General features: G+C 63.7%; 51 protein-coding genes, 3 tRNA genes and 1 pseudogene (1 of these 55 only partly in view). 19 read left to right on the forward strand and 36 right to left on the reverse strand.

From position 1 onward, the window contains the following. The 15 genes and pseudogenes from rplU to AB0I57_RS17810 all read right to left on the reverse strand — a co-directional run. Window positions 1–116, reverse strand: partial view of a 50S ribosomal protein L21 gene (gene rplU, locus AB0I57_RS17740; RefSeq protein WP_358338023.1) — the 5' end (the start) only. The gene continues 196 nt to the left of window position 1, outside the view; the window shows 116 of its 312 coding nt (coding positions 1–116); it begins with the start codon at window positions 114–116; its stop codon lies off the left edge, out of view. A gap of 206 nt (window positions 117–322) precedes the next feature. Continuing rightward, on the reverse strand, window positions 323–3,703 hold the full coding sequence (locus AB0I57_RS17745; RefSeq protein WP_358338026.1) for a translation initiation factor IF-2 N-terminal domain-containing protein: 3,381 nt from the start codon (window positions 3,701–3,703) through the stop codon (window positions 323–325). Window positions 3,704–3,750: 47 nt separating this feature from the next. Continuing rightward, complete coding sequence (locus AB0I57_RS17750) at window positions 3,751–3,969, reverse strand: hypothetical protein (protein ID WP_358338029.1); 219 nt, start codon at window positions 3,967–3,969, stop codon at window positions 3,751–3,753. 148 nt (window positions 3,970–4,117) lie between these two features. Further along, complete coding sequence (ndk, locus tag AB0I57_RS17755) at window positions 4,118–4,537, reverse strand: nucleoside-diphosphate kinase (protein ID WP_358338031.1); 420 nt, start codon at window positions 4,535–4,537, stop codon at window positions 4,118–4,120. A gap of 18 nt (window positions 4,538–4,555) precedes the next feature. Continuing rightward, window positions 4,556–4,966 (reverse strand): DUF4233 domain-containing protein, encoded by a 411-nt coding sequence (locus AB0I57_RS17760; RefSeq protein ID WP_358338034.1) that lies wholly within the window; start codon window positions 4,964–4,966, stop codon window positions 4,556–4,558. Then, window positions 4,963–6,390 carry a folylpolyglutamate synthase/dihydrofolate synthase family protein gene (locus AB0I57_RS17765; RefSeq protein ID WP_358338037.1) on the reverse strand — a complete coding sequence of 476 codons (1,428 nt, stop codon included), beginning with the start codon at window positions 6,388–6,390 and terminating at the stop codon, window positions 4,963–4,965. The genes AB0I57_RS17760 and AB0I57_RS17765 overlap by 4 nt, the downstream gene beginning before the upstream one ends. Beyond that, window positions 6,387–9,095 carry a valine--tRNA ligase gene (locus tag AB0I57_RS17770; RefSeq protein ID WP_358338039.1) on the reverse strand — a complete coding sequence of 903 codons (2,709 nt, stop codon included), beginning with the start codon at window positions 9,093–9,095 and terminating at the stop codon, window positions 6,387–6,389. Before AB0I57_RS17770 ends, AB0I57_RS17765 begins: the two co-directional genes overlap by 4 nt. A gap of 639 nt (window positions 9,096–9,734) precedes the next feature. Continuing rightward, window positions 9,735–10,046: an integration host factor, actinobacterial type gene (gene mihF, locus AB0I57_RS17775; RefSeq protein WP_358338041.1), complete on the reverse strand. Its 312-nt coding sequence runs from the start codon at window positions 10,044–10,046 to the stop codon at window positions 9,735–9,737. Between the two features lie 208 nt (window positions 10,047–10,254). Continuing rightward, the gene (locus AB0I57_RS17780; RefSeq protein ID WP_358338044.1) at window positions 10,255–12,300 is read right to left on the reverse strand and encodes an alpha/beta fold hydrolase; all 2,046 of its coding nucleotides are present in this window, start codon (window positions 12,298–12,300) and stop codon (window positions 10,255–10,257) included. A gap of 39 nt (window positions 12,301–12,339) precedes the next feature. Continuing rightward, window positions 12,340–12,948, reverse strand: coding sequence for a GNAT family N-acetyltransferase (locus tag AB0I57_RS17785; protein WP_358338047.1), 609 nt, complete (start codon window positions 12,946–12,948; stop codon window positions 12,340–12,342). Window positions 12,949–12,989: 41 nt separating this feature from the next. Then, a pseudogene (locus tag AB0I57_RS17790) lies at window positions 12,990–13,238 on the reverse strand (iron-siderophore ABC transporter substrate-binding protein); the annotation flags it as partial. A 57-nt stretch (window positions 13,239–13,295) separates the two neighbouring features. After that, a complete protein-coding gene (locus AB0I57_RS17795) occupies window positions 13,296–13,904 on the reverse strand; it encodes a GNAT family N-acetyltransferase (RefSeq protein WP_358338049.1) in 609 nt (202 codons plus the stop codon). 99 nt (window positions 13,905–14,003) lie between these two features. Further along, window positions 14,004–15,008: an iron-siderophore ABC transporter substrate-binding protein gene (locus AB0I57_RS17800; RefSeq protein WP_358338052.1), complete on the reverse strand. Its 1,005-nt coding sequence runs from the start codon at window positions 15,006–15,008 to the stop codon at window positions 14,004–14,006. Between the two features lie 59 nt (window positions 15,009–15,067). Then, window positions 15,068–15,736 (reverse strand): 3-oxoacid CoA-transferase subunit B, encoded by a 669-nt coding sequence (locus AB0I57_RS17805; protein WP_358338055.1) that lies wholly within the window; start codon window positions 15,734–15,736, stop codon window positions 15,068–15,070. Next, window positions 15,733–16,482, reverse strand: coding sequence for a CoA transferase subunit A (locus tag AB0I57_RS17810; RefSeq protein WP_358338058.1), 750 nt, complete (start codon window positions 16,480–16,482; stop codon window positions 15,733–15,735). Before AB0I57_RS17810 ends, AB0I57_RS17805 begins: the two co-directional genes overlap by 4 nt. 152 nt (window positions 16,483–16,634) lie before the next feature. Here AB0I57_RS17810 and pcaH point away from each other — a divergent pair, with 152 nt between their 5' ends. The 6 genes from pcaH to AB0I57_RS17840 are packed head-to-tail and all read left to right on the forward strand — an operon-like array spanning window position 16,635 to window position 22,651. Beyond that, complete coding sequence (gene pcaH, locus AB0I57_RS17815) at window positions 16,635–17,351, forward strand: protocatechuate 3,4-dioxygenase subunit beta (protein ID WP_358338061.1); 717 nt, start codon at window positions 16,635–16,637, stop codon at window positions 17,349–17,351. Beyond that, a complete protein-coding gene (gene pcaG / locus AB0I57_RS17820) occupies window positions 17,348–17,989 on the forward strand; it encodes a protocatechuate 3,4-dioxygenase subunit alpha (protein ID WP_358338063.1) in 642 nt (213 codons plus the stop codon). Before pcaH ends, pcaG begins: the two co-directional genes overlap by 4 nt. A 50-nt stretch (window positions 17,990–18,039) precedes the next feature. Continuing rightward, window positions 18,040–19,392, forward strand: coding sequence for a 3-carboxy-cis,cis-muconate cycloisomerase (gene pcaB / locus AB0I57_RS17825; protein WP_358338066.1), 1,353 nt, complete (start codon window positions 18,040–18,042; stop codon window positions 19,390–19,392). Next, window positions 19,389–20,609 carry a 3-oxoadipate enol-lactonase gene (gene pcaD, locus AB0I57_RS17830; protein WP_358338069.1) on the forward strand — a complete coding sequence of 407 codons (1,221 nt, stop codon included), beginning with the start codon at window positions 19,389–19,391 and terminating at the stop codon, window positions 20,607–20,609. Before pcaB ends, pcaD begins: the two co-directional genes overlap by 4 nt. Next, on the forward strand, window positions 20,606–21,403 hold the full coding sequence (locus AB0I57_RS17835) for an IclR family transcriptional regulator (RefSeq protein WP_358338072.1): 798 nt from the start codon (window positions 20,606–20,608) through the stop codon (window positions 21,401–21,403). The genes pcaD and AB0I57_RS17835 overlap by 4 nt, the downstream gene beginning before the upstream one ends. Window positions 21,404–21,439: 36 nt before the next feature. Next, a complete protein-coding gene (locus AB0I57_RS17840; RefSeq protein ID WP_358338075.1) occupies window positions 21,440–22,651 on the forward strand; it encodes an acetyl-CoA C-acetyltransferase in 1,212 nt (403 codons plus the stop codon). Between the two features lie 56 nt (window positions 22,652–22,707). Here AB0I57_RS17840 and aroQ read toward each other — a convergent pair whose 3' ends face one another. The 6 genes from aroQ to AB0I57_RS17870 form a co-directional block, all read right to left on the reverse strand. Beyond that, on the reverse strand, window positions 22,708–23,148 hold the full coding sequence (aroQ, locus tag AB0I57_RS17845; RefSeq protein WP_358338077.1) for a type II 3-dehydroquinate dehydratase: 441 nt from the start codon (window positions 23,146–23,148) through the stop codon (window positions 22,708–22,710). Between the two features lie 68 nt (window positions 23,149–23,216). Further along, on the reverse strand, window positions 23,217–24,497 hold the full coding sequence (gene clpX / locus AB0I57_RS17850) for an ATP-dependent Clp protease ATP-binding subunit ClpX (protein ID WP_358338080.1): 1,281 nt from the start codon (window positions 24,495–24,497) through the stop codon (window positions 23,217–23,219). 238 nt (window positions 24,498–24,735) lie between these two features. After that, the gene (locus tag AB0I57_RS17855; RefSeq protein WP_358338083.1) at window positions 24,736–25,398 is read right to left on the reverse strand and encodes an ATP-dependent Clp protease proteolytic subunit; all 663 of its coding nucleotides are present in this window, start codon (window positions 25,396–25,398) and stop codon (window positions 24,736–24,738) included. Between the two features lie 43 nt (window positions 25,399–25,441). Next, the gene (locus AB0I57_RS17860) at window positions 25,442–26,029 is read right to left on the reverse strand and encodes an ATP-dependent Clp protease proteolytic subunit (RefSeq protein ID WP_358338086.1); all 588 of its coding nucleotides are present in this window, start codon (window positions 26,027–26,029) and stop codon (window positions 25,442–25,444) included. A gap of 185 nt (window positions 26,030–26,214) precedes the next feature. Beyond that, window positions 26,215–27,582 (reverse strand): trigger factor, encoded by a 1,368-nt coding sequence (gene tig, locus AB0I57_RS17865; protein ID WP_358338089.1) that lies wholly within the window; start codon window positions 27,580–27,582, stop codon window positions 26,215–26,217. 60 nt (window positions 27,583–27,642) lie between these two features. Then, window positions 27,643–27,719, reverse strand: a tRNA-Pro gene (locus AB0I57_RS17870). A gap of 137 nt (window positions 27,720–27,856) precedes the next feature. Between AB0I57_RS17870 and AB0I57_RS17875 the strand changes: the two genes are divergently transcribed. Further along, window positions 27,857–27,927: transfer RNA gene (locus AB0I57_RS17875), tRNA-Gly, on the forward strand. Between the two features lie 227 nt (window positions 27,928–28,154). Next, window positions 28,155–28,931, forward strand: a complete 777-nt coding sequence (locus AB0I57_RS17880) for a DUF1542 domain-containing protein (RefSeq protein ID WP_358338092.1) — start codon at window positions 28,155–28,157, stop codon at window positions 28,929–28,931. Window positions 28,932–28,945: 14 nt separating this feature from the next. Here the strand turns inward: AB0I57_RS17880 and AB0I57_RS17885 are convergent, their stop codons facing one another. From AB0I57_RS17885 to AB0I57_RS17895, 3 genes are all read right to left on the reverse strand, one after another. Next, window positions 28,946–29,743 carry a DNA-formamidopyrimidine glycosylase family protein gene (locus AB0I57_RS17885; RefSeq protein ID WP_358338095.1) on the reverse strand — a complete coding sequence of 266 codons (798 nt, stop codon included), beginning with the start codon at window positions 29,741–29,743 and terminating at the stop codon, window positions 28,946–28,948. A gap of 6 nt (window positions 29,744–29,749) precedes the next feature. Continuing rightward, on the reverse strand, window positions 29,750–30,223 hold the full coding sequence (locus AB0I57_RS17890) for a ribose-5-phosphate isomerase (protein ID WP_358338098.1): 474 nt from the start codon (window positions 30,221–30,223) through the stop codon (window positions 29,750–29,752). Window positions 30,224–30,339: 116 nt separating this feature from the next. Continuing rightward, the gene (locus AB0I57_RS17895) at window positions 30,340–30,969 is read right to left on the reverse strand and encodes a disulfide bond formation protein DsbA (protein ID WP_358338101.1); all 630 of its coding nucleotides are present in this window, start codon (window positions 30,967–30,969) and stop codon (window positions 30,340–30,342) included. 123 nt (window positions 30,970–31,092) lie between these two features. Here AB0I57_RS17895 and AB0I57_RS17900 point away from each other — a divergent pair, with 123 nt between their 5' ends. Continuing rightward, the gene (locus AB0I57_RS17900; protein ID WP_358338104.1) at window positions 31,093–31,338 is read left to right on the forward strand and encodes a hypothetical protein; all 246 of its coding nucleotides are present in this window, start codon (window positions 31,093–31,095) and stop codon (window positions 31,336–31,338) included. Here AB0I57_RS17900 and AB0I57_RS17905 read toward each other — a convergent pair. Next, window positions 31,326–31,955, reverse strand: a complete 630-nt coding sequence (locus AB0I57_RS17905) for a DsbA family protein (protein WP_358338107.1) — start codon at window positions 31,953–31,955, stop codon at window positions 31,326–31,328. The two genes, AB0I57_RS17900 and AB0I57_RS17905, sit on opposite strands and share 13 nt — an antisense overlap. A gap of 131 nt (window positions 31,956–32,086) precedes the next feature. Here AB0I57_RS17905 and AB0I57_RS17910 point away from each other — a divergent pair, with 131 nt between their 5' ends. Continuing rightward, complete coding sequence (locus AB0I57_RS17910; protein ID WP_358338110.1) at window positions 32,087–33,322, forward strand: FAD-dependent oxidoreductase; 1,236 nt, start codon at window positions 32,087–32,089, stop codon at window positions 33,320–33,322. Between the two features lie 94 nt (window positions 33,323–33,416). Then, the gene (gene pepN, locus AB0I57_RS17915; protein ID WP_358338111.1) at window positions 33,417–35,996 is read left to right on the forward strand and encodes an aminopeptidase N; all 2,580 of its coding nucleotides are present in this window, start codon (window positions 33,417–33,419) and stop codon (window positions 35,994–35,996) included. 93 nt (window positions 35,997–36,089) lie between these two features. Here the strand turns inward: pepN and AB0I57_RS17920 are convergent, their stop codons facing one another. The 3 genes from AB0I57_RS17920 to AB0I57_RS17930 all read right to left on the reverse strand — a co-directional run bounded on the left by AB0I57_RS17920 (window position 36,090) and on the right by AB0I57_RS17930 (window position 37,563). Next, on the reverse strand, window positions 36,090–36,569 hold the full coding sequence (locus tag AB0I57_RS17920) for a DUF5130 domain-containing protein (protein WP_358338114.1): 480 nt from the start codon (window positions 36,567–36,569) through the stop codon (window positions 36,090–36,092). After that, window positions 36,556–36,816: a hypothetical protein gene (locus AB0I57_RS17925; RefSeq protein ID WP_358338117.1), complete on the reverse strand. Its 261-nt coding sequence runs from the start codon at window positions 36,814–36,816 to the stop codon at window positions 36,556–36,558. The genes AB0I57_RS17920 and AB0I57_RS17925 overlap by 14 nt, the downstream gene beginning before the upstream one ends. A 75-nt stretch (window positions 36,817–36,891) precedes the next feature. Next, the gene (locus tag AB0I57_RS17930; protein WP_358338120.1) at window positions 36,892–37,563 is read right to left on the reverse strand and encodes an HNH endonuclease; all 672 of its coding nucleotides are present in this window, start codon (window positions 37,561–37,563) and stop codon (window positions 36,892–36,894) included. Between the two features lie 140 nt (window positions 37,564–37,703). Between AB0I57_RS17930 and AB0I57_RS17935 the strand changes: the two genes are divergently transcribed. Next, window positions 37,704–38,099, forward strand: coding sequence for a globin (locus tag AB0I57_RS17935; protein WP_358338123.1), 396 nt, complete (start codon window positions 37,704–37,706; stop codon window positions 38,097–38,099). Window positions 38,100–38,167: 68 nt separating this feature from the next. Next, window positions 38,168–39,766: a glycoside hydrolase family 13 protein gene (locus AB0I57_RS17940; RefSeq protein ID WP_358338125.1), complete on the forward strand. Its 1,599-nt coding sequence runs from the start codon at window positions 38,168–38,170 to the stop codon at window positions 39,764–39,766. 19 nt (window positions 39,767–39,785) lie between these two features. On the opposite strand, the gene AB0I57_RS17945 is transcribed toward AB0I57_RS17940, so the two are convergent. From AB0I57_RS17945 to AB0I57_RS17975, 7 genes are all read right to left on the reverse strand, one after another. Continuing rightward, window positions 39,786–40,469, reverse strand: coding sequence for a hypothetical protein (locus tag AB0I57_RS17945; protein ID WP_358338127.1), 684 nt, complete (start codon window positions 40,467–40,469; stop codon window positions 39,786–39,788). Further along, a complete protein-coding gene (locus AB0I57_RS17950; protein WP_358338130.1) occupies window positions 40,462–40,881 on the reverse strand; it encodes a thioesterase family protein in 420 nt (139 codons plus the stop codon). Before AB0I57_RS17950 ends, AB0I57_RS17945 begins: the two co-directional genes overlap by 8 nt. A gap of 1 nt (window position 40,882) precedes the next feature. After that, window positions 40,883–45,781 carry an NAD-glutamate dehydrogenase gene (locus AB0I57_RS17955; RefSeq protein WP_358338133.1) on the reverse strand — a complete coding sequence of 1,633 codons (4,899 nt, stop codon included), beginning with the start codon at window positions 45,779–45,781 and terminating at the stop codon, window positions 40,883–40,885. Between the two features lie 105 nt (window positions 45,782–45,886). Further along, on the reverse strand, window positions 45,887–46,309 hold the full coding sequence (locus AB0I57_RS17960; RefSeq protein WP_358338324.1) for a thioesterase family protein: 423 nt from the start codon (window positions 46,307–46,309) through the stop codon (window positions 45,887–45,889). 17 nt (window positions 46,310–46,326) lie between these two features. Continuing rightward, window positions 46,327–48,006 carry an energy-dependent translational throttle protein EttA gene (ettA, locus tag AB0I57_RS17965; protein WP_358338136.1) on the reverse strand — a complete coding sequence of 560 codons (1,680 nt, stop codon included), beginning with the start codon at window positions 48,004–48,006 and terminating at the stop codon, window positions 46,327–46,329. Window positions 48,007–48,128: 122 nt separating this feature from the next. After that, a complete protein-coding gene (locus AB0I57_RS17970) occupies window positions 48,129–48,692 on the reverse strand; it encodes a single-stranded DNA-binding protein (protein ID WP_358338139.1) in 564 nt (187 codons plus the stop codon). 95 nt (window positions 48,693–48,787) lie between these two features. Then, the gene (locus AB0I57_RS17975; protein ID WP_358338142.1) at window positions 48,788–50,818 is read right to left on the reverse strand and encodes a cytochrome c oxidase assembly protein; all 2,031 of its coding nucleotides are present in this window, start codon (window positions 50,816–50,818) and stop codon (window positions 48,788–48,790) included. A 170-nt stretch (window positions 50,819–50,988) separates the two neighbouring features. On the opposite strand from AB0I57_RS17975, the gene AB0I57_RS17980 reads away from it, so the two are divergent. From AB0I57_RS17980 to AB0I57_RS18005, 6 genes are all read left to right on the forward strand, one after another. Beyond that, a tRNA-Arg gene (locus tag AB0I57_RS17980) sits at window positions 50,989–51,064 on the forward strand. Between the two features lie 972 nt (window positions 51,065–52,036). Next, complete coding sequence (locus AB0I57_RS17985) at window positions 52,037–52,393, forward strand: hypothetical protein (RefSeq protein ID WP_358338144.1); 357 nt, start codon at window positions 52,037–52,039, stop codon at window positions 52,391–52,393. Window positions 52,394–52,964: 571 nt separating this feature from the next. Further along, window positions 52,965–54,062: a catalase family peroxidase gene (locus tag AB0I57_RS17990; RefSeq protein ID WP_358338147.1), complete on the forward strand. Its 1,098-nt coding sequence runs from the start codon at window positions 52,965–52,967 to the stop codon at window positions 54,060–54,062. Then, the gene (locus tag AB0I57_RS17995; RefSeq protein WP_358338150.1) at window positions 54,052–54,654 is read left to right on the forward strand and encodes a cytochrome b/b6 domain-containing protein; all 603 of its coding nucleotides are present in this window, start codon (window positions 54,052–54,054) and stop codon (window positions 54,652–54,654) included. Before AB0I57_RS17990 ends, AB0I57_RS17995 begins: the two co-directional genes overlap by 11 nt. A 61-nt stretch (window positions 54,655–54,715) precedes the next feature. Continuing rightward, window positions 54,716–55,567 carry an alpha/beta hydrolase gene (locus tag AB0I57_RS18000; RefSeq protein WP_358338153.1) on the forward strand — a complete coding sequence of 284 codons (852 nt, stop codon included), beginning with the start codon at window positions 54,716–54,718 and terminating at the stop codon, window positions 55,565–55,567. A gap of 104 nt (window positions 55,568–55,671) precedes the next feature. Next, window positions 55,672–56,250 carry a DUF4203 domain-containing protein gene (locus tag AB0I57_RS18005; RefSeq protein ID WP_358338156.1) on the forward strand — a complete coding sequence of 193 codons (579 nt, stop codon included), beginning with the start codon at window positions 55,672–55,674 and terminating at the stop codon, window positions 56,248–56,250. Here the strand turns inward: AB0I57_RS18005 and AB0I57_RS18010 are convergent. Then, entirely contained in the window at window positions 56,247–57,572 is a 1,326-nt protein-coding gene (locus tag AB0I57_RS18010) for an MFS transporter (RefSeq protein WP_358338159.1), read from the reverse strand. The two genes, AB0I57_RS18005 and AB0I57_RS18010, sit on opposite strands and share 4 nt — an antisense overlap. Window positions 57,573–57,671: the final 99 nt, after the last annotated feature.

Genomic DNA, 57,671 nt, shown 5'->3' on the forward strand with positions numbered 1-57,671 from the left:
GGAGCAAGCGAGACAGCAGTGCCGGGCTCACCCTCGATCTTCTCGACCTTGACGAGGTCCCCGACAGAGACCTTGTACTGCTTTCCGCCGGTCTTGACGATCGCGTACGTTGCCATCGGAGGGCTACCCCTTGCTTCTTCGAACTTGCTCGCGCCACGGAGTGCACGACTGGTCTGGTATGACGGCTAGCTCGGTCGAGATCGCGCAGCCCCGAATGTCAAGGCACAGCAGACCGCTATCGCCGAGTAGCGACTGGTCAAGGTTACAGGAAGGCAACCGCTACGAACAAACCGGCAGCGGTCGCCTTCCCAAGCATCCTTCGTCAGTGATCGGCTTCCACGGGCGGCCCGGCCGGACGGGCCGCCGCACGGCGGCGCGTCCTTCTCGGTATGGGCCGCGCTTCCGCGCCATCGTGCGCGTACGAGGGCGGTTCACCCACGGTGGTTGCCGAAATCGCCGATTCCGTTCCCGGAGTGCCGCCAACCTCGGTCTCCGGCTTGGGAATCACGAACACCGTTCCAGCACTCGCCGTTTCGATCTTCGGTGCAGCCGCCGCCCGGGACACCCTGCGGCTGCGCCTGCGTGACGGGACCGCTGGTTTCGGCTCGGACTCGATTACCGGTTCCGACTCGGACTCGATTACCGGTTCCGGCTCGGGCTCGGCCAACGGTTCCGGTGTCTCCACCGCAGGCTCTTCGGACTCGGCCTGGTCGGATGCGAGCGGAGCCTCAGCCGATTGCACCAGCTCCTGAGAATCCTCAGGCCGCTCGAGGGTCTCCGGAGCGGGGACATCGCCCGTCCGAGGCGACTCGTCGAGCTTCGCATCGGCGACCGCGGTCGCCTCCTCCTGATGGTGGTGCGCCATCGCGAGGGCAACTGGATGCGCCCGCTTTGCGGTCGCATCCACCGCCTGGGCGTCCTCGGTCACGGAAGGAGGTGAGGATTCACCGTCGGATGACTTTCCGCGTCCGCGCTTTCTACGGGACCCACCGGAGTCACCCCGCGAAGGCCCGCGCGAGCCATCGTCTACAGAAGACTTCACCTCGATCGGGTCAGCATGCAGGATGATGCCCCGGCCGTGGCAGTGCTCGCAGTTGGACGAGAACGCCTCGACAAGGCCGGTGCCCAACTTCTTGCGCGTCATCTGGACAAGGCCGAGCGACGTGACCTCTGAGACCTGATGGCGGGTGCGATCGCGACCGAGCGCCTCGGTCAGGCGTCGTAGTACCAGGTCGCGGTTCGACTCGAGAACCATGTCGATGAAGTCGACGACGATCATGCCCCCGATGTCGCGCAGACGCATCTGCCGCACGATCTCCTCTGCGGCCTCGAGGTTGTTGCGTGTGACGGTCTCCTCGAGGTTTCCGCCCGCACCGGTGAACTTGCCCGTGTTCACGTCGACCACTGTCATTGCTTCGGTGCGGTCGATGACGAGTGTGCCCCCGGACGGCAACCACACCTTGCGGTCGAGCGCTTTGGCCAGCTGTTCGTCGATGCGGTGCGCTTCGAAGACGTCGATTCCGCCGTTGGTCGCGCTGTGCTGCTCGAGCCGTGGCAGCAGGTCCGGGGCAACGGACGCGATGTACGACTCGACCGTCGTCCAGGCCTTTTCGCCCTCGATGACCAACTTGGAGAAATCCTCGTTGAACAGATCGCGAATGACCTTAACGAGGAGGTCAGGTTCCTCGTACAGGGCCTGCGGGTTTCCGGACTTACCGGCCTTTGCCTTCTCGGCCTGTTCCTCGATTCGAGCCCACTGTTCCTGCAAACGCGTGATGTCGCGAGCAAGCTCCTGCTCGCTCACACCCTCTGATGCCGTCCGGATAATGACCCCGGCGTCCGGAGGGACGATCTCGCGCAGGACGTCCTTGAGTCGTTTACGTTCGGTGTCGGGCAACTTGCGGCTGATGCCCGTGGACGTGCCACCCGGTACGAAGACCAGGAATCGCCCGGCGAGGCTGATCTGCGTGGTCAGCCGGGCTCCTTTGTGCCCGATAGGATCCTTGCTGACCTGGACCAATACCTGATCGCCCGGCTTGAGTGCCTGCTCGATCTTGCGGGAGTTACCCCCGAGCCCGGCGGCATCCCAGTTGACCTCACCGGCGTAGAGGACGCCATTTCGCCCGCGCCCGATGTCGATGAATGCCGCTTCCATGCTCGGCAGGACGTTCTGGACACGTCCGAGGTAGACATTTCCGACCATGGACGCCGACGTCGACGTGGTCACGAAGTGTTCAACGAGGACGCCATCCTCCAGTACCGCAACCTGGGTGGTCGCGCCCGGCCGACCTGCTGCGATTCGGTCGCGAACGATCATCACCCGATCGACGGCCTCGCGGCGGGCGAGAAACTCCGACTCGGACAGAATCGGCGGACGACGACGTCCGGCGTCACGCCCGTCGCGGCGGCGCTGCCGCTTTGCCTCCAGCCGTGTCGAACCGGTGATGCCCTGAACCTCGTCCTTGGTGCGGCTCTTGTTGCGGGGCTCACGTTCGTGAATCACCGTATTCGGCGGATCGTCCTCGGAGATCGTCTCGCCGGCGGTCTCACCAGATGACCTGCGGCGGCGGCGACGGCGACGACGACGGCTCGAACCCTCGGTCTCCGAGTCGCCCGACTCCTCGCCTCCGGTCTGACCGGATTCCGACTGATCGATACCCGTGGACTTCTCCTCGGAGGACGCCGACTCGGACTCCACGCCTAGATTTTCGTCGGACTCGCGGCCCGATTCCTGCGTGTCCTCTTTGCCCGGCGCGGACTCTCCTCTTTCGTCTCGAGCAGAATCCTGCGCCACGGCACCGTCGGACTCCCCCGTAGCCCTAGGCTCGGCACCTTGCTCAATGTGCTGCTCGCCTCGTCCCCGTCCGCGCCCGCGTCGCCCACGACGGCGACGGCGTGGCTGATCGCCTTCGACCTCGGACTCTTCCGACTCGGTGTCCGCCGATCGCGTGTCCCTGGGTTCGGTGACCCTGGAGTCGGTGACACTGGAGTCGGTGACACTGGAGTCCGGGGCTGCGCGCCTCTCCTCGACGGCTGGTTGTTCAGCGGCTGAGTCCGACGTCCCGACATCTCGCGACCCGCGCCTGCGACGCGGCTGGCTCTCGACCACCGAGGGGTCGGGTTGCAGGAACAAAGGGACCTGAGAGATGGCCGGCGCAGCCGTCGGCACCTGCTCGACAGCAGGAACCCCAGATTCGTCGGCACCGGTTCGAAACAGGGCGGTACCGACATCCGGCTCAGCAGATGCTGGCTGCTCTGAAACCGGCTCCCAAGCAACCTCGACGACTGGCTCCCCAGTCGGCTCAGCCTCCGGCTCCACAGTCGGCTCAGCCGCGGCCTCCACAGTCGGCTCAGCCTCCGGCTCCACAGTCGGCTCAGCCGCGGCCTCCACAGTCGGCTCAGCCGCGGCCTCCACAGTCGGCTCAGCCGCGGCCTCCACAGTCGGCTCAGCCTCCGTGGGAGCAGGCTCACCAGGCGTGAAAGCGGCGTGAACTTGCAAGGCGATGTCGCGTTGCAGGCTTGACTGCGCGCTGCGTAATTCGATTCCGAGGGCTGCAGCCTCGGCAAGTACCTGTTTGCTCGTGACGCCCAGCATCTTCGCCAAGGCGTGGACGCGGATCTTCTCGGGAAGGTCGGGAACCGCACTTTGCGCAGTAGCCATGTCGTTCGGCTCTGAATTTGTGGGCGGCGCTTGATCGGCCACGTAATCTCCTCAGCCCCCGGGCGCGTCCATTCCCATGCCAGGGAATATCACGCGGCCACTCGGGGACGCAGTGTGTGTACTCGCACCCCGATCTGAGCGCGAGATTGTCTGGTCTCGCCCCACACATCGCATGCAGTGCCGTTTTCACTGCGTACACCTGTGCGGCGCCTTCGGATGGCGATCATCCGCAGCGCAAGCGCCTGATCATCCAGCATGCCGAAACGTCCAGGTGTCTCCTGTTGACGCAGGGCAGCGATGAAGGGCATCGAGCCGTGGTGTCATCCGGTCGAAGCCGCATGTAGCACTGTTGCGGTCCGACCCTCTCAGTATCCCATACGTCCGCAACAGAACGTGCCAGCGGCGCACCTCGACGTCGAAGATGCGCCGGTCCCGGGTCAGCGATTCCCGGCCGAATCAGTTCCCGGCGAGGTGGGGGAACCAGATCGCAATCTCACGGTCGGCCGACTCGACGGAGTCCGACCCGTGGACCAGGTTGTTCTGGGTTTCGAGCGCGAAGTCACCGCGGATCGTCCCCGGAAGTGCCTTCTCCACTGGGTCGGTGCCTCCGGCGAGTTGCCGGAATGCGGCAATCGCACGTGGTCCTTCGACGACAGCAGCCACGAGAGGGCCGCTGGTGATGAATTCGAGCAGGCTCGGGTAGAACGCTCGGCCTTCGTGCTCGGCGTAGTGTGTGGCCGCGATGTCGTCGGGTGCGGTGCGCATCTCGAGCGCGGAGATGGTCAGCCCCTTCCGCTCGATACGGGAGAGAATCTCTCCTACATATCCGCGGGCAACGGCATCGGGCTTGATCAGTACAAGGGTGCGCTCAGTCACGGCCGACAGCCTAGATGGTCACTCGCGCTGACCCGGAAGCAGGCCCTGCTCCATTCTCTGACGGACCTTTTTCCGAAAGTAGAGAATGTAACCCCACAAGATCGCGAAGACGAGCCCGACAATGCCGATCGACTCGTGCACGAAGAACCCGAGGATCAACGCCACCTGCAATAACAGGTTGTATGTCATCGCCCATGGACGGCCCTGCAGTCCCGCCCCGAGGATCATCAGTATCGACAACCCCACAAGGTAGGTTCCGGACAGCCAGGTGAGTCCGCCCCCGACGGTCGCGACCACCGGAAGGGCGAGAAGCACCACGATCGCTTCCAGGATCAGCGATCCGGCAACCACCCCCCGGAATCCTTTCCACGGGTCGCTGGTCGGCGGAGCGAACTCCGGTTCCGAAGCACTGGAGTTCGACTCGCTCACGCTGGATCCTTTCCGAAGAGGGTGCGGGCGGCTCCGGCGGTCACAACCGATCCGGTGACCACGACGCCTGCCCCTGATACTGCCTCACCGGGTTCGGCGACTTCTTCCGCCAGTCCGATAGCGGTTTCCAGGGCGTCTGCTAGCGTGTGCGCGACGACGACGCGTTCGTCACCGAAGATCGCCACCGCGACATTCGCGAGGCTCTCGACGTCCAGTGCCCGGGGAGACCCGTTGTGCGTCACTACGATCTCGTCGAACACAGGCTCGAGGGCCGCCAGGATTCCGTCCGCGTCCTTGTCTCCCATCACGCTGACGACGCCGACGAGTTTGCGGAAGTCGAACTCCGCGGTCAGGGCGGTTGCCAACGCCTTCGCGCCGTGCGGGTTGTGGGCTGCGTCGATGAACACCGTGGGCGCGCTACGCACCCGCTCCAGGCGGCCAGGGGTGACGATCGATGCGAACGCTTCCCGAACAGCGTCCTGGTCGAGTTGCTTCTGCGCGCCCGCCCCGAAGAATGCCTCTACCGCAGCCAGCGCCAACGACGCGTTGTGTGCCTGATGTTCACCGTGCAGGGGCAGGAAGATGTCTGTGTACACGCCGCCGAGTCCCTGCAACTCCAACTGCTGGCCACCGACGGCGATCTGTCGCGAGAGGACGGCGAACTCGGACCCTTCACGGGCGACAGCCGCGTCGACTTCGACGGCCCTGCGCAGCAGGACATCCATGACCTCGGGCTCCTGCTGGGCCAGGACGGCGACGTTGTCGCGGGGTTCGAGCGCGTCCTCGCGGCCCTTCTTGATGATGCCTGCCTTCTCGGCGGCGATCCCCGCAAGATCGTCGCCGAGGTAGTCCTTGTGATCGATACCGATCGGGGTGATCACGGCGACTTCGCCGTCTATGACATTGGTTGCGTCCCAACGGCCACCGAGACCCACCTCGACCACGGCGACATCGACGGGGGCTTCCGCGAACGCTGCATAGGCCATTGCGGTGAGCACCTCGAACTTGCTCATCGCAGGGCCGCCGGCCTCGATCGACTGCTGGTCGATCATCTGGACGTACGGCTCGATTTCTCGATACGTGTCGATGTACCGGCGCGGGGACACCGGTTGCCCGTCGATGCTGATCCGCTCAGTGGCGATCTGCAGGTGAGGGCTGGTGAGCCGACCGGTCCGGCGGTGCAGCGCGGTGAGCAGGGCGTCGATCATCCGAGTCACCGACGTCTTGCCGTTGGTGCCGGTGATGTGGATCGCCGGATACCCGTGCTGCGGCGAACCCAGGATGTCCATCAGCGCGGAGATCCGCGCAAGTGACGGTTCGATCTTCGTCTCGGGCCACCGCTTGTCCAGCTCCGCCTCGACCAACGTCAGTTCGGCTAGATCGACAGGGCCGACTTCCTTCGGTGTGAAATCGGGCGAGGTCACGCGCCCTCCAGCTCCTCGAGCCGCTTGCTGATGCGCTCGATTTCTTCCGTCGCTATCTGCTGGCGGGTACGAATCTTCTCCTTGACGGTGTCGGGAGCCTTGGCCAGAAACGCCTCATTGGACAGCTTGGCACTCGTACTGGCAAGTTCTTTCCGGGCAGCGTTGAGGGCCTTGTCCAGCCGTGCCCTTTCGGCACCGAGATCAACATTCCCGGAAGTGTCGAGGTCCACAGTGACGGTCGCCTTGCTCAGGCGCACTTCCACCGACGCCGACACCGTGAAGTCCTCCCCCGGGTCCGTCAGACGCGCCAGGGATCGGATCGCACCGAGTTGGGCATCCAGATCTGCTGCGGATATGCCGCTGATCCGCGCCGGCACGCGCTGCGAGGGCTTGAGCCCCTGGTCACTGCGGAAGCGACGCACCTCGGTCACCAAACGCTGCATGTCCTCGACACGCTGGGCTGCAACGGAATCCTCCGCAACGTCGCTCGCTTGCGGCCACTGTGCCACGACAACGGATTCACCGCCGGTCAGCGCCTTCCACAGAGTTTCCGTGACGAACGGGATCACCGGGTGAAGCAGGCGTAGCAGAGAGTCGAGAACGTTGCCGAGCACAGCCCTCGTGTTCGCCGCGACTGTGCCGTCCTCGGCAAACTGCACCTTCGCCAACTCGAGGTACCAGTCACACACCTCGTCCCACGCAAAGTGGAATAGCGCCTCACAGGCCTTGCTGAACTCGTAGCGATCGAACGCTGCGTCGACGTCACCGCGTACCTGCTCGAGACGGTCGAGAATCCACCGATCCGCGTCGGTGAGGGCCCCACGTTCTGGCAGTGGAGTCGGCGCTGCGCCGTTCATCAGCGCGAACTTGGTGGCGTTGAACAGCTTGGTGGCGAAGTTCCGCGACGACTGCGCGTGGTCCTCGCCGACCGACAAGTCGCTACCGGGATTGGCACCACGAGCCAGTGTGAAGCGTAAGGCGTCGGCGCCGAAACGGTCGACCCAGTCGAGCGGGTCGATACCGTTGCCACGCGACTTGGACATCTTCTTACCGAACTGGTCGCGGACGAGTCCGTGCAGGCAGACATTCTCGAACGGAACCTGTAGGCCGGGCTTGCCCTCGCTCGATACCCCGTCGCTTCGCCGGCCTCTCCCCGTGATCGCGTCATCCGCCGCCACATAGGTACCGAACATCATCATCCGCGCTACCCAGAAGAAGAGGATGTCGTATCCGGTTACGAGAACACTTGTGGGATAGAACTTCTCGAGCTCGGGAGTCCTGTCGGGCCAACCCATCGTGGAGAACGGCCACAGCCCCGAGGAGAACCAGGTATCGAGGACATCGGGATCTTGCACCCAACCCTCAGGCGCCGTCTCGTCCGGCCCGAAGCAGGCCACCTCCCCGTCCGGGCCGTACCAGACAGGGATTCGGTGGCCCCACCACAACTGACGGGAGATGCACCAATCGTGCATGTCGTCGACCCAGGCGAACCAGTTCGGTTCCTGACTCGCTGGGTGAATCACCGTGTCGCCGTTACGCACTGCGTCACCAGCAGCCTTCGCAAGTGATTCGACCCTCACCCACCACTGCAAAGACAGCCGAGGCTCGATGGATTCGCCGCTTCGCTCCGAATGCCCGACGCTGTGCAGGTATGGGCGCTTCTCTGCAACGACGCGCCCCTGTGCTGCAAGCTCTTCCCGCACCTTGACACGCGCTTCGAAACGGTCGAGCCCGTCGAATTGCGTTCCGGTGTCCGCGATCTTGCCCGTCTCATCCATGATGGTCGGCATGGGCAGGTCGTGCCGCAGCCCCATCTCGAAGTCGTTGGGGTCGTGCGCAGGGGTGATCTTGAGGGCGCCGCTACCGAACTCCGGGTCGACGTACTCATCCGCGATGATCGGAATTTTCCGTCCAGTGATCGGATGTTCGAGGGTCGTCCCGACCAGGTGCTTGTACCGCTCGTCGTCGGGGTGCACAGCGACGGCGGTGTCGCCGAGCATCGTCTCGACGCGAGTAGTGGCGACTACAACGTGCGGCTCGTCGTCGTTGAGGGATCCATACCGCAGCGAGACCAGTTCGCCCTCGACATCCTCGAACTTCACCTCGATGTCCGAGATTGCGGTCTGCAACACCGGGGACCAGTTGACGAGGCGCTCCGCACGGTAGATCAGCCCATCGTCATACATCCGCTTGAAGACGGTGTGCACGGCACGGGAGAGGCCCTCGTCCATGGTGAAGCGGTCCCTGCTCCAGTCGACGCCGTCACCGAGCCGACGCATCTGCCCACCGATCATGCCGCCCGACTGCTGTTTCCAGTCCCACACCTTCTCGACGAAGAGGTCACGACCAAGCTCCTCTTTGGTCTTACCCTCGGCGGCGAGTTGCTTCTCCACCACCGATTGCGTCGCGATACCTGCATGATCCATTCCGGGCAGCCACAGCACTTCGTAACCCTGCATCCGCTTGCGACGGCTCAGAACATCCATCAGTGTGTGTTCGAATGCGTGACCCATGTGCATGCTGCCCGTCACATTGGGGGGAGGCAGGACAATGGAGTATCCAGGTTTGCTGCTGTGGGGATCCGCACGGAAATAGCCGGCATCTACCCAGCCCTGATACAGATCGGCCTCGACGGAACTGGGATCCCAGCTCTTCGGGAGGGCCTCAGCGGGGTTCTGGGGATTTTCGGGCGCTGCACTGGTCACCCGACGAGTCTAATGAACGCGCAGGAGTCCGACGACGCCGCTACCGCGCCTAGGCCACCCTTGGGAAGTCGCCACACCACATACCCGCAACGAAGTGGCCAAACGGTTCGGTGCGGGAAGGTTAGTGATCGCTGAACAATGATCTGTGCCACTCGACAGCAGTGCGGCATTCGAGGTCTCGGGGACCTCGCGACTCGGCTTCGCCTTCCCCGCCCGCCGAGGATCCTGCAGCGGTACGCAAGTCGGAGAAGAGCTGCGGGCCGTGCTCGTTCAAGGGTTCCTCCGGTTCTTGTGCCTCATCCGTAGTTGGCAAACACTCGAGAAAGTGGGGTGTGCGCAGAACTTGCTGCCGCTTCGACACGCATCCCCAGCGGGCCGACAGCATCAGTCCTGTATCTGACCAGCAGTATCGTGCGTATGGTTCCGCGAATCGGGCTGCTCTGAAGGGCTATCTCGGGGATCGAAAAGGCCGAGAGCCTCATGCAGCTGATTTGGAACCAAAATTGGTGCGGCAAGTAAACCTTCACCCAGTGATGAAATCGCTCTGGATTTGCCAGGGCCGCCCGAGTGCATCAGCGCGCCGCGTTCCGGGTGCCCACACACTGGGTCGGCGTGTGCGGGCACCCGGTCACGAGCGGGTCAGCTGAAGTGCGCCAGAAGAGCGTCGCGCTGACGATCGCCCAGACCACGGAGTCTGCGGGTAGGGGCGATCTCGAGGTTCGCCATGATCTCCTGCGCCTTCACCTTGCCGATCTTCGGCAGGGACTCGAGAATGGCGCTGACCTTGGTCTTTCCGATGATGTCGTCGACATCCGCCTTGGAAAGAACCTGCTTGAGGGTGATGTCGCCGGACTTGAGCTTGTCCTTGAGTTCTGCGCGTGCGCGCCGAGCGGCTGCGGCCTTCTCGAGAGCAGCGGCCCGCTGTTCGTCAGTGAGCTGAGGAAGTGCCACGATTTCTCCTTCATTCGGGGTACGTATCGAACACCGTAGCGAGAGAACCGCAACTTCACCGCATCCTTCGAGCGTGTCGCGCATTTCGTTCGATTCAGGAACACTCCCCCCGCAGTCCAGGAAGACCGCGCGACCGAGCGATCGTGAGCCCCGCGCAGACCCGGGCACACGGTTTCCTGCAGACCCTCCCGTCGACCACACCAGTCTGCTACCCCAGGATTTCGGGCAGCGCCGCTTCCTCCTCGAGCACGTGCTCCGACAGGAACGCAAGTACGACTTGATACCAGACTTTCACGTTCTGCGGGCTGAGTATCCAGTGGTTCTCGTCCGGGAAGTAGAGGAAACGATGGTCGGTGTGACCGTCGTCGTCAGCAGGCAACCCTGACTCGGACAGAAGCTCGAACCAAAGCCGTAGTCCGTCACCGATCGGTACACGAAAGTCCTTGTCGCCGTGGATGACCAACATCGGGGTGACGATATCCGCGACATACAGGTGTGGTGAATTCTCCACCGCCATTTCGGGTGTCATCTCCCGCTGCCAGTACCACGCGGTATCGGTGGTCGGCGCGAATTGGTCCAGCGCCCACAGACTCGCATGTGTCACGATCGCCTTGAATCGATTGGTGTGCCCTGCGATCCAGTTGGCCATGTACCCACCGAACGAGCCGCCCATCGCCGCGGTGCGCTTGTCGTCGATCTCCGGGAGCGCTACCGCGGCATCGGTGATAGCCATGAGATCCGTGAACGGCGCTTTCCCCCATTTGCCCCAGCCCCGCTCGACGAACTCCTGCCCGTAACCGGTGGACAGAGCTGGATCGGGCAGTAGGACCGCGTATCCGCGCGCGACCAGCAACCACGGGTTCCACCGCCACGCCCATGTGTTCCACGACCCGAGTGGTCCACCATGCACCCACAACACCAAGGGAACCGGTGCATGCGCCGAGGCCCCGTTCGGCATCGCCAGCCATGCCCGTACCGTGGCACCGTCGGCAACCACGGTCTCGACCTCGGTCAACTCGCCTGGCAGTTCCGGAAGTTCCGTCGGAGCTTCGAGCAACGACACTGTGCCCGTGCGGATGTCGATACGAACCGGGTGCGGTGGCGCCGAGTACGACGCCCGGAGCGCGAACACAGTGGAGCCGTCGGGTGCCACCTGAAGGTCCGTGTAGCTGAAATCGTCGGTCGTCACGCGGGTGGGGTCCGAACCCTCGGAGATCACGAAGATCGGACCGCGGCCGTGGTCGTCAGCCGTCACTACCAGTCCTGACCCGTCTGGCAGCCAAGCCACCGAGGTGGCCCACCGATCCCACCCGGGTGCGACATCGGCGACCGATCCAGTGTCGAAGCTGTACCGGTGCAGGGTGAACCGGGGCGCAGACTCCGCCGTCGCATGCGATTCCCTCGTGAACACGACGTGCCGTCCGTCGGGCGAGATCACCGGATCCGACAGCTCTGCTGCGTCGTCATCGGCAATCGTGGTGCGTGCACCCGTCTCGGTATCGATGCGTACCAAGGTGTTTCGAATCGACGCTGCCGGGCCGGGAACCGCCCATGAAGTCACGACGAAGGAGCCGTCATCACTCAGTGCGTAGTTCGCCTCTCGCAGGGCGGAGTTCGGCATCGGGGTCAGGTCGCTCAATTCGGGCTCGTCCGCAGCCTCACCCAACTTGTCCAGCGAGCCGGACAGCAGATGAGGCACGTCAGGGCCGAGATCATGATCCCAGTGGCGGATCGGAAATCCCGAGTGCAGGATGGCCGATACCTTCTTGTCCTTGCGTTCGGCACGCACACGTTCGTCGTCGGCAACCTCGCCGGATCGGCCGAGCACGCCGGTGGTGACGATGAACCGAGGGGCACGGCGCGCGGCACGAACCCCGGTTATACCTCCGCCGCGGCGAGCAACGATCGTCGCCTCACCCCCGTCGGCAGGAAGTCGCCACAGAGCGTCGGGCGGGTCGTCTTCGCCCTGCGCCGGACGCGAAGCGGTGAAGAGAAGATCGCCATCGCTGGTGAATGTCGGGGTGGACTCGCCAGCGCGGCCGCGTGTCAAACGCCGTGCCGGGACCTGCCCACGAGGGTCGATCTCCCAAAGGGCGGTGATGTACTTGGTCGATTCTTCGGCGAGCGTCGACTGCTCGACGACGAGTCGTCGCCCGTCCGGAGACAATGCCAAGCCGCTGACTCGGCCGAGCGCAAGATAGTCGTCGAGGTCGTCGAATGGTGTTCCGGCATGAAGTTCAGGAATCGCAGTCACGAGTCGTTCGTATCACGATCCAGCGCGCTGTGCCGAAGATCATTGCGGGTCGCGCCACATCGGATACACGGTGGGACCACCGCCAGGAACAACGACGTCACCGGTCACCTCGAAGCCGAACCGCTCGTAGTAGGTGATGTTGGTCGCCTTGCTGGACTCGAGATAGGCCGGAGCGTGTTCGCGATCGCAACGTTCGAGCCGCGAGGCCATCAGCGCCTGCCCGTATCCTTGCCCACGGACCTTGGGCCCCGTCCCAATCGTACCCAGATACCAATGAGGTTCGGCCGGATGAACCGCGTGGAGTGCGGCGTAGAGCTCTTCGCTCGCTTGCCGGCGATCGCGGAGAGCGCGGCTCATCGCGGGCGTCATCCTCCAGGTCGACAGCCGCGAGTGCTTCCACCTACCGGGCGGATCCCACAGGCTCGCGCCGCCGACGTCGCCATGGTTACCCTCCGCTACCTCGACACCGCCACCGGCAAGGTGGTGATATCGAATCAACGCGGCAAAAAACTGCGGCATGCCGACCCGGCGTTGCACATCGTTCGGAAACATCCAGGTAAGCACCGGGTCGTCGTCGAAGGCCTCGCTCAGTACGACCGACAAAGTCTCAATGTCGGATCTGCGTCCCGCTCGTACGGAAATAACCATGACCCGAGGCTACGACTGCGAGATCGATGCCGCGAGATTCATGCCATCGCCTCGGCCGCACCGACTTCGAGGACGATGGTGAGCCCGTCGTCGGTCACGTCCAATTCCTGACAAATCGGCATCTTGTCCAATTCCGCTCGGAGTCTGTCACGGAATCCGCCGCCTGCAGACCACACGAGGAGATCGACATCCGCCGGCGACAGCTGCTCGGTGCTGATCTCAGCACACTTCCCGGTGATCTGTTCCGTCACAGGAGGATCGAAGAACCCGAGTATAGTGACGAAACGGATAGCCCGAGTACGCCTGTGGTGACGATGACCGCAGGGCACCGCACGCGGCGGCGGAGGTCATTGAGGGTCGCGCCACATCGCGTACAGGGTCGGACCACCTCCACGGACAACAATCTCACCGGTGACCTCGAAGCCGAACCGCTCGTAATAGGGGATGTTGGTCACGTTGCTGGATTCGAGATAGGCCGGAGCGTGTTCGCGATCGCAACGTTCGAGCCGCGAGGCCAGCAGCGCCTGCCCGTATCCACGTCCGCGGAACGCGGCTCCTGTGCCGATTGTCGCCAGATACCAATGAGGTTCGGCCGGATGAGCCGCGTGGAGTGCGGCGTCGATGTCGGAGCCGGATTGCCAGCGCGCGGGCATAGCGCGCATCATCGCGGGCGCCATCCTCAGCGTCGACAGCCGCGACTGCTTCCACCGACCTGGCGGATCCCACAGGCTCGCCCCGCCGATATCGCCACGGTCGTCCTCCGCCACCTCGACACCGCCACCCGCGAGGTGGTGATGTCGGGTCAGCGCGGCGAAGAATCGTGGGAGACGGACCCGGCGCTTCTCGTCATCCGGATACAGCCAGGTAACCACCGGGTCGTCATCGAAAGCCTCGCTCAGCACGGCTGACAACGCCTGGATGTCGGATGTGTTTCCTGGCCGCACGGCAATTTTCATGAGCAGAGGCTACGATACCGGGATCGATGCCGCGACCGTTTCCACGACTTGCGGGAACACCGGCCCAAGCGGAACACCGGCCCAAGCGAAGCAGCGGCCTCAGGCGAGCAGTGGCGCCACGCGCTGCGGGATCGCGTTCAACGCGTAGGGCAGGCTCAGCACCGTGCTCCATGCCATCGCCTCGGCGGCGTCGTCTTCGAGGACGATGGTGCGCCCGTCCTTGACCACGTCCAGTTCCTGATAGATCGGCGTCTTGTCCAATTCCGCTCGGAGTCTGTCACCGAATCCGCCGCCTGCGTACCACACGAGGAGATCGACATCCGCCAGCGAGAGCTGCTCGGTGCTGATCTCCGCAAAGTTGCCGGTGATCTGTTCCGTCACAGGAGGATTGACGAACCCGAGTTCGGTGAAGAAGCGGACCTTCGGATCCATGGAACCGTACACGCCGAACTGGCCCGGACCCTTGAGAGCTCCGACGAGGACGGTCTTGCCTGCGAACGCAGGATTGGCGGCACCGACGTCCGCGAACTGCTTCTCGACGTCAGACACCAACTCGGCGGCCCTGTCCTGCTTGCCGAGCGTCTCACCGAGAATCGTCGTCTGATCCTGCCAAGGGACGCCATAGTCAGTGAAGCCCCTGGGCTGCGCCACCGTCGGTGCGATTGCGGTCAACGTGTCGTATTGCGCCTGTGTGAGGCCAGAATAGGTGCCGACCACCAAATCGGGGTTGACCGTTGCGACCTTCTCGAAGTTGATGCCGGTGGACGCCGCACCCACGATCTCCGGTTGCGAGTCACCCAGAAGATCCTGAGCCCACGGCCAAACGCCGTAGGGGTAGTCGCCGTACCAGTCGAACGTACCGACCAGGGTGCCGCCGAGAGCGAGGATCGTGTCCTGGTCGTTGTATCCGACGCTGACGATTCTCTGCGGATCGCTCGGCACTCGGGTCTCGCCGTACTTGTGTGCGATGACAGGCCCGGTGGAGGCGGCTGACTCGCCGACGTCCGAGCTACTGCAGGCCGCGGCGAACGCCAGGACCGCGCCCCCGGCGCCGACGAGAAACCCGCGTCGACTCAGCCCGTTCGTCTGCCCACCTACGTTCATTTGTCAACCTCTCGTCCTCCGGTAGCCGATTCCCTTCGGGGAAGCTTGGCAAGCCTATCCTAAGGGCTCCGGTGAACGAGCTCCGGGCGGGCGGCGACATCGACCAGCAACTTCGTGCCAGTCGCCGCCTGGACCTCCGAGGGGCTGTGCCCCGGGGCGGTCTCGACGAGCTGTAAGCCGTCGGGGGTGACTTCGATGACGGCAAGGTCTGTGACGATCGTCTGGACGCATCGCCTGCCTGTATAGGGCAACGTGCATTCCTCGAGAATCTTGTGCTCACCTGTCTTCGTGAGGTGATTCATCATCACGATGACCTTGCCGACGCCATGGACGAGATCCATCGCACCGCCCATTCCTTTGACCAGGCCCCCCGGGACCATCCAGTTGGACAGGTCCCCATGACGACTGACTTGCATGGCACCGAGCACCGCGACGTCGACACTGCCGTTCCGGATCATTCCGAACGAATCGGAGGACGAGAAGAAGGCGCCGCCCGGAACCATGGTGATGGTCTCTTTTCCAGCGTTGATCAGTTCGGGATCAACCTCGTCGTCCAAAGGGTACGGCCCCACGCCGAGGATGCCGTTCTCCGAATGCAGGATGACGTCTTTGTCATCCGGAACGTGAGCCGGGATCAGGGTCGGCATCCCGATGCCGAGGTTCACGTACTGACCGTCTTCGAATTCTGCGGCGACGCGAGCCGCCATCTCGTCACGCGTCCAACTCATGCCCGTACTGTCCTTTTCTCGATGCCTGTTTCCTGCTTGCCGATCTCGACCACCCGCTGAACGTAGATGCCGGGGGTGTGCACCTCCGCCGGGTCGATCTCGCCGGGTTCCACGAGATGCTCGACCTGGGCGATGGTGACGCGGCCTGCGCCCGCGGCGTCCGGGTTGAAGTTGCGGGCCGCTCCCCGGTAGACAAGGTTGCCGAATTGGTCGCCCTTCCACGCATGCACAAGGGCGTAGTCGGTGCGGACGGCACGCTCGAGAACGTAGACCTTGCCATCGAACTCGCGGGTCTCCTTGGGACTGCTGACGAGGGCGACTCCGCCGCGTCCGTCGTAGCGGATCGGCAGGCCCCCGTCGGCCACCTCCGTTCCGACGCCTGCTGGGGTGTAGAAGGCTGGCACTCCAGCGGCGCCCGCACGCATGCGCTCGGCAAGGGTTCCCTGCGGAGTGAGCTCGACCTCCAGTTCGCCGGCAAGGTACTGGCGCCCAAACTCCCGGTTGCTGCCGAGGTACGAGCTGACTGTGCGCCGAATCCGACGCTGCTCGAGTAGCAGGCCCAATCCGAACCCATCGGTACCGCAGTTGTTGCTGACCGTCTCGAGGTCGGTAGCACCCTGCTCGACGAGGGCGCCGATGAGGGCCGAAGGGATACCTACGAGGCCGAAACCGCCCACGGCGAGGGAGGCCCCATCCGGGATGTCGGCAACAGCCTCGGCGGCCGACGCGAAGACTTTGTTGATCATGTGTGCCAGACTACCCCCGAAATGTTCGATGAGCGAACATTGATCCGCTATGCGAACATTTGAGCCCTGTTTGTTGGCTCGATCACAGAACCAGAGCTAGCATGTGCGAATAGCGGCCGACTGTTCACATCAAGAACCTGAGGATCTGTGTCATGCTTCAACTGCCAGCCCAGTACTTAGCCGGGCACGAAGCCAATGCTCCGCTGCTCTTCCCCGAGTACAAGACGACTCGCCTGCGCAGCCCCAAAAACGAGCTGATCATGATCCCCCAACGTCTCGGCGAAATCACCGGTCCGGTCTTCGGCGAAGCCGATGTCACCGAGGGCGAAAACGACATGACCCAAGCCAACGGAGGCGAGGCACAGGGCCAGCGCATCATCGTTCACGGCCGCGTCCTCGACAGTTCCGGGACGCCCGTTCCAGACACCCTCATCGAGGTCTGGCAGGCCAACGCCGCCGGCCGATACCGCCACAAGAACGACTCCTGGCCCGCGCCACTGGACCCGCACTTCAACGGAGTCGCGCGCTGCATGACGGACCGGCAGGGACACTACAAGTTCACAACCGTCAAGCCTGGCGCGTACCCGTGGGGAAACCACCACAACGCGTGGCGTCCCGCCCACATCCACTTCTCCCTGTTCGGCCAGGCATTCACACAACGCCTGGTCACGCAGATGTACTTTCCGGATGATCCGTTCTTCTTCCAAGACCCGATCTACAACTCCGTACCCGAGGCAGCCCGGGAGCGACTGATCAGCACGTTCGACTACGACCGGACCCGCGAGAACTGGGCCGTCGGATTCAATTTCGACATAGTCCTACGCGGCAGGGGCGCAACACCGTTCGAAGATCCGGAGAACCACCGATGATCGACACACAGAACCCCGACGCACCCCGGTACCCCGTCTTCGCCAGGAGCCAGGACGAGGTCCCGTTCGGTGTGACCCCGTCCCAGACCGTGGGCCCGTACGTCCACATCGGCCTGTACCCCGCCTGGCAGAACGGCGGCGTCGCTGCCCCCGAGGACGCACCCGGGAGAATCGAGGTGTCCTTCACCGTCATCGACGGCGCCGGCGAACCCATCGCCGACGCGATGATCGAGACGTGGCAGGCCGACGCCGCGGGTCGCTTCGACAGCCCGAGTGATCCCCGAGGTGCCGCCCTGGCGAACCCCTCCGGATTCCGAAGCTTGGCAAGGGTATTCGCCGACCAGACAGGCACATCCGTGGTCCATACGGTCAAACCCGGTGCACTACCAGCCGAGAACGGTGTCGACGAGGCCCCTCACATCAATGTCGGCGTGTTCGCGCGCGGGATACTCGAACGTCTTTACACGCGCCTCTATTTCCCCGAGGACCTCGAGGCCCACGCTTCGGATCCCGTCCTCGCAGCGGTGCCGAAGGCGGATCGCCCGAAGCTGATCGCAGAGAAGACCGAGCGCGGGTATCACTTGACGATCCACGTGCAGAGCGAGAATGGACGGGAAACCCCGTTTTTTGCCGTGTAGCCGTTCATTTTCGTCGTGCATCCGATCGAACCCCGAGGAAGGCGACCCGCATGAACACCCCGGAACCCTCTCGCGGCACCCTGTTCGATCCGACCTTCGGTGCCGGCGACCTATCGTCTCTACTTTCCGACAGGGCTTGGGTATCTGCGATGGTCGAAGTAGAGGCGGCTTTGGCCCGAGCCGAGGCGACATGCGGCGTCATCCCGGCAACATCCGCACGCACCATCTCCTCGGTTCTCGGGCGGATCGTCACCGACGGTTCCGTGAACATCGGGGCCCTCGGTGAAGCCGCCGCAGCGGGTGGCAATCCCGTGATCCCACTCGTGAAGTTGCTCCGCAAGGAGATTGCCGCAGCCGACCCCGCCGTCCCTGGTGATCACCTGCACAAGGGCGCAACGAGCCAGGACGTTCTCGATACAGCACTGGTGCTGCTGTGCCGGAGGTCCGGCGCCCGTATCCTTGCCTCCCTCGACGATGCCATCGTTTGCGCCGAAGCCCTGGCGCGGGCCCACCGCAGCACCCCGATCGCCGCTCGCACACTCGGTCAACAGGCCCTACCAACCACGTTCGGAGTGCTCGCATCGGGATGGATGACCGGGCTGCACAGGGCTTCTCGAGCCCTGTCGGATGCACTCGCCGCTCTGTCTGTGCAATTCGGTGGTGCGGCGGGAACGTCCGCCGCACTCCATCCTCATGGGTTCGACGTAGCCGATGCTCTCGCCGATGAACTCGAACTGCCACGGCAGGGTGTGCCCTGGCACACCGAGCGCACCCGCATTGCCCTGCTCGCGTCGGCACTCGGAACGGTGGCCGGAGCGGTAGCCAAGATCGCCGCCGACATCGTGTTCCTCTCTTCGACGGAGGTCGGTGAAGTCAGCGAAGGATCACCCGGAGGGTCGAGCGCGATGCCGCACAAACGCAATCCGGTAGCGGCGATCTCCGCACGCGCGACGGCCCGGCGCGTCCCCGGACTCGTCGCCACCATCCTTGCCTCGATGGATCACGAGCAACAGCGTGCCGCCGGCGCCTGGCACGCCGAATGGGAGACGCTCACGGACCTTCTGCGCCTCACCGGTGGCGCCGCCCAGCGAATCGCCGGCTCCCTGGGCGGACTCGACGTCCACCCCGAAGCCATGACCCGCAACCTCGACATCACCGGCGGCTCGATGCTCGCCGAACGTGTCACCGGTCTCCTGTCCACCCGTACCGACTCCGCGCGCGATCTCGTCACCGCCGCGTGCCGGACGGGACGCCCGCTGGACGAAGACCCGAGCCTTCTCGAATACCTGCCTGCGGAAGAGATCCGCGGTTTACTCGATCCGGTTGGCTACCTCGGGCATGCTCACGACATCGTCGACCGCGCCCTCGACGCAGTGGCTCGCGACCAGGAAGGAATGCGATGACAGTCCCACTCGCACATGAGATCTCCGGGCCGCGGAACGGCTCGGTGGATTCCCCCATCGTGGTACTACTCGGATCACTCGGCTCCGACCGATCCATGTGGGACCCGCAGATCGCAGCACTGTCGGACGAGTGCCGGGTCATCGCCGTAGATCATCGCGGCCATGGACAGTCACCGGTGCCGGACGGACCTTACTCTGTGCGCGAACTGTCCGAGGACGTGCTCGCTCTCCTCGACTCGCTCGAGGTCGACGCCGCGCACATCGTGGGACTGTCGATGGGGGGTGCCATCGCCCAGTGGCTGGCGGTGAATGCTGCGCGCCGGGTGCTGTCACTGTCCCTGCTGTGCACGGGTGCGAAATTCGGAGAGCCGCAGGTTTGGGTCGAACGAGCTGCCACCGCGCGCGCCGGCGGTCTCGAATCGCTCGCCGACGCCGCTGTCCCACGGTGGTTCAGCGCGGAGTTGACCGAACGTGATCCGGAGTTCGTCGCCCGGTATCGCGCCATGATCGCTTCGACGCCAGCCGAAGGGTACGCCGCCTGCTGCGACGCCCTCGCAGACTGGGACTACACCGCTGACCTGCCTCGCATCACGGCGCCCACACTGGTCATTGCGGGAGAGCTCGATCCGTCCACGACGCCGTCGGTCATGCAGGAACTGGCGGACGGGATCACCGACGCCCGGTTCGAGGTGCTTCCGGGCGCCGCCCACCTCGCCAACGTCGAACAGGCGGGTCCCGTCACGGCACTGCTGCGCGAACACATCGTCGGCGGGGCATATGCGCGAGGACGCCGGGCTGCATACGCCCGGGGCACGAGAGTACGCCGCTCGGTACTCGGCGACGACCATGTCGACCGCGCCGTCGATGCGATCACAGAGTTCACGGCACCCTTCCAGGACTTCATCACCCGCACCGCATGGGGCGATATCTGGACACGACCTGGACTCGACCACGAAACGCGTCGACTACTGACGATCGCCATCCTCACAGCGGTCGGAAACGAGCACGAACTCGACCTGCACATGCGAGCCGCCTTGAACGGAGGTGTCGACGCCGCCACGATCAGTGAGGTACTCCTCCACACCGTCGTCTACGCGGGCGTGCCCAACAGTAATCGCGGGTTCGCAATCGGAAAGAGGGCTCTCGAAGACCTGGCCTCCACCGGCACGGGCCAAACAGGTGTCTCCGACACCGGAGAGGATATTTCGCCAACATGACCACAATCGAACCGACGGAGAAGATCCTCCCCTCCCCCGAGTACGTACAGTCACTGGCACGCGGCCTCGCCGTAATCCGCTGCTTCGACCAGCAAAATCAGCGGCGCACGCTCAGTGATGTCGCCCGCGCCACCGATCTCTCCCGCGCCACAGCGCGACGATTTCTGCTCACACTCGCCGAGGTCGGGTACGTGGCCACGGATGGTTCCACATTCTGGCTCACCCCCCGGGTTCTCGAACTCGGATACAGCTATCTGTCGAGTCTGTCGTTGCCGGAAGTGGCGCAACCTCACCTCGAGAAGCTGAGCCACAAGGTGCACGAATCGTCTTCGGTATCGATCCTCGACGGCACGGACATCGTGTACGTCGCCCGAGTCGCTGTCAGCCGGATCATGACCGTGGGCATCACCATCGGTACACGCCTGCCCGCGTACGCCACGTCCATGGGCAGGGTTCTGCTGGCGGGCTTGCCCGACGACGAGCTCGACTCGTACCTGAAGGAGCTCGACATCCAGCGTCTCACCAAGCACACGATCGCGACGCACGGCGACCTACACGTCGCCATCGTCAAAGCGCGTGCGGACGGGATCTGCGTTCTCGACCAGGAACTCGAGGCGGGACTACGATCGATGGCCGCCCCCATCCGCAACTCCTCGGGGCTCACGGTCGCCGCAGTGAACATCTCCACTCCGGCAGCGCGATACAGCCTCGCCGAGCTGCATTCCGACCTCATCCCCTCGCTGCGAGCTGCGGCCGCCGACATCGAACAGGACCTCGCCATAGTCAATCGCTGACGGCGGGGGCGAAGAATCTTCACGAAAGGCCTCTCCATGCGTGACGTAGTCATCTGCGAGCCCCTTCGAACACCGGTCGGGCGTTTCGGCGGAGTGTTCAGGGACATCACCCCCCAGAGCCTTGCCGCCACCGTGATCACGGCGCTCGTCGAGCGCACCGGTATCGAGGGCGGCCAGATCGATGACGTCATCTTGGGCCAGGCGTCGCCGGGCGGGGAGGCCCCCGCCATCGGCAGAATCGCCGCGCTCGACTCCGGGCTCGGCATCGATGTCCCCGGTATGCAGGTGGACCGCCGCTGCGGATCGGGGTTGCAGGCCGTCATCACCGCTGTTCTACAGGTGGCGTCCGGCGGCAACGATCTCGTACTCGCCGGTGGCACCGAATCCATGAGCCAAGCCGAGTTCTATACCAACCCGAACATCCGCTGGGGTGTCACAGGAGACGGGGTACAACTTGCGGATCGTCTCGCACGTGCCCGCGTCACCGCTGGCGGGGCGAACTACCCCGTTCCGGGAGGCATGATCGAAACCGCCGAGAACCTGCGCGCCGAGTTCGGTATAGGCCGCGAAGACCAGGATGCGCTTGCCCTGCAGTCGCACCAGCGGGCCGTCGCCGCCCAGGACTCGGGACGCTTCGCCGAGGAGATCGTCGGGGTCGTTGTACCACAACGGAAATCGGACCCGATCTCCATCGACAGGGATGAGCACCCCCGTGCCGACACCACTATGGAATCGCTGTCGAAGCTCCGCGCCATTCGCTCGAGGATCGACTCGGCTTCGACGGTGACCGCCGGGAACGCCAGCGGCCAAAATGACGGCGCCGCCGTCTGCATCGTCACGACAGCAGAAAGAGCGAAGGAAATGGGGCTGCAGCCCCTCGCTCGCATGGCTTCGTGGGCCGTTGCCGGTGTGGAGCCACGCACCATGGGCATCGGCCCCGTGCCCGCCACAGAGGGGGCACTCGGTCGACTGGGGCTGTCGCTGTCCGATATGGGAGTCATCGAATTGAACGAAGCCTTCGCTGCGCAAACTCTAGCGGTGCTACAGAAGTGGAATCTCGATCCTGCCGACGAACGACTCAACCCCAACGGCTCCGGCATCTCCCTCGGCCATCCCGTTGGGGCCACCGGCGCCCGTATTCTCGCCACCCTCCTTCGGGAGATGGACCGCCGCGAATCCCGCTACGGGCTCGAGACCATGTGCATCGGCGGCGGCCAAGGCCTTGCCGCGGTGTTCGAAAGGGTCTGATTCCCGCCGCCCTCGAGTTCGAGGTCACCTGGGTCAGAAGCCTTCAGCCGGGACCTTCAGCCCTTGTTGCAGATGAAATCCACAGCCAGACCGTAGCCGTGGATGCCCAATCCAGCGATCACTCCGGTCGCGACACCTGAGACGTACGAGTGCCTGCGAAACTCCTCGCGGGCGTGCACGTTACTGATGTGCACCTCTACCAGCGGCACCTCGAGGGTGGCCAGTGCATCTCGCAGCGCTACCGACGTGTGGGTGAATCCACCGGGATTGATCACCACGCCCGATGCAACTGTGCGCGCCTCGTGCACCCAGTCGATCAACTCGCCCTCGTGGTTGGATTGTCGCGCGTCGATCTCCCGTCCACCCCCGGCAGCGGCAGTCCTGCACAGCTCCACCACGTCTGCCAGCGTCTCGCGACCGTAGACCTCGGGTTGCCTTTGACCCAGCAAATTGAGGTTGGGGCCGTTGAGAACGAAGATCGGTCCGGGAGCGGTCATCGCGCGCAATACCTCCATGTGTACGAACTGGTGAGTCCGTCCGCGCTCAGGATGTCACGCGCTTGGCGTCAGGCGGACTTTTCTCGATGCTCGCCGTGCTCCGGCTTGCGGGGGACGATGGTCGGAAGCACGTTGTCGTTGACCGTCTCGGCGCTGACCACGACCTTCTCCACATCGTCGCGGCTGGGAATGTCGTACATGACGGGGAGAAGAACTTCTTCCATGATCGCGCGCAGCCCGCGAGCACCTGTACCGCGCAGGATCGCCTGGTCGGCGACGGCTTCGAGCGCATCAGTGGTGAATTCCAATTGCACGCCATCCATGTCGAACAGTCGGGTGTACTGCTTGACCAGGGCGTTCTTCGGCTCCGACAGAATCTGGACGAGTGATTCCTTGTCGAGATTGGTCACCGAGGCCACGACGGGCAGGCGCCCGATGAATTCGGGAATCAACCCGAACTTGATCAGATCTTCCGGCATCACCTCTGCGAAGTGATCCTGGGTATCGATCTCGGCCTTGGACCGCACCTCGGCACCGAAGCCGAGTCCACGCCTGCCGACACGATCGGAGACGATCTTCTCGAGTCCGGCGAATGCGCCGGCCACGATGAACAGCACATTCGTGGTATCGATTTGGATGAATTCTTGATGCGGGTGCTTGCGTCCGCCCTGCGGTGGCACGCTGGCCTGCGTCCCTTCGAGGATCTTCAGCAGCGCCTGCTGCACACCCTCACCGGACACGTCCCGCGTGATCGACGGATTTTCGCTCTTGCGGGCGATCTTGTCGACCTCGTCGATGTAGATGATGCCGGTCTCGGCACGCTTGACGTCGTAATCCGCGGCCTGGATGAGCTTGAGGAGAATATTTTCGACGTCCTCGCCGACATAGCCTGCCTCGGTCAGCGCCGTAGCGTCCGCGATCGCGAAAGGCACGTTCAGCATCTTCGCCAACGTCTGGGCCAGATAAGTCTTACCGCAGCCGGTAGGACCGAGCATCAGGATGTTCGACTTGGCCAGTTCGACCGCCTCACCGTGAGCGTCGCGGCCCTTGTCGCCCGCCTGAATGCGTTTGTAGTGGTTGTAGACCGCGACCGCGAGCGTCCGCTTCGCCGAGTCCTGGCCGATCACGTAGTTCTCGAGGAAATCGCGGATCTCGGCGGGCTTCGGCAGCTCGTCGAGCTTCACCTCGCTGGATTCCGCCAGCTCTTCCTCGATGATCTCGTTGCACAGGTCGATGCACTCGTCGCAGATGTAGACGCCCGGCCCAGCAATGAGCTTCTTGACCTGCTTCTGACTCTTGCCACAGAACGAGCACTTGAGCAGATCCCCGCCGTCACCTATGCGTGCCATCTTTTCAGGTCCCTACTTCCATCGTCTCTATGCAACCATCGAACCGATCCCACGCCAAAAAAGCCACCGATCGAAACGAAAGCCCGTCATGTGACCGTACCCGCACATTGCGAGCAAGGTCGACTGGTTGTCGGCGATTTGCCTAACGAACTTGCGTCGAACGCCGACTCCACCAGCCCTCCCCCGGCTCCAGGCAGCTACGCGCTGACGGCGTGTCGCCCGAGCCGGGGGCCGAAAATCACTTCTGAGCGCTGAGTTTGCGGTACTCGAGCACGTCGTCGATGATCCCGTACTCCTTGGCATCAGCGGCGGTGAGAATCTTGTCACGATCGGTGTCCTTGCGGATCACGTCGGCGTCCTTGCCTGTGTGCTTGGACAGGGTGGTTTCCATCAGCCGGCGCATTCTCTCGATCTCGGCGGCCTGGATCTCGAGGTCGGAGACCTGGCCCTGGATGCCGCCCGTGGCGGGTTGGTGGATGAGAACGCGAGCATTGGGAAGCGCCAGGCGCTTGCCTGGGCTTCCGGCTGCGAGCAGTACCGCGGCAGCCGAGGCCGCCTGACCCAGGCACACGGTCGTGATGTCGGCACGCACGTACTGCATCGTGTCGTAGATCGCCATCAACGAGGTGAACGAACCGCCGGGCGAGTTGATGTACATGGTGATGTCGCGATCTGGATCCAGTGACTCGAGAACGAGTAGCTGTGCCATCACGTCGTTCGCCGACGCGTCGTCCACCTGCACGCCGAGGAAGATGATGCGCTCCTCGAACAGCTTGTTGTAAGGGTTGGACTCCTTGACCCCGTAACTGGAGTGCTCGATGAAGGACGGCAGGATGTAGCGCGACTGCGGTGTGGTGGGCGCCTGGCCTCCCAGGCTGCGGGGATCGAACAGGTTGGTCATCAGTTCTCCAAAAGATTGTGGGGGCGGAATTGGGCAGGCCGGACTAAAGCCCGGTTCCGCCCGCCTGCGCCGCGCGGGAGACGACGTGGTCGACGAAGCCGTACTCGAGAGCCTGAGCCGCGGTAAACCAGCGGTCGCGATCGGAATCGGCGGTGATCTGCTCGACCGTCTGACCGGTGTGCTCGGCAATCAACTCGGCCATCTCACGTTTGGTGTGCGCGAACTGCTCGGCCATGATCGCGATGTCGCTGGCGGTACCACCGATTCCGGCAGACGGCTGGTGCATCATGATCCGAGCATGGGGAAGGGCGTAGCGCTTGCCCTTCGTCCCAGCCGAGAGCAGGAACTGGCCCATCGAGGCGGCCAGGCCCATTCCGAACGTGGCGACATCGGACTCGGCAAACTGCATCGTGTCGTAGATCGCCATGCCGGCGCTGACCGAACCGCCGGGCGAATTGATGTAGAGGGAGATGTCTCTGCTGGGGTCTTCCGCGGACAACAGCAGGATCTGAGCGCACAGCTTGTTCGCAATATCGTCGTCGACCTGGGTACCGAGGAAGATGATGCGCTCGCGCAGCAGGCGCTCGTACACCGAGTCGCTGAGGTTCAACCCAGCGGTGGCTGAAGTCATGGCGGGACTCTGCAAAGTCTCCAGGTGATTGGAAGTCACGGTACCTGCCTTCTCCGTAAATCGTTGATTGCTGACACAGACACTAACGAAGTAGGGCGGCACCGGAGTCCCGGTGCCGCCCTACTTCGCTGAAAGCGGAAATCAACCCATAGCCTGACCAAGCATGAAGTCTCCCGCGACCAGCACTACTTCTGGTCTTCGCCCTCGTCCGAGGTCGAGTCGCCCTCTGGCTCTCCATTGCCGAACAACTCGGAGGTGTCGACTGCGACACCCGAGGTATCGGTAACGGTCGCCTGCTCGACGACACCGGCAAGAGCCTTACCTCGACGCACATCGGCGAATATTGCGCCGAGCTGACCGGCCTGCTGGATCTGCTGAATGAACTGCTCAGGCTCCATGCCGTAGCGCTGCGCCTGGAACAGGATGCGCTCGGTGAGTTCGTCCTGGCCGACGGTGACATCGGTGGCGTCGGCGATTGCGTCCAGCAGCAACTGGGTCTTCACCGAGCGCTCAGCACTCTGCTGCGCATCCTTGTCGAATTCCTCGCGGCTGGTGCCCTGATCCTCGAGGAGCTTGTTGAGCGCCTCCTCGTCGTGGTCGAGACCGTGAACAGCGTCGTGCAGGGCAGCATCGACCTCGGCTTTGACAACGGCCTCGGGCAGGGGAACCTCGACGGCCTCGAGCAGGCTCTCCAGGACCTTGTCACGGATCTCACCAGCCTGCTCGACCTTGCGGACGCGTCCGACGCGCTCACGCAGATCGGCCTTCAGCTCTTCGAGGGTGTCGAACTCGCTTGCCAGTTGCGCGAACTCGTCGTCCTCGGCAGGCAGCTCGCGCTCCTTGACGGTGCCGACGGTGACAGTGACCACGGCTTCCTTGCCTGCGTGATCACCTGCGACCAGTGTCGAAGTGAACTCCTTCGACTCGCCGGCCTCCAGCCCGACGACCGCCTCGTCAAGGCCCTCGATGAGCTGACCGGAACCGACCTCGTGCGACAGCCCGCTGGCGGTAGCCTCGGCGACTTCCTTGCCGTCGACTGTGGCAGACAGGTCGATGGAGATGAAGTCTCCGTCCTCGACGGCCCGGCTGACACCGGTCAGAGTGCCGAAACGCTGACGCAGCGACAGCAACTGCTCCTCGACGGCTTCTTCCGTGATCTCGATCGGATCGACAGTGACGCTCAACGCACCATAGTCGGGCAGCTCGATCTCGGGGCGCACGTCGACTTCGGCGGTGAATTCGAGACGTTCACCGTCGTCGATCTTCGTGACCTCGATCTCAGGGCGCCCGATCGCCTTCACCTCAGAGGTGTTGACCGCCTCCGTGTAGCGCGACGGGAGTGCATCGTTGACGACCTGCTCCAAGATGGCGCCGCGACCGACACGAGCTTCGAGCAACTTGGCAGGAGCCTTACCCGGGCGGAACCCGGGGAGGCGGATCTGTTGCGCGAGGGCCTTGTAGGCCTTGTCGAAATCAGGCTTGAGCTCCTCGAAGGGCACCTCAACGTTGATACGGACTCGCGTCGGGCTGAGTTGCTCGACGGTGCTCTTCACGGACTGGCTCCTTCGTGTGGTCTTAGCTTCTACTGTGCGGCAGTTTCCTGCCGATGGTTGTGGTCGGGGTGACAGGATTTGAACCTGCGACCCTCCGCTCCCAAAGCGGATGCGCTACCAAGCTGCGCTACACCCCGGTCGAAATAGGCTCTCGCCAACCTCGCGAGGACCCGAAGAAGAATCCTACGGCTCCCCGATTATGAAATCCAAAGCGAGGTTCGGTACAGTCTGACATCGCAGACGACATGCTTGTAATCCAGTAGTCGTATGCACCGGGGATGTAGCTCAATGGTAGAGCCTCAGTCTTCCAAACTGATTACGCGGGTTCGATTCCCGTCATCCCCTCTCATCGGAGCGTCCCTTTCTGCAGGGATGCTCCGTTTTTCGTTCCACACAAGGCTCGACTTCGGATAGTTCCCAATGACCTGCGCCACTGCTGGACTCTGAAAAGTCTCGTCGGCAGCCCTGTCCGGGACTGGCGTTCACCCGCCCCAACACCGCATCGGGTCGGTACTCTGGCGAATGTCCGATTCGTCACGGACTCAATGCCGGCGAAGCCCTGGAGGCGCCTCGTGGAACTGATACTGATCGTCGTGATCGTGGCAGCGGTCGCCTTCCTGGTCGTCAAGAGCCGCAACAACCGGGCCGTACACGCGGCCAACCAGCTCGAAGACGCCAAGGCAGACGCCCGTCAGTCCATCGAACGCCTCGGCGGGCAGGTCTACCAACTCGTCGGGTCCGACGCAGCCTCGCAACAGGCCCTGGCCGACGCATCAGAGCGCTACACAGCTGCCGGCTCACAGATCGACCAGGCGAACACCCCCGTTCAGGCCCGACTCGCCAAGCAGACGGCCCTGGAGGGCCTCTATTACATCCGTGCCGCGCGAATGGCGATGGGCATGGACCCCGGCCCTGAGATTCCCTCGCTCGACGGCCAGAAATCCGCTGGGCAAGTCACCGAGGACCGCGAGGTCGAATTCGAGGGGCGACACGTCTCGGCGTCACCCAACCCGTCGTCGAAGACCCCCAACTACTACCCGGGAGGCCGCGTCGCGGGACGCCCGGTTCCGGCCGGTTGGTACTCGGAGCCCTGGTGGAAGCCCGCGCTCGTGGCAGGCGCCTGGGGAATGGGATCGATGTTCCTGTTCTCCGCCATGTTCTCCGGGATGTCCGGGGTCGGCTACGACGCTCAGGGGTTCGAGAGCGGAGTCGGCGAAGGCGGCGACATGGGTGACATGGGCGGCGACATGGGTGACATGGGCGGCGACATGGGCGACATGGGTGGCGACATGGGTGACATGGGCGGCGACATGGGCGGCATGGGCGACTTCGGCGGTTTCGACTTCTGAGGGACAGACCCCCGTCACGACGCCTGGCAGACCGGGCACCAGAAGAGATTGCGCCCCTTCAGTAGGGCATGCGCGACGGCTGTGCCGCAGATGCGACAGGGCTCTCCGGCACGCCGGTAGACGTACGTCCTGGGACGGTCCTTGGCATACGCCGGGGCGCCGTGGTCATCCTCCGGCCGCACGACGTGCATCTTGCCCCGCCGCACCCCGACCTTCATCAGCGCGACGAGATCGGTCCACAGCTCTTCCCACTCGGCGCGCGACAATGAATTTCCGGGTCGCTCGGGGTTGATCGAATGTCGGAACAACAATTCGGCCCGATACACATTGCCGACGCCCGCGATGACTGCCTGATCCATCAGGAGTGTCCCGATAGGGGACTTGGATCCCGAGATGCGCTTCCACGCGCGCTCGGGGTCTGCATCCTTGCGGAGTGGGTCAGGTCCGAGTCGCGCCACGATGGCGGCTACCTGCGGCGGATGAAGGACCTCACAGGCCGTCGGACCGCGTAGATCGGTACCGAATTCGGCGCCGACCATCCGCATCCGCACCTGCCCTACCGGCGGCTCCATCGGAACCGCCGACTCCGTGAAAGCCCCGTACAGCCCTAGGTGAACATGCACCACGAACCCCGACTCGTAGTGGTGCCACAGGTGCTTTCCCCAGGCCTCGGACTTGACGAGAACGCGTCCGTCCACGAGGGCCGCATCGCCTGCGAATCTGCCCTGCGGGCTGAGCACCCGCACGGGCGCACCGGCAAATCTGCGTTGATGCAAGCGTGCTAGCCGGTGCAGCGTGTGCCCTTCAGGCACGTTGGATCAGGATTCCGGTACTGCCGGCGCCACGCCGGTCTTCTCGTATTCCGACAGGATGTCGATCCTGCGCTGGTGGCGCTCCTCGCCCGACCACTGTGCAGCGAGAAAGGCGTCCACGATCGCGAGAGACTCCTTCAGCGTGTGCATGCGCCCGCCGATGCCGATCAACTGAGCGTTGTTGTGCTCTCGCGCGAGTTGTGCAGTTTCGGTACTCCACGCCAGTGCACACCGGGCGCCAGGTACCTTGTTGGCCGCGATCTGCTCACCATTGCCGCTGCCGCCCAGCACGATGCCGAGGCTGCCCTCGTCCGCGACGACGCGGCGGGCCGCCTCGATACAGAAAGCGGGGTAGTCGTCGACAGCGTCGTAGACATGAGCGCCGCAGTCGATGGCCTCGTGACCGGCAGCGGTGAGGTGTTGGATGATTTCGTTCTTACGTTCGAATCCGGCATGGTCAGCACCGAGGTATACGCGCATGACAACTGATTCTGTCAGGCCTTCTCAATCTTCGGGCCTCCGGGTGATGCGGTCCGCAGAGCCGTCAATTCACCTACGGACGGCGAAAGCAGGACCTCCAGACCCGACGCCGGGCATCAGTCGAACTGGGGACGCTCGGTTCGGGCGCGCTTGAGTTCGAAGAAGTACGGGTAGCCGGCGAGCGTCGTGGTCGCATCCCACAGCTTGCCCGCCTCTTCGCCACGCGGAGTCCGCGACAGCACCGGCCCGAAGAACGCGACGCCGTTGACGTGGATGGTGGGAGTTCCCACGTCGGGACCGACTGGGTCCATACCCGCAGCGTGACTCTCTCGCAGTGCCGCGTCGTAGTCCTCCGAGTCGGCGGCGGCGGCGAGCTCGGCGGGAAGCTTCACCTCGGCCAGTGATTTCACGACGACCTGGGTGAGATCCTTGTTTCCCTCGTTGTGGATGCGGGTGCCCATCGCCGTGTACAGAGGGAGCAGTATCTCGTCACCGTGCTTCTGCGCTGCGGCGACAAGCACCCGGACAGGGCCCCACGCCTTTCTCATCACCTCTTGGTAGTGCTCCGACAAGTCCTTGCCCTCGTTGAGCACCGCCTCGCTCATTACGTGGAAGCGAGGCTCGACGTCGCGCACCTCGGCAACTTCCAGAATCCAGCGCGCCGTGACCCAACACCATGGGCAGATCGGGTCGAACCAGAAGTCGGCGGTGTCCTTGACGGCCCCAGACTTCGCGTCAACATTCATGTGAACGCGCCTCCTCGGTGATATCAACGGTTCGTCCCGAGTCAACCACCTCCCGCCCGAACATGCTTTTCACACGATCCGCTCACGGGTCGAAGTGGTCGACCAGAAGAGAGCGCCCCTGCCATGACCTCCGCACGCACGTTCATCGTCGGAGGCAGCCTCACTGGCGCCAAGACCGAAGAGGCCTCGAGCGACAAGGATTTCGACGGTTCAATCATCCTCCTCACAGAGGAGGAACATCTCGCCCACGACTGGACGGCCTGCCGGAATATCCGGCGATCGCGTGGCGGGCTGCGACGCTACGCAACCGCACCCGCCACGGCCACCTGTTCGTGGAACCCTCTACCGAGCGGACATCAGTCGAACTGAGGACCCTCGGTTCGGGTGCGCTTGAGTTCGAAGAAGTGCGGATAGCTCGCCAGCGCAACCACGCCATCCCACACCTTGCCCGCGTCCTCGCCCCGAGGAATGCGCGACAGCACCGGCCCGAAGAAGGCCACACCATTGACGTGGATGGTCGGGGTTCCGACATCCGGTCCGACTGCGTCCATCCCAGCGGCGTGGCTCTCGCGCAGCGCGGCATCGTATTCGGTCGATTTGGCGGCCTCCGCCAGTTCCGCCTGAAGTCCGACCTCGGCGAGCGACTTCTGGACGACCTCCGTGAGATCCTTGTTTCCCTCGTTGTGGATCCGGGTGCCCATCGCCGTATACAGCGGTGCCAGCACCTCGTCGCCGTGCTTCTGCGCAGCCGCGATCAGCACGCGCACCGGCCCCCAGGCCTTCTCGAGCAGTTCGAGGTACTCCTCGGGCAGCTCCCGGCCCTCGTTCAGGACGGCAAGGCTCATCACGTGGAACTTCACCTCCAGGTCCCGCACCTGGGCGGCCTCGAGAATCCATCGTGACGTGATCCAGCACCACGGACACACCGGGTCGAACCAAAATTCGGCGATGTCCTTGTCGGTCCCAGCCCTCGTTCCCGCACTCACGTAAACGCTCCTTCTCGGCGATGTTAACGGTTCTTCTCGAGTCAACACCTCTCACCCGAAAATGCTTCCCACACGCACCCCGGTCACGGCAGTAGGGTCGAAGTGGTCGACCAGAAGGGAGCACCCCTGTCATGACATCCACTCGCACATTCATCGTCGTCGGCGGCGGTCTCGCTGGCGCGAAGACCGCAGAGGCCTTGCGCGACAAGGATTTCGACGGTTCAATCATTCTCCTTGCCGAGGAGGAGCACCTACCCTACGACCGGCCGCCCCTCTCCAAGGAGCACTTCGCCGGCAAGAAGTCGCTCAGCGACTTCACCGTCCACAACGGCGACTGGTATCGCGACCACCACGTAGATCTGCGGCTCGGCACCACCGCGACCGACCTGGATCTCTCCGCTCACACCGTCACGCTCCCGGACGGTTCGACGCTGGCATACGACAAACTCGCACTCGCCACGGGTTCGCGATCGCGACGACCGCCGATCGCCGGGTCCGATGCCGTGGGAGTCCACTATCTGCGCAGTGTCGACGAGTCCGATCGCCTGATCGAGGCCGTCGCAGACGGCGCACGGCTGGTGGTGATCGGTGCAGGCTGGATCGGCCTCGAGGTGGGGGCCTCCGCACGCCAGAAGGGCGCCGATGTGGCAGTGATAGAAGCCAGCGAACTTCCACTCACCAACTCCCTCGGACCCGAGATGGGCCGGGTATTCGCGGATCTGCACCGTGAGAACGGTGTTCGTCTGCATCTCGGCGCGAAGGTAGAAGAGATCACGGTCGAAGACGGCCGGGCGACCGGAGTGCGACTGGGCGATGGAACCGTCCTCCCCGCCGACGCAGTCCTCGTGGCTGTCGGAGCGGCCCCCAACATCGAGATCGCGGAGCGGGCAGGGCTCGATGTCGATGGCGGAGTCCTCGTCGACGAAGGACTGCAGACGAGCGACCCTGACGTCGTCGCGGTGGGCGACATCGCGGCACAACTGCACCCGCAACTCGGTACCCGGATCCGGGTCGAACATTGGGCTAACGCACTCAACCAACCGGCGGTGGGCGCAGCCACCATGCTGGGTGTCAAGGCCGAGTACGCGAGATTGCCGTACTTCTTCACCGATCAATTCGATCTCGGCATGGAGTACACAGGCTACGCACCGCGCGATGCGTATGAACGAGTAGTCGTGCGCGGCGACGTTTCCGGACGCGAGTTCCTCGCGTTCTGGCTGGACGCAAACAACAACGTCCTCGCTGGTATGAACGTCAACATCTGGGACGCCACCGATCAGATCAAGCAACTGGTGTCTTCGTCGACCGCGGTTGACCCCGACCGGCTTGCCGACTCGGCGGTGCCGCTGGCAGACCTGGCAAATTAACGTCTCTGCCCGACTCGTGATGGGATGGCAACATCGATTATCAGTGCGGTGACCGGGCCTGCCGGCGACCGCCACCGATCACGAGGAGATCTCTGTGGCCCCACCGAACTTGACCCGCGAACAAGCAGCCGAACGAGCCGAACTACTGACCGTCGACAACTACCTCATCGAACTCGACCTCACCGACGAGACAGGTCAGCCCGGAGCCGAAACGTTCTCTTCGCGAACCACCATCACATTCGGCGCCACACCCGGAGCGTCCAGTTTCGTCGATATCGTCGCAGCCCGAGTAGGTACGGTCACGCTCAACGGCAACCCCGTCGACGCCACGGACTACGACGAGTCCAAGGGCATCACGCTCACCGACCTCGCAGAGCTCAATGAGCTGGTGGTCGAGGCGGACTGCGAATACTCACACACAGGTGAGGGGCTCCACCGCTTCGTCGACCCCACTGACGGAGCGGTCTATCTGTACACGCAGTTCGAAACCGCAGATGCCAAGCGCATGTTCGCCTGTTTCGACCAGCCCGACCTGAAGGCGACCTTCGACGTGCACGTCACCGCCCCGGTCGACTGGAAGGTGATCTCGAACTCGGCGACTGTCGACACTGCTTCGGTCGAACCCGGCAGGCACGTCTTCAGCACCACCCCGAAGTTGAGCACCTACCTCGTCGCCCTCGTCGCGGGTCCGTACGCAGAGTGGACTGATACCTATTCCGACGAGCACGGCACCATTCCCCTCGGAATCTACTGCCGCGCATCCCTCGGTGAGCACATGGATGCCGAGCGTCTGTTCACCGAGACCAAGCAGGGCTTCGAGTTCTATCACCGCAACTTCGGCACCCCCTACGCGTTCGGGAAGTACGACCAACTGTTCGTCCCGGAGTTCAATGCGGGTGCGATGGAGAACGCCGGGGCAGTGACGTTCCTAGAGGACTACGTGTTCCGCTCCAAGGTCACGCGGGCGTCGTACGAACGCCGCGCCGAGACCGTGCTGCACGAGATGGCACACATGTGGTTCGGTGACCTCGTCACCATGCGCTGGTGGGACGACCTGTGGCTCAATGAGTCCTTCGCGACGTTCGCCTCCGTGCTCTGCCAGAGCGAGGCCACTGAATACACCGGTGCGTGGACCACGTTCGCCAACGTCGAGAAATCGTGGGCGTACCGGCAGGATCAGTTGCCGTCGACGCATCCCATCGCCGCCGACATTCCCGACCTCGAGGCAGTGGAGGTGAACTTCGATGGCATCACCTATGCCAAGGGCGCGTCCGTCCTCAAGCAACTCGTTGCGTATGTCGGGCTCGAGCCCTTCCTTTCCGGGCTTCGCGACTACTTCCGCACGCACGCTTTCGGCAACGCGACATTCGACGATCTACTCGGCGCACTGGAGAAGTCCTCCGGCCGCGATCTGTCGGACTGGGGTGCGCAGTGGCTCAAGACCACGGGCCTGAACATTCTGCGCCCCGACTTCGATGTGGACGCGGACGGAAGGTTCACCCGGTTCGCAATACTGCAGGACGGCGCCGCACCGGGTGCCGGGGAACGGCGGGTGCATCGCGTGGCGGTCGGCGTATACGAGGACCACGACGGCAAGCTCGTTCGCACGAAGCGGGTCGAGCTCGACCTCGACGCCGCCGAGAGCACCGATGTGGCCGAGCTCGTCGGGGTCGATCGCGGCCAGCTGATCCTCGTCAACGATGAAGACCTCACCTACTGCTCGGTGCGACTCGATCCCGAGTCGCTTGCCACTGCCATCGAGCGGATCGGTGACATCGCCGAATCCCTGCCGCGCACGCTGGTGTGGTCGGCAGCCTGGGAGATGACCCGTCAGGCGGAATTCAAGGCACGCGACTTCGTCGCACTCGTTCAGCGGGGTGTCGACGCGGAAACCGAGGTGGGTGTGGTCACGCGCCTGCTGATGCAGGCACACACCGCACTCGGCAGCTATGCCGATCCCGACTGGGCCAACGAACAAGGTTGGCCCGACTACGCGAACCGACTTCTCGAACTAGCCCGGGAGGCGGGCGCCGGATCGGACCATCAGTTGGCGTACGTGAACGCACTGACCGGTGCCCAGTTGTCCCCGTGGCACACCGAGGTACTGCAGGAATTGCTCGACGCCGCACCCGAGACGGTGGGGCTGCCAGGACTGGTCGTAGACACCGATCTGCGCTGGCGCATCGTCACCGCACTCGCCGGGGCTGGTGAGATCGACGCCGACGGGATGGAGACTCCGCTCATCGACGCCGAAGCCGAACGCGACCCGACCGCAGCCGGAGCGCGTCTGGCAGCCGCGGCGGCAACGATTCGGCCGCAGGCCGCGGTGAAGGAACGCGCCTGGAACCGTGTAATCGGCGACGATTCCCTGCCGAACATCACCGCGCGCTCGATCATCGGCGGCTTTTCCGGTCACGGGCAGTCCGAAATTCTCGAGCCGTATGTCGCTCGCTACTTCGCTGACATCCCGGCGGTATGGGAACGGCGGTCCAGCGAGGTCGCTCAGACGGTGGTTGTCGGCCTGTACCCATCGTGGTCGATCAGCGACAAGTCCGTCGAAGCCGCAGACGAGTTCCTCGAAGGAGACCACCCACCGGCCCTGCACCGGCTCGTCCTCGAAGGCCGCGCGGGCATTGTGCGGGCGCTGGCTGCGCGGAAGTTCGACGTGAGCTGATCCGGCGCCGACCTCTGCCGGGCCCGTCCGGCAGAGGTCGGCTACAAATCGAACATCGGCCCGCGCCGGCAGATCACCCTGATCAGGTAGTGGCTACGGCGAGACGATCGCGTTGGTGATCACATTGAGGGCGCTGACCAGTCCGTCGATGAGCTCCCCTTCCCCGAAGGACGAGACAGCGGCCGACGTGCCGAGTTGAGCCACGCTGTCGGTGACACGGTCGGCCACGGCACGACCACTGCGGATCTCGACCGTTCGCTGGTTGGGTGAGACCGCGATCAGAACGGACCTGACCGCCTCAGGTGTCGTCGGAAATATTGCGTCTGCACCAGCTGCGGTGTCGTCACCGAGATCACCGATGAAGATGTTGAACCGCACCTTGGTCCTGCGGGTGCAGTCAGTCAACGCGACGTCGAGGCGAACGAGATCGTCCGTTGTGAACGGTAGGGCGTCGACGAACGGTTCGCCGATGCGGTGCACACCCGAAATGCGGCCACTCGTGGTCACAACGCTGCCGGCAGGCAGGCTTTCCTCGGATGTTACCGATGTGGAAATCAGGTCACCACTTACCACTTGCCGAGCCTCCAATCAGATTTGCCGAGTCCGCCGGGGCCGCATGGTGGCCGCCGTGATGACCGTGAGTGGTCACCTCGTCGACGGCGCTCCACAGCACCGGTGCGTGCGTCCATTCCTGCCCGAGGCGGAAGGGGCGCGGCACGGCACCCGGCGTTCTCTTACCGACGAACGACGTCGCCGCGAAGAATGCGGAGATCAACGCCGGAAGTCCTACAAATATCAGCACTGTCTCGAGAATGCTCACGAGGCAAACGGTAGCCCAGAATCATGCGAAGGAGAGCGTCAGGGCCGAAGTTCGAGCACAGAACCGGTGAGACGCTCAGGCGGCGCCTTCACCGAGGTACGGCATCCAGGACGGATGGAGGTCGCTGTTGGATGCGAGCAGGCGCCAGTGCGGCCCCGACGGCGGCACCAGGGCGGCCCGAAGCGTCCACCCGAGTTCGCTGAGCAACTTGTCGGCCTTGCGGTGATTGCACGGCCCGCAGCACGCCACACAGTTCTCCCACGAATGCTCACCCCCGCGACTGCGCGGAACGACGTGGTCGACAGTTTCGGCCTTGGCGCCGCAGTACCCACATCGAAACCGGTCGCGGTGCATGAGGGCTGCGCGAGTCATCGGAATGCGTGCGCGGTACGGGACGCGAACGTAGTTTCGCAGGCGAATCACGGATGGAAGTTGAACCGACCAGTGCTCCGAGTGAACGAACGGGGCCTGGGGGTCCTCGTGGACGGTGTCGGCCTTTCCGCAGGTCATCAGGACCACGGCGCGTCGAGCGGAAAGGGCGGTGAGTGGTTCATAGGTGACATTGAGAAGAAGCACCCGCCGTTTGATCCAGAGCGGAACAGTGCCGGCGCCTTGGAAAGAAGGCCCTGCGCATTGCGCGGAGCCTTCAGTGATCACTTGTAAAGCAAACGCCCCTGAAGACCCGCCACTCCGGGTATCAGTGGGCACAAGTTGTCGGTGCGCTCGGGCGCTGTGTCGGTTCTTCATGTGACCTCCAGGACATTGCCACCTAGTTGACCACGAAAATCCTGCTCGTGCACGTCCATTTCGGACATAGATGCAGGACATTTAGTGAACGGACGGTGACAGGAACCGTTCAACCGCCCGCGTGCACAATGGAAGGCAACATGACTGATGTGCAGAAAACCTTCTACGAAGCAGTCGGCGGAGCTGAGACGTTCCGCAGGCTCACCGCGCGATTCTACGAAGAGGTCGCAAAGGACGACATCGTGCGCCCTCTGTACCCCGAGGAAGACCTGGGTCCGGCCGAGCGCCGGATGCGGATGTTCCTCGAGCAGTACTGGGGCGGACCGCACACCTACTCCGACGAGCGGGGCCATCCGCGGCTACGGATGCGCCACCAGCCATTCAAAATCGGCCCGCTCGAGCGTGATGCGTGGCTTCGGTGCATGCACACAGCCATCGCATCGATCGACTCCGACACCCTCGACGACGCCCATCGCCGCGCACTCACCGATTACATGGACATGGCCGCGGCGTCCCTGGTGAACTCGGCCTTCTGAGGCATCCCCCGCGGATCACCATCCGCTCAACTCGTGACGCAAGGCAACCTTTGGCACGATGGACGCTTGTGAGCACTACCGTCGAATCGTCCACCGACGACACACAGCCGGCACCCTGGTGGTCTGACGCGATCTTCTACCAGGTTTATCCCCGCTCGTTCGCCGACGCCAACGGCGACGGTGTCGGCGATCTGCAAGGGGTGCAGGACAAGCTGGGATACCTCGAGTTGCTCGGTGTCAGCGCGCTGTGGCTGAGCCCGGTGATGCGCTCACCGATGGCCGACCACGGCTACGACGTATCCGACCCTCGCGATATCGATCCACTGTTCGGGGACCTCGAAACCATGGATGCGCTGATCGACGCCGCGCACGACCGTCAGATCAAAGTGACGATGGACCTGGTACCCAACCACACCAGCGTCGAGCACGAGTGGTTCCAGGCCGCTCTGCGTTCGTCTCCGGGCAGTCCCGAACGCAATCGATACATCTTCCGCGACGGCCGCGGCGAGTCCGGCTCGGAGCCACCCAACAACTGGCCCAGCGTCTTCGGCGGTCCGGCCTGGACGCGGATCACCGAGCCCGACGGACAACCCGGCCAGTGGTACCTCCACATCTTCGCGAAAGAGCAGCCAGACCTGAACTGGGAAAACCAGGAGGTCGCCGACGACCTCACCAAGACCCTCCGGTTCTGGCTGGACCGGGGCGTCGACGGGTTCCGCATCGACGTCGCCCACGGGATGGCGAAGCCGGACGGACTGCCGGACCACGACTGGAAGTCCAACAAACTGCTGCAGAACACGGACGACGATCCCCGGTTCGACAACCCAGCAGTCCACGGCATCCATCGCGGCATCCGCAAGGTTCTCGACGAGTACCCGGGCACCATAGCCGTGGGTGAAATCTGGGTTCGCGACAACAAGCGTTTCGGCGACTACATCCGCCCCGACGAACTACATCTCGGCTTCAACTTCCGGCTCGCGGAGGCCGAGTTCTCGGCGGACGAAGTCCGGGCGGCAATCGAGAACTCACTCGACGCGGTCGACCAGGTTGGCGGTACAGCGACATGGACGCTGTCCAATCACGACGTCGATCGGGAAGTCACGCGCTACGGCGGCGGCGAGATCGGTACGGCCCGGGCACGGGCCATGACACTCGTCGAACTCGCGTTGCCCGGGGCCGTGTTCCTCTACAACGGCGCCGAGCTCGGTCTGCCGAATGTCGAACTACCCGATTCCGCGCTACAGGATCCGGTATGGGAGAGGTCCGGTCACACCGAACGCGGCCGCGATGGGTGCCGCGTGCCGATTCCCTGGGAAGGCACCGAACCCCCGTTCGGGTTCACCGCAGGCGAATCGACCTGGCTCCCGATGCCTGACGAGTGGGCAGCTCTCACGGCTGAGGTACAACTCGAGGACGTCGACTCGGTCCTCTCCCTCTACCGGGCCGCGCTCGAGTTGCGGTCGTTCCGCCCCGAGTTCTCCGGCCCGGGAATCGACTGGTACGGGAGCCCATCAGGCTGTTTCGCCTTCCGCAGGGACGGTGGACTGATCTGCGCCCTCAACGCCAGCGAAGAACCTATTCCGCTGCCTCCCGGTGAAGTACTGCTCAACAGCGCGCCACTCGTCGACGGTCAATTGCCTCCGAACGCCGCGGCGTGGCTGATCTGACCTGCACCCCGGTTGTCGTCTACCGCTTGACCGAAAGGGCGATCCCATCACCGCGGCGGCGATACGCCGACCCGAACCGGGCGTCCAACCTCAGCCACGACGCAGTGGCTCGCACCCGCACCGGTTCCACGGGGTCGATCCCCTCGAGTTCGACGTCTGCCGGCGTCCGATCCGAATCCGCGTCGGGGATGAACCCCATCGCAATGAGCGCGAACACGACCCGCATCGGGATGCCGGCCTTCTCATTCGCACCCTCCACATGCAGCACTTCCTGATCGAGTAGGGACGCTGGAGGTCCGTGGCTGCCGTGCTCCCGAGCCACTGCGGCGCCACGTTGCGCGAGGCCGACCAGGACCCGGGCCGGGACGTCATCGACGTGGACGTACCCCTCCGCCGGTGGGAGGGCACCTCGCCACGCCGAATCCATCGAGAATCCTGGATCGATGTCGCCGCCCGTAGCGGATTCGAGGCCTGCGAGCAGTTGATCGCCCGCGGCGGACGTGTCGTCCGGGGTTATCGTCCCGTCGACGGTGCGCACCACGAGTACGTCGAATCCGGTTGCCGCCCAGACGGTCAGCCGACCGGGGCCGCGCTGACGGAGCCGAACGACCGCCGATTCATCCAACCTGACGACCCGCCTCACGAACGTGGCGAGATCACCGCGCTCCCTCGGATCCGGGATCGACAGCACGCGCTCATGCACGCTGCCATCTCTTCAGGTAAGCGACTTCGCCATCGGTGAGCCGACGCAGGCGCTGGGTGTCGATGTCGAATGCCGCGATCTGTGTGGAAGCGGTGACAGATGCAGGAACCGAGACATCGACGCCTTTGGGGCGAACCTCGTACCGGATTGTGAAGTCGACGGCCCGAACCTTTTCCACCCACATCAGGACATCGAGCGGCGAATCGCTGTGCCGAAGCTGCCCGCGGTATCGCACATGCAGATCCGCCACGACCGCGCCGTCACGCAGGCTGACAGTGGGACGGTCGTCTTCGAACAGCCACGGGATCCGTGCCTCTTCCAGCAACGTCACCATTCGCCCATGGTTGATGTGCTGAAATACGTCCATGTCCGACCACCGGACCTCGACCTCCGCGTGGTAGCCCTCGCTCACCTCATACCTCCGATCGGGTGCCGACACCTCGCACCATGCTGCGTATCTGACGCGCCGCCACCGAGAGCGTCGCGAGGTCAAGGGTTCCAGACTCGAAGATTTCGGTCAGAGCTGACCTCGCTCTACCCAGCCGTGACGCGTTCGTCGATTCCCAGTCGTCGATCTTCTCTTGTGGCGTCTCCTGAGGTTCGCCACCTCGGAGCACTTCCATCGTGAGCTGACGGAGGGAACTGTAGAAGTCATCACGCAACGCGAGGCGAGCCAGCGAATGCCAGCGGTCACCCCGAGCGAGGTTCGACACGGCACTGAGCAGCCAGTCGATCCCGAGGTGCGCGTCGAGTTCGTAGTAGAGCTCGGCCACCTCCTCGATGTCACGCTCGGCGATGTCCGCAATATCGCTGATATCGAGCAGGCAGAAGAGGTCGAGCAGCCGGAATACCTCGAAGGCGATGTCCTCCGGCGCTCCACGGGCGATCAGCGGCCCGGCGCGTACCTCCAGATCCACAAGCTGATGCCCCTTCACCAGTTTGGGTACCTTCGGAGCGAGCGCGCGGAAGTTCGCCGAGTATCGGGAGATTTCGGCGCCGACCGCCAACGGCTGCGGGCGGTTGCCCAGGAACCAGCGTGACGCTCGGTCGAGAACCCGACTCGACTCGATGATCAGCGCATCCTCGATGTCCGCTGGCATTCTTGCCGCCCGGACCCTGCCCCAAACCGCAGGCAGATCGAAGATCTCGGTGACGGCGGCGTAGGCGCGGATCGCGTCGGTGCTGCTCGCCCCCGACTCGTCGGCCAGTCGGTATGCGTATGTGATGCCGCCGTTGTTGATGGTCTCGTTCGCCAGCATCGTGGCCACGATCTGCCTGCGCAGAGGGTGTGCCTTGATCGCCGCTGGGAAACGCTCACGCAGCACGGTCGGGAAGTACCGCGGAAGCCGTGGCGCGAACGTCTCGCTGTCGGGCAGATCCGTTGCGAGCAGATCCTCCTTGAGGTCGAGCTTCACGTGTGCGGTGAGTGTGGCGAGTTCCGGGGACGTCAATCCCTGCCCCGCCTGCCTTCGGCGGGTGAGGTCCTCGTCGGACGGCAGAGCCTCGAGTTTCCGGTCGAGTCCACGCTGCGACTCGAGGTGCTCGATCTGGCGTCGATTGACGTTGAGCCTCGTGGCAGCGAAGGCACGGCAGGCACCGAGGAGATTGTTCTGCGCAATATTGTTGGCAAGCACCAGGTCTGCGACCTCGTCGGTCATCGAGGCCAGCAGAGGATTACGTTCGTCCTCGCGCAGTTCGCCGCTGCTGACCACCGAGTCCAGCAAGATCTTGATGTTCACCTCGTGGTCGGAACAATCGACACCCGCCGAATTGTCGATGGCGTCGGTGTTGATCCGACCGCCGTTCTGGCTGTATTCGATCCGTCCGAGGGGGGTCACCCCTAGATTGCCGCCCTCGCCCACCACCTTGGCCCGCACGTCGATACCGTCCACACGTACGGAGTCGTTGCTCTTGTCGCCGGCCGCGGCGTTGGTCTCGGTGGACGCCTTGATGTAGGTACCGATCCCGCCGTTCCACAGCAGGTCCACCGGAGCTTTGAGGATTGCCCGGATGAGTTCCGGGGGCGAGAGTTCGGTGATGGTTGTATCGAGTCCGAGTGCTGCTGCCGCGGCAGAGCTGATCGGGACCGACTTGCGAGTCCGGTCCCAGACTCCCCCGCCCTCACTGATGAGGCTCGTGTCGTAGTCGGCCCACGAAGACCGCGGTAGGTCGAACAGCCGGGAGCGTTCCGCGAAGGATCTTTCGGCGTCCGGATCGGGGTCTAGGAAGATGTGCCGATGGTCGAATGCTGCGACCAGGCGAATATGCCTGCTCAGCAGCATTCCGTTGCCGAACACGTCGCCGCTCATGTCGCCGACCCCGACCACGGTGAAGTCCTGCGTCTGTGTATCCAGACTCATCTCACGGAAGTGCCGTTTGACGCTCTCCCAGGCACCGCGTGCGGTGATACCCATTTTCTTGTGGTCGTAGCCCGCCGACCCACCGGATGCGAAGGCGTCGCCCAGCCAGAAGTTGTATTGTTCGGCAACGGAATTGGCGAGGTCCGAAAATGTTGCGGTGCCCTTGTCCGCGGCGACGACGAGATAGCGGTCGTCGCCGTCACGGCGTACGACCCGATTGGGAGGTACCACCTCACCGGTGGTGTGATCGACGTTGTCGGTGAGGTCGAGCAGTCCCGAAATGAATGTCCGGTAGCAATCCTGACCCGCCCGAAGCGCCGATACCCTGTCCTTGGCCGGATCGCCCGACTCCGACGGCGGATTCTTGACGACGAACCCGCCCTTCGCTCCGACCGGGACGATGACGGCGTTCTTTACAGCCTGCGCCTTCGCCAGACCCAAGATCTCGGTGCGAAAATCTTCCCGCCGGGTGGACCAACGAAGGCCGCCCCGCGCGACTGACCCGAAGCGCAGGTGAACACCCTCGACCTCGGGCGAATAGACGAATATCTCATACCTGGGCCTGGGTTTCGGTAGCTCTTGGATCGCGATCGGATCGAGCTTGAACGAAAGATATTTGCGCCATTGCCCTGCCTCGTCGGTCACAAAGTAGTTGGTGCGAAGCGTGGATTTGACCAAGCCGAACAGGCCGCGCAGGATGCGATCGGCGTCCAAACTGACGACGGAATCGATGTACTCCCTCAGTCGATTCTCCAGCTCGACCACTCGATCGGACGATGGCCTCTCGGGGTCGAACATCGCCTCGAACAACTCGACCAGGGCCAGCGCCGAGCGCGGATCGGCAAGGGCGACGCCCTGGATGTGGAACTGGCTGTAGGGAAAGCCCGCTTGGCGCAGATACTTCGCATAGGCGCGCAGGATCGTAGCCTGACGCCAGTCGATTCCGGCTCGCAGAATCAACTCGTTGAAGCGATCTGCTTCAGCCTGTCCGAACCACACCGCGGCGAAGGCCTCGGTCACCCTCTGTTGCAGTCGCGGTGCCGCCGTCTCCCCTTCCGCAGCCAACTCGGCGTCCAGGTCCTCCCCCACCGACGACCGGAGCAGTTCCGTCGGTACCGAGAGCCCGAAATCGTATATCCAGCAGTTCATGCCGTCGGGTCGCGGAATCGAATAGGGGCGTTCGTCGAGGACTTCCAACCCCAGGCTCTGCAACACCGGAAGGACCTGACTGAGCGAGATTCCGTCGCCGGCCATGTACAGGGTCAGTCGCCAGTGCCCGACTCGCGCGTCCGGGTCGCGGTAGAGGAAGAGATCGATCGCTCCGGCGGTAAGTGCCTCCAAACGAGTCAGGTCGTCCAGTGCGCGCGACGCCTCGAAGTCCTCCTTGTAGCTTTCCGGGAAAACCTCCGCGTAACGTTGCGCCAGAACGGAATTTGCATCAGGCGTGACCTTCAGCAAGTCCCCCAGACGTTCGTCCCAGCTCCGGCTCACCTCCTCGAGCAGTCTCTGAACTCGTTCGCGGTCGGCGTCCGAGAGGTCGAGCTTCTCCCCTCCCTCGCCGACACCCTTTCGGATGGTGACGTGCAGCAATGCCAGATCGGACTCGGTAACGCGCGCAGTGTATTCCAACGCGCCGGGACCGAACTCCCGCAGCAGGATGTCTTGCATGGCCAATCTGACCCGTGTGGTGTAACGATCACGCGGCAGGTAGATCAGGCACGAGACGAAGCGACCGAGGAAGTCTTCCCTCAGGAACAGTCGGACCTGTCGTCGCAATCCGATGCTGTGTACCGCTGTGACCGTATCGAACAGTGTCTCAGCGCTACTCGAGAAGAGTTCCGTGCGCGGGAACGACTGGATCACCTCGAGCATGGCCTGCCCCGAGAACGAGTTCAGCTTGAATCCGGCACGGTCGATCACCGTGCGTACCCGACGCGCGATCACCGGAATGTCCAGAACGTTCTCATGGAAGGCAGTGACTGTGAACACACCGAGGAATCGGTGCTCACCGATGATGGCTCCCTCGTCGTCGAGGATGCTCACACCGACAAAGAACGGGTAGACCGCACGATGCACGGTGGCGGGGAACGAACCCTGGGTCAACACCAACAAGGGACGGTCTGGAATCTGGGCCGCCGGGGGGAGGCTCATCGGTCCTTCGGTGACGGAGTCGGAACGCAACAAGCCGAGTCCGCTGCCTGGTACGACGTGCAGGCGCCGTTCCCCTGAGCTGTCCGGCGCACCGAGCTCGAATCGTCGGTATCCCAATGCCGCGTAGTTGCCTTGAGACATCCATCGAAGAAGATCGGCGCAGTCCTCGAAGTCCTCTTTCGTCGTCCCGGGACGTGGTGCGGACCGCTCCAGCTCGTCGGCTAGGTCCCGTTCGAGTTTGCGCATCGTGTCGGTGTCGTGGACAACCTGACGCACGTCGTCGAGGATTGCGCCAACTTCCTCTTCGAGGGTGTCGAGCGCTGCCGGTTCGGTTCGCGGATCGAGTTGCACGTGGATCCACGACTCGGCAATACCGGCCGCGTCCGTACCCTCGACCTTGTCCTCCACCAGGATTCCGCGAAGCGACCCGTCCACCTCGCGGCGCACCGAAATAATGGGGTGGACGAATTCGCTGATACCGATCCCGAGCCGATTGAGCAGCGTGGTAACAGATTCCACGAGCAAGGGCATGTCGTCGGTGACTATCTGCACGGACGCACCGAGTTCATACCCATCACCCGGCCGGTAGACGCGGGTCACCGCCTGCCCCGCCGGACGTCGCAGCGCAAGTTCGAGATGGGCCCCGAGCACCGCTTCCGAGGTGCTGTTGAGTGCGCTCTGGCTGTCGCCCCGGTCGACGTGGCGGAAGTAGATCGCAGCGAGCGCCGGCACCTGAGACCTCAGTCCCTCGGGCAAATCCCGTGCCCATTGCGCATCACCCAGCGCTACCGAGTCCGACATCGATGCCCACCTTCCTCCTCGTCACGTTTCCGAGGGCGCCTCTTCACGAGAGTAGCCCCCGGAAACGGAACGAACAGTGGACATCGGGTGTCCGAACCGACTTTGTCAGCCGACGCAGACCGGCGTGAGGTATTGCTCGAGTCCCGCTCGTTCTGCATCCGACAGCGGGCGCGGGCGATTCTTCTTCACGTCGAACGCGACCATGACAGCGTCTCCCGTCCCACAGACGACGCCATCTCTGTTCGTGATGACGTGGTGAATCGTGTACGACGAGGTCCCGACGCGCAGTACTGTGACGTCCACCTTCAGCGGCCCGGCGTCGTCTGTCACGGGGCGGAGAAACTCCACATCCATCCTGCGCACCACCATGGCCCTGGCGCGTGCACCGGCGGCCTTCAGTTCCGACAACAGAAAGTGGACACGCGCTTCCTGCATGTACTCCACGAACCTGGTGTTGTTGACGTGCCCCAACCGGTCGGTGTCACCCCACCGGACCTGGATCTCGTAGGTAAACGTCTTTGCTTCCACAGGGTCTGATGCCACAGTCAGTCTCTCGTCAGCTTCCGATAGGTGACACGATGCGGACGCGCCGCGTCCGGCCCGAGACGCTCGACCTTGTTGGCCTCGTAGCCTTCGAAGTTGCCCTCGTACCAATACCAGGCAGCCTCGTTGTCACCGAAGCCACCCTCCCACGCGAGAATGTGGGTACACGTGCGGTCCAGGAACCAGCGGTCGTGGGAGATCACGACAGCACAGCCCGGGAACTGTTCGAGGGCGTTCTCGAGCGAGCCGAGTGTCTCGACGTCGAGGTCGTTGGTCGGCTCGTCGAGCAGGATCAGGTTGCCGCCCTGCTTGAGGGTCATCGCCAGGTTGAGTCGGTTGCGTTCACCACCGGAGAGCACGCCGGACGGCTTCTGCTGGTCTGCGCCCTTGAAGCCGAACGAGCTGATGTACGCGCGCGAAGGCATCTCGGTCTGTCCGACGATGATGTGGTCGAGACCGTCGGACACGACCTCCCACACCGACTTGTTCGGGTCGATGCCTGCACGGTTCTGGTCGACATAGCTCAGCTTCACGGTCTGGCCGATCTTGACCTCGCCGGCGTCGGGCTCCTCGAGGCCGACGATGGTCTTGAACAATGTCGTCTTTCCCACACCGTTGGGGCCGATGACACCGACGATGCCGTTACGCGGCAACGTGAACGACAGGTCCTTGATCAGAACCCGTCCGTCGAAACCCTTGTCCAGATTCGACACCTCGACGACGACGTCACCCAGGCGCGGCGGCGCCGGGATCTGGATTTCCTCGAAGTCGAGCTTGCGAGTCTTCTCTGCCTCGGCGGCCATCTCCTCGTACCGGTCGAGACGGGCCTTGTTCTTGGCCTGACGGGCTTTCGCACCCGACCGCACCCACGCGAGTTCTTCCTTGAGCCGCTTCTGCAGCTTCTGATCCTTCTTCCCCTGTACCTCCAGGCGAGCAGCCTTCTGTTCGAGGTAGGTCGAGTAGTTGCCCTCATACGGGTACAACCGTCCACGATCGACCTCGCAAATCCACTGCGCCACATGGTCGAGGAAGTATCGGTCGTGGGTGACGGCCAGGATCGCACCCGAATACGCGGCCAGGTGCTGCTCGAGCCACAGGACACTCTCGGCGTCCAAGTGGTTGGTGGGCTCGTCGAGCAGAAGAAGGTCGGGCTTGCTGAGAAGCAGCTTGCAGAGGGCCACGCGGCGCTTCTCACCACCGGACAGGTGCGTAACCATCTCTTCCGGCGGCGGACACCGCAGCGCATCCATCGCCTGCTCGAGCTGAGAGTCGATCTCCCACGCATCGGCATGGTCGAGCTTCTCCTGAAGCTCGCCCATCTCCTCCATCAATTCGTCGGAGTAGTCGGTTGCCATCAGCTCGGCGATCTCGTTGTACCGCTTGAGCTGAACCATCACGTCGCCCATACCCTCTTCGACGTTTTCACGAACCGTCTTGGTCTCGTCCAGCTGCGGCTCCTGCATGAGGATCCCGACGGACGCACCCGGAGCGAGGAATGCCTCACCATTTCCCGGCTGATCCAGCCCCGCCATGATCTTCAGGATGCTGGACTTACCTGCGCCGTTCGGTCCGACCACACCGATCTTGGCGCCAGGGTAGAAGCTCATTGTGACGTCATCGAGGATGACCTTGTCACCATGCGCCTTGCGCACCTTCTTCATCGTGTAAATGAACTCAGCCATGACGCCAGCCTAGTGGTGTGAGGCGTCGAACCCACATCGCGGAGGGTCGTCGACCGAACAGCTACTTCTCGGCGCGCACCTGCGCCGGAGACAGCAGGGAGAGGCCGACATCATCGGCGGTGCTATGCCACGAGTGGATCATTCACTGGTGTTTCCGTTTCCGTGACGGAGGTCTCTGCAGGACTGGTCCTTGCGAAGGCGGTATCGGCACCGTCGGAGTCGTTGGTGACGGCGTCAACGGGGGCCTTGCGGCGCTCCCGTTCTACGACGGCCGTGCACCGCGAAAGGTCGGGACCGACAGCGGTGGCACTCAGCTCGAGGCTGGATCGGGCGATACCGTCACGAGTCGTGTACTCGGTCGTGCGCAGTTCGCCTGTGACGATTACGGGATCGCCTTTCCCGATCGATTGGACGACGCCTGCCATCAACCGCCGGCGACAGGTCACTGTGAGATAGAGAGTGCTGCCATCGCGCCACTCGCCGGTCGTGGCATTGCGCCGCCGAACCGTACTCGCCATCCGAAAGCTCAGGAACTCCTCGCCCGCGGCGTTCGACCTGGCGATCGGACTGGTGATGACCGTTCCGACGACGGTGCCGTGTGTTTCGTACATCTGCAGATCCCCCTGTGCGTGTGGCCAGTTACCTTCTCCCACAGCGTGCCTTCCGCCACACAGCGCTGTGGTCATCGAACGGAATCTGTGGACAAGCCTATGGGGGTGTGCACAATTAGCTGCGAACATTCCGGAGACTCGAAAACGTGTCACCCGCAAGTGCTAACGGGTCACAGTCCCGCCTCACGATCGCGTCGCGCCAGTTCGGCGAACATCGCGTTGTGCGCAGCAAGTTCCGCCTCGTCGTCGCGATCGGCAGCCCGGTCGACGCGCCGGGCGGTGCGGCCATCGCTGCGGGACCACTGGATCAGCAGCGCCAGCATCACCAACATCAGCGGAATCTCACCCGTCGCCCACGCGATGCTGCCGCCGAGTTGCTGATTACTCAACAGGTCGGAGTTCCAGCCCAAGCCCAGCGAGCGGTAGAACGACTCCCCCATGACGGTGTTCATGCTCATGAGCGCGACGCCGAAGAAGGCGTGGAACGGCAGGGAGCCGAACACCATCGCGAGTTTCGCGACCGGCGCAAGCTTGCGTGGTGACGGATCCACGCCGATGGCGACCCAATAGAACAGGTAGCCACTCAGGAGGAAGTGGAGGTTCATCAGAATGTGCGCTGTGTGCGAATCCACGGTGGCACCGAAGATCCCACCGAGGTACAGCGCGTAGAAGCCGCCCACGAAGAGCGTCGCCGCAACCACGGGATGAGTGATGAAGCGGGAGAAGGGGCTGTGCAGAACCTTCAGAAGCCATTCACGTAGACCCGGCACTCCATTCTTGCCCGCCGGATCGAGCGCGCGCAATGCAAGCGTGATCGGCGCACCGAGGACCAGCAGCACCGGGGCCAGCATCGACAGGGCCATATGTGCCCCCATGTGAACGCTGAACACCGCTGGTGCGTAGCGGCCTACGCCGGACGACGTCGCGAAGAGCAGCACCGCGCATCCACACATCCACGCCACGGTCCTGCCGATTGGCCAGCTGTCGCCGCGGCGGCGGAGCTTGCGTATTCCGAGCACGTAGACGAGCGCGAGAACAATCGCCGCAGTGCCGTAGAGGAGATCGAATCGCCAGTCCAGCATCAGACGCGCAAACGTCGGCGGCCCGGACAGGTTGTAGCCGAGTTCGACCTCGGTAAGAGTGGGCACTGAAACAGGTGCTGGTGGAGGAGTGCGGCCGAGTCCGACGGCGAGACCGATCGTCGCGCCGAAGACCAAGGCTTCGACCCCCGCGAATCGGATCAGGTTGCCCCTGCTCGCCGGATCCTTCTGCAGCGCGGGCAGAGCCCGGCGCCGGTGCGCGAAACCCAATACGCCCAGGATGACCAGAGCCACAGCCTTTGCCACCACGAGGCGGCCATACGTGGTGTCGAGAAAGTCGCCGATCGGGACGCGAACAAGCGCGTTCACGACTCCGCTGATAGCCATGACAACGAAGCAGATTCCTGCGACCGTCGAAAACCTTCTTGCCGCGACGTCGGTGTACGCACCACCTCGCCGCGCATGAGCCAGGAGAGCGAACAGCCCACCGGCCCACAGCGAAGCCGCGACGAGGTGAAGGATCAAACTATTCGTCGCCATGTCGTGTGAACCGCCCGAAGACGAGTGTCCGGTCAACGCCAGCGGCATCAGACCGAGAATCGCGACCGCCAGCAGGATCGGCGTCCACCACCAGCGAAGTACCAGCCGCGCTGTGATCGCGACGACGATGGCGATGATTGCAGTCCAGCGCCACACGCTTGCGAGCTCGACCTGATCGAAAGATCTGAAGACGTTGCTCGGCTTGGCCGCCTCGAAGAATGGTTGCCCCGAGGTGTCCGACAAGGCCAGCGGGACCAGGACCAGAGAGGTCGCCGCCCATACGATCGCGGCGTGTGACGCCGTCCGGACCGCACGATAGCCATCCACGTCCAGGACCCCCGACTTCTGCGGGGGCAAGAAGAACGCCGCTAGCAACAGCGACCCGATCGTGATGACGGCAGCAACCTCCGCGACTGCTCGCATCGCAGGCAAGCCGTATGTGGTGATCGGGCCCGGGTCCGGAATCCCCAGCAGCACGAGCGCCTGCGCAGCGGAAAGACCGACCACCATGGCCGCGACCAGACCGGCGATGAGACCACCGACGACGAACAAAGCGGTCGAACCGGCGCGGCTCGGGGGCTGTGATTCCGGGTCGGACTTCGCGAGCAGGGGTGTAGCCATGCAACAAGAGTAGGACCTACGACAACCCGTCGGAGACGCGAGTCTTCTGTCCAGCCCCGTCTACCCGGTGTGGTTCCACTTCGTGGTTTAGTTGATGTTGGCGGTACTACTCCCGTCCGTGGCGGCCATCGGCTGATGACCGTCGATACGGCAGGTATTATGTGCTCCGCGCCTCCGTAGCTCAGGGGATAGAGCAAGAGCCTTCTAATCTCTTGGTCGCAGGTTCGAATCCTGCCGGGGGCACCAAAATCCCTGGTAGCGAAAGTTCCGGAATCAAGAATTCAAGGGAAGGCGACGTTGCGTTCAGAGCATTCGTCGCTTCACGACCCCAGCCTCAGGGCGAACGGACTCGCCTATGGCCGACGAGGCTTTCTCGCCTGGTGGACGAGAGCACCGGCAATCATGCCAGCCGCGAAACCAACGATCATGCACAAAGCCGTCGCGGTGCCCGCCCACGGAGCAGCCAGGACGAGACCGACAAGCAGACCCACTACTCCCGCAATCATGGATTCCCTACTGGCCAGGAATCCGCCAATCCTTTCTGCTCTACCACTCGTGGATGCTCTGCTACTCATGGCAACCTCTCGTCGCGGTTCCGAACTATTTCGCAGAAACTGAATAGTTGGATCAACTGCCTCCTCGGCATCCGCCATCGGGTCCTCCATGCGCCCGAAACGCAGTAGCCCACGCCGAAGCCGTTGCAGCAGATCTCCACATGCATAGTGCCCGTTGACTGTTCAGCAGCATGCAGCGAGTTGCTTTCGCCTCGCGCTACCAAATCCGGCGATCGCCGAAGTGGGTATCCCTGTGCTCTGAATCTACTTCTTCATGTTCGACGTTCCTCGCTGAAGAATCCAGATACAGTGGCCGATTGCCTCGGGCGACCAGTTCATTTGAAGCGGTTACAGTTTGAAATCTTCCTGACTCCTTCGGCCGCTCACACGACACTCGTCATACAGCGCACTTTCGGGGCTCGAATCCGACTCGTTCGGAAGAGTTCAACGTGTGCGTTGCGGATCAGTCGATCAGCACTTCCCAGGGCTCGGCTCCACGGCACCAGACGGCGCCAAGCGCCCCATCTCTCGAGCTCTCTGGGCGGGCCACCAAGTCACGGTTGCGTCAACCCGCGCCCTTCCACGATCGGTGACCCCGCAAGTCAACCCGTGGGTATCCGGTGGCACCATGTCCCAGACCTCACGACATCTCGAAAGGGAAACCTTGAAGACATCAGTTCGCGCTGCCGTAACCGCAGTGCTCGCCGCCCCTCTCGTCGCGGCAGTGTTCGCCGCGCCCGCGAACGCGGCACCCGAGGACGCTGCATTCTCGACTTTGGTCGAGGGCAACGAAATCACCATCAACGTGGTCAACAACACTCAGTTCAAGTTGGCATGCGCCTTTTCCGCAGCAGCTGCGTGCGACCGAGTATTCGATGACGAACAGGTGGGAACGGACGGGTGGGCCAATCTCGATACGGCTGCCCCGGAAGAGTCCGCCGCCGAAGAGCAGAGCGGCGGTTCGGGCAGCGCTTCCGGTAGCCCGGAGGACGGATCCGGCAGCTTGGGCTTCGGTAGCTGATTCCGACGCGCGAGGACCCCATCAGTGGGTGGGGTCCTCACCCAAGCTCGAGCCGCCCAACAGCAACAGGAACCGAAGACCCACCGTTTTTCGCGGCGCTGGAACTGAACTCCTAGGACGCCCACAAGGCTCTTCCACCACGCTCGCGGTCATAATCCTTCCGGCCGCCAAGCACGGCCGGCGCTTTCGCGCCTGCCTAGATTGCCTAGCACAGCGTCCTTCGTGGCCGACAACGATGTCACGTTCCGAACCCCCGTCGAGCAGCCCCAGTTCCGTGGCAGCGTCGGCTGTACCCGCCCGAGCGCGACCGATGTCGCAGCCGTACCCAGCGGTTGCCGAGCGTATCCAGCCCGGTCAGACGCACTACGCGGCTATTATTCGAGAACGACACGTACGCTGGTTTTTCATGGGCATTGGCACCCACCACCTCCGGCCGACTAGGCGACAGCGCCTACATCGGTCGATCGACGGAGTGGAGAACTGATGTGTGATGTGAGCGGACACCTGGACTTGATCCGGCGTGCAGGGTTCGAAGTGACCGTCGCCGCCGCTGGACTGGCAGGCAGAACCCATGGGCGATGACAACAAACGGAGCCTGCCCCGAGCACCCAGCCGCCGCAGCGTCCTCATCGGCCTTGCTGCGCTGGGCGGAATCGCAGCAGCGGATGTCGGCGGTTTCCTGTACTTGGGGGGCTGGCTGACGCCCGGCAAGTTGACTCCGTTTCGATTCGTCGATCGATTCGAGCAGGTATTCGGCAAGCACGATGGATTCCGGCGCAATCACGCCAAGGGACTGAGCGCGACTGGACACTTCACCAGCAATGGCGCCGGGGCCGAGATATCCAGGGCCGTGGTCTTCCAGCCGGGCATCATCCCGGTGACAGGCCGGTTCTCGCTGTCCGGAGGCGTTCCCTACGCGGCCGACGCGTACAGCACGATACGCGGGCTGGGCCTGATGTTCACGTTGCCGAACGGCGAACAGTGGCGCACGGCAATGGTCAGCATCCCGGTCTTCCTCGACAGCACCCCGGAAGGCTTTTCCGAGCGACTGCTCGCATCCCAGCCGGATCCCGCCACCGGAAATCCAGACCCCGACAAGATGGCGGCGTTCCTGGAAAGACATCCCGAGACTGCCGCAGCGATGGAGATCATCGCAGAACAACCGCCCAGCTCCGGATTCGACAACAGCACCTTCCACGGGCTCAACGCGTTTCGCTTCACCGACAGTGCCGGGGCCATCCGCCCGGTGCGCTGGATGATGGTCCCCGAGCAACCGTACGAGTCCGCAGACCCTGTACAGCCGCCCGACAGAGACTTCCTCTTCGACGACCTGATCCGCACAGTCGTCAACAGACCTCTGCACTGGCGTCTGATGCTCACGATCGGCCAACCCGGCGACCCGACCAACGATGCGACGAAACCATGGCCGGCGCATCGGCACACCATCGACGCCGGCACCCTGACCATCGACTCGGTACAAACCGAAGAACACGGCAACGCGCGGGATATCAACTTCGACCCGCTCGTTCTTCCGGATGGTATCGCACGGTCGGACGATCCACTGCTCAGCGCGCGGTCGGCGGTATACGCCAAGTCCTTCTTGCGCAGGTCCAGGGAGCCGAAACAGCCCAGCGAAGTCAACGTCGAGAGGGTGCTCGATGAGCGATAAGCCGATCGGCCGTACCCCGCAGTTCGCACTCCCTTCCCGACTGCTGCACTGGGCCATGGCGGTCATGGTCATCACCCAGCTGTTCATCGGCGTCACGATGGTGGCCTCGCTCGCCAACTACAACCTGCTGCTTGCCATCCACCGGCCACTGGGAATCGCGATCCTCATCTTCGTCGTTGTCCGAATCGGGAATCGGCTGTTGCACAAGCCGCCTCCGTTCCTGTCCACGATGCGACCCTGGGAACGTCGCGTGGCGACACGTTCGGAACAACTGCTCTACGTTCTGCTGGTGGTGCAACCTTTGGCTGGGTGGGCCATGCTCTCGAGCGCGGGGATCCCGATCGTGCTCTTCGGCCGACTACACCTTCCGGCGATCGCACCGCACAACACGAGCTTGTATCCGGTGTTCTGGTATACCCATCTGATCGTCGCGTACCTGCTGTTCGCGACCTTCACCGCCCATATGTGCGCAGTCTTGTTCCACACCCTGGTGATCCGCGACCGTATTCTCGACCGCATGGCCATATGGCCCATCCCCGGGTCGAAGCCACCACCGAAGCAGACCCGTGAGCGACAGGTCGAGACCAGCTGATACTCGGCACATCCCGCGGAAAGTCGCGACCGCCCCAGCGCCGACATCGTAGGGTGTGCGAATGTTGTCAACATCAGAACATGCGCACGTCACGGTCGGTGGCATGACGTTCGACGTAATCATCAGTGGTCCCACCGACGGCGACGCGGTCATCCTTCTTCACGGGTTTCCGGAAAGCGCCGCAACGTGGGAACCGGTCACCGAGCGGCTCACTGCAGCCGGTTTCAGGACGTACGCACCCAGCCAGCGCGGGTACTCGCCCGGTGCCCGACCCGAGGGCGTCGACTCCTACAAGATGGACCATCTCGTCGCGGACGTCATCGGCCTTATCGACGCACTCGATCTCGATACCGTCCATCTCGTCGGCCACGACTGGGGGGCCAGCGTCGCCTGGGTCGTCGCCGCCCGATACCCGGACCGCATCAAATCCCTCACCGCCGCCTCGGTACCGCATCTGGCCGCATTCGGCCGGGCGTTGCGCGAAGACAAGGACCAGCAGCAACGATCGAGCTACATGGCCCTATTGAGAATCGAAGGCAAGGCCGAGCAGGTCCTCCTCGAGGAAAACGCACGCCGCCTGCGCGCCATGTTCGGTGACGCCGTTTCACAGAGGCTGATCGACGAGCATGTCGCGGTGCTTACCGAACCTGGAGCCCTGACCGGCGCGCTGAACTGGTATCGCGCGATGTCGAGCGACCTCGACCAGACCCCGCCCGTCACCGTACCCACCACCTACTTGTGGAGTACCGAAGACATCGCCATGGGGCGCGCGGGGGCCGAAATGTGCGGCGAGTACGTCGACGCGCCGTACGAGTTCATCGTGTTGGAGAACACGACGCACTGGATTCCAGAGCAGCGACCAGAGGAACTCGCGAATGCGATCCTCGGGCGCATCGGCGCGACATCCGACTGAAGCCCACCATTCCCCTGCCAGGAGACTTCCCCGCCGTTCCACTGTGCGGGGAGTTTCTTCTGGTTTGATAACAGTACGCGGCTCGCGGACCCGGGGAGGGAATCATGAGTGGTATCGGAATCCTGCTGGTCGGAGCAGTTCTGTGCTTCGCAGGTATCGGTTCATTGCACATCGCGGTTCTCGCCTCCGGTTTCGGACTCGGCTGGCTCATGGCCGACCTGCTGTCGCTGTCGATCGGGACGACGATTCTCGTGAGTCTTGGCGGTGCGGTCGTGGCATGGGCGGCGACCACGCTGATCTTCAAGTTCGCCGCATTCTTCCTCGGGATCATCACCGGTGCCGTGATCGGCGCGAAGCTTAGTCGCATCCTTCAACCGGACGATCCCAATTGGATACTGAGCGGAATTGTGATCGCCTCGCTCGCGGTTGCCTGCGGTTTCATCGCCGACAGGTACCGCGCACGAGCGTTGTTGTGGCTGACTGCGCTCGGCGGAGCGAGCATGGTGGCTTCCGGACTCGGCCTGACCATCAGCGCGCTGAACTTCCTCGACAATCCGAGCGAGGGCGCCCAGCAGGTGTTCGCCACGCTGATCTGGATCGCGGTGGCGGCCGCGGGCTGGCTTGCGCAACGGCGGCTCTTCCCGGACAAGCTTCGCATCGACGACAACCGCGCGAAGCGCTAGTCGCGGTCCGGTGCTCGCACGGCCGACAATGCCGCGAGGCCGAGCGCGAGCACGATCAGCAAGCCGAAGATCCCGCCGCGGTCCGCTGCGAACCAGAATGCGAAGAGCCCGAACAGGCTCGGCGACAGGAACGAGATCGCGCGCCCGGTCGTCGCATAGAGGCCGAACATCTGCCCCTCCCGACCGGAAGGCGTGATCCTGGCCAGGAACGTGCGTGAGGAGGACTGGGCTGGACCGACGAACACGCTCAGAAGCAGTCCGAACAGCCAGAACATCTCCGGACCCGACACCAGCATCAGGACGATTCCGACGACGATCATCGAGGCCAACGAGACCACGATCACCGTCTTGGGCCCAACCTTGTCGTCGAACCGTCCCGCCGTCAGTGCACCGAGTGCGGCGACCACGTTGGCCGCGACACCGAACAGCAGCACGTCGGCGGCGCTGATGCCGTACACGTTGACGGCCAGGACGGCACCGAACGTGAAGACACCTGCCAACCCGTCCCGGAACAGCGCACTCGCCCCAAGGAAGTAGACGGTGCGCCGGTCGGCGTTCCAGAGGTCGCGCAGATCCCGGAAGAGCACCCGATACGACTCGACGAAGCCCCCTTTGTCGGCGCCGGGATCGGTCTTCGGGCGGGGCAACTCGGGCACCTTCAGCAGCACCGGAATCGCGAACAAGCCCAGCCAGACGGCGGCCAGCACCGCCACCAAGCGGATGTTCATCCCGTCCTCGACGGGCACTCCGAGTAGACCCCGACGGTCGCCGTCGCCTGCGATGAAGCCGAAATAGCACAGCAGCAGGAGCGTGATCCCACCGAAGTACCCCATCGACCAGCCGAACCCCGACACCCGGCCGATATTCGCCGGCGTCGACACCTGACGGAGCATCGCGTTGTAGGGAACGTTGGCCAGTTCGAAGATCACCGAACCCGCAGCGAGCAGCACCAAGCCGAGCCACAGGTACTGATAGGAGTCGCGGACGAAGAACATCGCCGCCATGCAGATGACTGTCGCGCACGTGAGGGCACCGAGCGCCCATTTGCGCCGTCCGGCAGCGTCGAATCGCTGCCCCGACACAGGCGCGAGCACCGCGATCAAGAATCCGGCGATCCCGAGCGACCACCCGAGCCAGGCGCTTGCCGACACCGAGCCTGGGAGGTCGTCGCCTACCGCGTCGGTGAGGTAAACGGAGAAGACGAAGGTCAGAATCACCGCGTTGAACGCGGCCGAGCCGAAGTCCCACAAGCCCCAGGCGGCAATCTGTGGGCGCGTCGCGGCCTCGCCGATCCCTGCCGGCGGACGAACGTCGGTGCTCATGCCCGCGAGCCTAGGCGGCGGACAGGATGTTCGGGCGGATCCGGCGCTCTGACCACCCGGCGAGTCCCGAACCGCGTATGTGCAATTAGTTGCATACTC

This window comes from Rhodococcus sp. NPDC049939 (genome assembly GCF_040656415.1).
Lineage (GTDB): Bacteria > Actinomycetota > Actinomycetes > Mycobacteriales > Mycobacteriaceae > Rhodococcus_F.

Excerpts from the sequence above, each read along its gene's own strand:
- AB0I57_RS17855 (WP_358338083.1), bottom strand. The coding sequence starts at position 25,398 with ATGACCAACCTGTTCGATCCCCGCAGCCTGGGAGGCCAGGCGCCCACC.
- ettA (WP_358338136.1), bottom strand. The coding sequence starts at position 48,006 with ATGGCTGAGTTCATTTACACGATGAAGAAGGTGCGCAAGGCGCATGGT.
- AB0I57_RS17835 (WP_358338072.1), top strand. The coding sequence starts at position 20,606 with ATGACCACAATCGAACCGACGGAGAAGATCCTCCCCTCCCCCGAGTAC.
- AB0I57_RS18010 (WP_358338159.1), bottom strand. The coding sequence starts at position 57,572 with ATGAGCACCGACGTTCGTCCGCCGGCAGGGATCGGCGAGGCCGCGACG.
- AB0I57_RS17930 (WP_358338120.1), bottom strand. The coding sequence starts at position 37,563 with ATGAAGAACCGACACAGCGCCCGAGCGCACCGACAACTTGTGCCCACT.
- AB0I57_RS17805 (WP_358338055.1), bottom strand. The coding sequence starts at position 15,736 with ATGAGTTGGACGCGTGACGAGATGGCGGCTCGCGTCGCCGCAGAATTC.
- AB0I57_RS17860 (WP_358338086.1), bottom strand. The coding sequence starts at position 26,029 with ATGACTTCAGCCACCGCTGGGTTGAACCTCAGCGACTCGGTGTACGAG.
- pcaG (WP_358338063.1), top strand. The coding sequence starts at position 17,348 with ATGATCGACACACAGAACCCCGACGCACCCCGGTACCCCGTCTTCGCC.
- AB0I57_RS17890 (WP_358338098.1), bottom strand. The coding sequence starts at position 30,223 with ATGCGCGTATACCTCGGTGCTGACCATGCCGGATTCGAACGTAAGAAC.
- AB0I57_RS17800 (WP_358338052.1), bottom strand. The coding sequence starts at position 15,008 with ATGAACGTAGGTGGGCAGACGAACGGGCTGAGTCGACGCGGGTTTCTC.
- AB0I57_RS17935 (WP_358338123.1), top strand. The coding sequence starts at position 37,704 with ATGACTGATGTGCAGAAAACCTTCTACGAAGCAGTCGGCGGAGCTGAG.
- AB0I57_RS18000 (WP_358338153.1), top strand. The coding sequence starts at position 54,716 with ATGTTGTCAACATCAGAACATGCGCACGTCACGGTCGGTGGCATGACG.
- AB0I57_RS17795 (WP_358338049.1), bottom strand. The coding sequence starts at position 13,904 with ATGAAAATTGCCGTGCGGCCAGGAAACACATCCGACATCCAGGCGTTG.
- pcaD (WP_358338069.1), top strand. The coding sequence starts at position 19,389 with ATGACAGTCCCACTCGCACATGAGATCTCCGGGCCGCGGAACGGCTCG.
- AB0I57_RS17810 (WP_358338058.1), bottom strand. The coding sequence starts at position 16,482 with ATGATCAACAAAGTCTTCGCGTCGGCCGCCGAGGCTGTTGCCGACATC.
- AB0I57_RS18005 (WP_358338156.1), top strand. The coding sequence starts at position 55,672 with ATGAGTGGTATCGGAATCCTGCTGGTCGGAGCAGTTCTGTGCTTCGCA.
- AB0I57_RS17840 (WP_358338075.1), top strand. The coding sequence starts at position 21,440 with ATGCGTGACGTAGTCATCTGCGAGCCCCTTCGAACACCGGTCGGGCGT.
- AB0I57_RS17900 (WP_358338104.1), top strand. The coding sequence starts at position 31,093 with ATGACCTCCGCACGCACGTTCATCGTCGGAGGCAGCCTCACTGGCGCC.
- AB0I57_RS17910 (WP_358338110.1), top strand. The coding sequence starts at position 32,087 with ATGACATCCACTCGCACATTCATCGTCGTCGGCGGCGGTCTCGCTGGC.
- aroQ (WP_358338077.1), bottom strand. The coding sequence starts at position 23,148 with ATGACCGCTCCCGGACCGATCTTCGTTCTCAACGGCCCCAACCTCAAT.
- AB0I57_RS17990 (WP_358338147.1), top strand. The coding sequence starts at position 52,965 with ATGGGCGATGACAACAAACGGAGCCTGCCCCGAGCACCCAGCCGCCGC.
- clpX (WP_358338080.1), bottom strand. The coding sequence starts at position 24,497 with ATGGCACGCATAGGTGACGGCGGGGATCTGCTCAAGTGCTCGTTCTGT.
- AB0I57_RS17955 (WP_358338133.1), bottom strand. The coding sequence starts at position 45,781 with ATGTCGGACTCGGTAGCGCTGGGTGATGCGCAATGGGCACGGGATTTG.
- AB0I57_RS17975 (WP_358338142.1), bottom strand. The coding sequence starts at position 50,818 with ATGGCTACACCCCTGCTCGCGAAGTCCGACCCGGAATCACAGCCCCCG.
- pcaH (WP_358338061.1), top strand. The coding sequence starts at position 16,635 with ATGCTTCAACTGCCAGCCCAGTACTTAGCCGGGCACGAAGCCAATGCT.
- AB0I57_RS17750 (WP_358338029.1), bottom strand. The coding sequence starts at position 3,969 with ATGCCCTTCATCGCTGCCCTGCGTCAACAGGAGACACCTGGACGTTTC.
- AB0I57_RS17995 (WP_358338150.1), top strand. The coding sequence starts at position 54,052 with ATGAGCGATAAGCCGATCGGCCGTACCCCGCAGTTCGCACTCCCTTCC.
- AB0I57_RS17970 (WP_358338139.1), bottom strand. The coding sequence starts at position 48,692 with ATGACCACAGCGCTGTGTGGCGGAAGGCACGCTGTGGGAGAAGGTAAC.
- pcaB (WP_358338066.1), top strand. The coding sequence starts at position 18,040 with ATGAACACCCCGGAACCCTCTCGCGGCACCCTGTTCGATCCGACCTTC.
- AB0I57_RS17895 (WP_358338101.1), bottom strand. The coding sequence starts at position 30,969 with ATGAATGTTGACGCGAAGTCTGGGGCCGTCAAGGACACCGCCGACTTC.
- AB0I57_RS17785 (WP_358338047.1), bottom strand. The coding sequence starts at position 12,948 with ATGGTTATTTCCGTACGAGCGGGACGCAGATCCGACATTGAGACTTTG.